This window comes from Fibrobacter sp., from assembly GCA_012523595.1.
Taxonomy (GTDB): Bacteria; Fibrobacterota; Chitinivibrionia; order Chitinivibrionales; family Chitinispirillaceae; genus JAAYIG01.
In genome coordinates this window covers 1-57671 of the sequence record JAAYIG010000197.1, presented here as the reverse complement: position 1 = coordinate 57671, position 57671 = coordinate 1, and the positions used below count along the sequence as shown (strand labels likewise).

Below are 57671 nucleotides of genomic sequence, written 5' to 3'. Positions count from 1 at the left end.
TGCTTCTTGGGATGATGGCCAGAAACTGCAGGGCAGATGTAAATGTTATCGCCCTGATAGGTGAGCGGGGAAGAGAGGTGCGGGAGTTTCTGGAGAGGGATCTTGGTGAGGAAGGGCTTGCCCGTTCGGTAGTGGTCACGGCTACATCGGATCAGCCTGCGCTGATCAGGATAAAGGGCGCCATGATTGCGGCCTCAATAGCGGAGTATTTCCGGGATCTTGGTAAAGATGTTCTTTTACTGGTAGATTCTGTGACCCGGCTTGCGATGGCACAGCGGGAGATTGGGCTTGCTATTGGAGAGCCACCTGCAACAAAGGGCTATACTCCATCTGTTTTCTCCATGCTTCCTCAGTTCCTGGAGCGTGCGGGGACATCTGAAAAGGGCTCCATTACCGGTCTTTTTACAGTGCTGGTGGAAGGAGACGACATGGATGAGCCCATAGCCGATGCTGCGCGAAGTATTCTTGATGGTCACATTGTTCTTTCGCGTAAACTGGCTCACAAAAATCATTTCCCTGCAATCGATGTTCTGGAGAGCATTTCCAGGTGCATGCCGGATGTGATAAGCGGAGCACAGTCCAAAATAAGTACTATGGTAAAGGACTACATGGCTGCTTACAGGGAAAATGAGGATCTGATTCAGATTGGAGCTTATGCTGCCGGAAGCAGTGAAAGAGTTGATAAGGCCATTAAATTGAACGGTCCTCTCAATGAATTTTTACGCCAGGATCGAAATGAGAAGTCTGAATTTGAGGAGAGCAACAGGAATCTTATTGAACTGGTCAGAGCTGTGGGGATAAGCTGATGAAAAAATTCAGGTTCCGTCTTGACACTCTTCTTGATATCCGTAAACGTAAGGAGGATGAGATAAAGCTGCGCCTCGCTGAGAAAAACCGTCAGTATATTGAGGCTCAGAGGAAAGTGAACAGTATCCATGACCAGTTGAAGGAACTTCAGAATTCCGAGAGGGAAAGGCGTGTATCAAATGAGAGTATAATGATGCTGCGTCATTCTGTCTCCTATCGTTTCAAGCTGAAAGAAGACTTGCTTCAGGCTGGAAAAAAGGTGGATGAAATAAGGGGGGAGATGGCCAGAGTCCGCAAGACGCTGGTTACAGCAACCAGGGACCGCCGGGCCATAGAGCTGGTGAAGGAACGCAGGCTTGCGGAATGGAAAAAGGAATATCGTACCGAGGAACAGAGTTTTGTAGATGATGTATCGCAGCAGGGGTTTATCAGAAAAGTGCAATCGCAGAAAGGCTGAGCCTGCTTTATCGGCAATTGCGGCTGCTGTTCTGCTGATAGCATTTTCCGCCTACTGCGGAAATTATGTGCGTTCTGATTTTATTGTCAGTAATGATGGAGTCAATGATTCCAATATAACCATCACGGACAGTGGAATCGGCCTGGCTGTTAAATACAGGGAGACAATAAAGCTCTTCGGTGATTCTGTCCCAGCCGGGGCAAAAGTATTAAACTACACAGATATAACTGCCGGGGCTTCTGATACCTTCTACTTTTTCTATATAGACTCACTTGACAGATATGTTTTCTGTACAGAAGTAAAGCTTAACACCACAAGCGCCACGGCTCTTGCTCCCAGGAAATTCTGTGAAATAAAAGCACCGCTGGACTGCTATCTGCACGCAGACAAGGGGGAGAGTGGTACACTGATATCTTTTGTAAATAGAGAAAATATCACCAAACGTTCACTGATGCTTCATAACGGGGTTTGCAGTCTTGCTGTTGATTCGGTGATTAACAGCGGATGGCTTTTTCCATCCCAATGTCACATGGAGGAAGATACTTTCCTGGTTGTGAACAGTGTCGATGCCAATAAGGTAATGCTCAGAAAAATCTATTCTTCCGGGAACACGCTTAAGGTAGCGGGTAGTGTCGAGGTGACCTCGGAAACCGGAAGTGATGGGATGTATCTTCTTAACAGCTCTGTTTCCTATGATGGGTATGGCAATGTTCTGGTAATATGGACAAGGGGAAAGCCGAGCAGTGACAAGTATCTTAATTACCGCTTTTTCAGCAGGAATCTCGATGGTGGCCCTTCGGGTGCTTTTGCGGAAAAAGCAGGTGACAGCCGTTTTTCATTTTACGATGATGCAGGGGTGGCACCCTATGGAGAGGGGAAGTTTGCGGTTGTGTTCTGGAACAGCAGCGGGATTCTGATGCATCAGCTTGAGATTGACAATGGAGTTGTCAATTTAATTCCCGATCAGATAAGCAACACAGCGGGAGCCCGGTATTGTGCCGCATCATCCAATTCGAATTTTTTATTAATAGCTGTAAAGGGGGATCTCAATAACGACGGTGTGGCCTCAATTGAGGGGTTCAGGTATCCTGTTTCCGAGGGGGTGCTGGGAGCAGCAGAGACATTTGTGTATTCCAATTCGGAGGTGCCGGTTGACACAGTGGATCGTTATAAAGCCGCAGTTAACTGTGTCATAAACAGTTGGGGAGATTTCGGAGTGACCTGGAGCAGCAGTCCCCATGCTCAAGGTTATCTGAAGGGAACAACTTTTGGGTACAGGGGGGTGCGCTTCCAGAGGGGATTCTGGACATCCCCGGTTGATTCCCTTCCAGTTTCCACAGGTGATTCGATTCGATTCTACCCTGGAATCGTGGATGTTTCCACATTGACAGATTGGAGGATGCTTGATTCTATAAGAATCGGTCGTACTGTGACGGAGTGCAGGAGTAATTCCTGGATTTCCATGCACGACAGTTCTGCGATGGCATTTCTTCCTGGCGACGCCAGGTTTTTTCAATACAGAATGGAGATAGTTCGTAACCCCGGGTTCAGTGTTGATTCACTTTCCACTCCTTCGATAAAGTCGGTAACAATTCCCTGGAACGGACAGCCCATAATTGAGGGTATCGATTCTTTGAGAACAGGGAAGAAAAGATATCCGACGATTTCTTTCGGTGATACAGTATACATGCACTCCAGGAGTGATTCGGCATTGTTGTATGTAAATCTATTTGACTACAACAATGAAGATACACTTACCCTGAGTACTGCATTCCCTGCTGTCAAACAGAGTCTGTCTGTTGTGTCGCAGTCCGGTTTTGATACAGTATTAACACTGCTTCCACTGGAAAGATCAGATACGGCCGTTATCTGTACGCTTAATGCAGTCGACAACCAGGGATGGAAAGCAGTATCAAAAACTCTGACTCTTTTCGGCCGTAATTCAGTTCCGAGTATAAATGCGTCGATGGTATTTACATCTCCTCTGGGCAAGCGGGATACGATAGAATTGGGGAAACCAAGCAGGTATGATCTTCAAGAGGATGATTCTCTGGAGTTTTTCTATTCTGTAAGTGATACAAATGATCAGGTGCTCGTCAGGGGATTTATTGAACTTGGAAGCAGAGAAAAATCCTTCAGGGTAGATTCTGTCGGGATGGGGGAGCAGGGCAGATATGTTATCCGCGGTGATACGCTTTCCATAGTAGATTCATTTACTGTTTCGGTTGTTGCCAGAGACCCGGACACCAGCATTTTATGCGTAACAAGAATCAGAATTAACCATTCTCCCCGTATTATTGGCTTGAAGGTGGGGGGGAGGAGTGTCAGTGATGGAGAAGTGCTGAGGGCAGTACCGGGAAATGGCATAACGATTCAGACTACGGTTTCTGATACGGACTGCACATTCTGGGATACTCTTACTTATCGTTTTGTCAACAGAGATTCCACTTACAGTTCACGGTTAACCGGAAACAGCTTTTCGCATCAGTACAGGCCTGAGAGAGGCGATTCACTTTTAACGGTTATTTGTTCCGATATATTCGGAAGATCCGATACGCTAAGGTTTTCAGTCAGATATCCCTGGTTTTCAATTGATACTACCCACTATCTCTCAGCCATAGACTCTCTCTCCAATGCAGCATCGCTGATAGTGGGATCCGGGGAGAAAGACACCATTGATCTGCCTCTTCTTAACAGCGGTACAGATACAATGCATGTCACTGGAATCGTTTTTAAGGGTAACAGTTCCAGGTGGCTTTCGGTAGTTATTCCACAGGACAGTCAGGATGTCGTATTTACTTCAGAAAACTCATCGGGTTTCAAGCCGCTTCTTCTTCCGCCATACCAGCCTCTGACCTGCAGTTTTATTTTCTCCGTAGAGAGACTGCTCGGTGACGGGATACTATCCGACACCGTGATACTTTTTACCAGTGATCCCCGCCATCCCTCCGATACAATTCCAGTATTTCTGGAGTACAACGATCTTCCCCGTGTGATCTCTGTAAACCCTGATTTTATTGCCAATGTTCCTTATAAACCACTGGGTAAGCGTCTTTTGTACAGATTTCCCCCGCATGCGACAATACAGATTTCCTTTTCGGAGCCGATGGATACAGCGTTGACAAGGAGTGGAGTTCACCTTTGCAGTGTTCTTGACAGAGAGTTTACAGGAAAAGATGATCCGATCGGATACAATTACACATGGAGCCAGAACAATACCAGGCTCAACCTTACTCCATCATACCAAAAAGCCAGCCCGCGGTTCGGTTTTTTCCCTCCTGAGGGGCTTTTTATCCCTACAGATTCCCTTGAGGTTGTCATGACTGTTGATCTGACCGATGTGGCTCGCACCTCTCAGGGGCCTAATCGCCTGGATATCAACAATGATTTCCGAAGAGACAGCACCGGTCAGCAGAAGAGGGGAATGAGAGTTGACAGCATCGGTTTCAGCCTTCTGGGAATAATTCCCCGGCCAGACAGTGTGCTTGGGCTGAAACCCTCGATTACACTGGTTTTTTCATCACCTGTGTACGCTTCTTCAATTGATACTTCCCATAAAAACAATCGTTTCCTGAGAGTGCACTCCAGGTATAGCGGTAGTGCACCTCTTTCCTTTGACAGCATTGGCATTAGTTCAAACCGGGTGACTTTCCGGATAGCGGAGAGACTTTTTTATAATGACAGCATGTGGTGTACATACAGAGGGGTAAGTGCAAGGGATCTGATGGGGTTTCCGGCTGACAATGACGGTGACGGTATTCCATCAACGCTTTTTGATTCAAGTTCCACACTTGAGGATGTGAAATGGAGTTACAAGGTAAAGGGTATAGAGATTGTTGATGTCACACCGGAAGATGGGACAGTTGTTAAGGACAGTTTTCCACGCGTGACACTTCGTTTTTCTGAGCGAATTCTTCCAGGAACCATCGACTCCGATACCTTACCGTCAAACAGAAGCTTTATCTTCTCGACCTTATACAGCAGTGAAAGGTCGGGTTTCAGTTCGATAGAGTTTTCGCGGGACAGTTTTTCTGTGACCATTCAGCCAAAAGTCAGCTATTTCAGTGGGGACGTGATTAATTGTACATTCAGCGGTTTTGCATCCGATTATCGTTACGGCAGATCGGTAAATCTGCCTGCTGATACTGTGTCTGTATTTTCGAAAAGGGACTGGCAGTATTATTCGACAAATATGGGTTTTTACACTTATCCTAACCCTTACAAACCCGGTAAAGACCCCCGTCACTGCAGAAACAGCGGTCCATGCGGAATCTGGTTCAAGAACCTTCACAATCTCAGGCCATCTTCAACAGATCTGAGAATAAAGATATACAATATCAATGCTCATCCGGTTTTTGATTCTCACAAAGCAGGGGAGCGGATCCATCTGGAGCCTGGAAATTCACTTTTCAAGCCGCAGTGGTTCTGGGATACCCGCAATCAGGCTGGGGAACTTGTCAATTCAGGATTATATCTTTACTCCATATCGAATATGAAAGGCAAAGTGCTGATAAAAGGGAAGCTTATAATTGTTAGATAAGCGAGAAGCTACGCGTTTGCCATGGGAGCAGATTTTCGGTCCCGTTCACTCCAGATAAACTTATGCTGTGCGATTACCGGGTCCTCATTATCGATACTTCGCTTTATTTCCACTAACTCATCAAGGTTATTCAGGAAGGCATCCACGATTTGTGGGTCGAATTGTTTTCCCCGTTGCTTTTTGATGATTTCGCAGGCCACCTCAATAGGGTATGGCTCTTTATAAGGCCGTTTGGACGTGAGTGCGTCGAAAGTATCTGTGAGCGCCACGATTCTGGCGTTGAATGGAATGTTTTCTCCTGCGAGTTTATTCGGGTATCCGTTTCCATCCCAGTGTTCATGATGCGAGAGGGCGATCAGACGGGCACTCTGGAGCACTGCAGCTTTGGAGTTATCCAGAATAACAGCCCCTATTGTGGTGTGAGTTTTAATGATTGAAAACTCCTCATCTGTAAGCATACCGTTTTTTAGAATGATACTGTCTGGGATGCCGATTTTGCCGACATCGTGCATGGGGGAAGCCAGGCCAATGTTTTCAATCTCCTGGCTTGGGAAGCCAAGTTTTTCCGCCAGCAGCATGCAGTATCTGCCGATACGGGTGATGTGGTTTCCGGTGTCGTTATCTTTGTATTCTGATGCCAGTACCAGTCTGTAAATAGTGTCCCTGTAGGCATCCTGAAGATCGTGATGTGCTTGTTTGAGGTTGGCGATAGTGTTGCGCAACTCTGAGGAGTAGGTTTCCAGTTGATGGTTAGTGTCAATGATCTGTTTACGTTTAAGCTTTGACTGCTGATAGATTCCGCTTAGCTGGCGTGCGTATGTTTTTATTTGCACCTGCTGGATTTCGATTATGTTTTTAAGCTCCTGGTTTTTTTGCTGTTCTATCAGGAACAATTCACGAAGATCGGGGAGAGTGCCGACTGAGGAGTTGTCTTTTTTAGAGTCCATAATGCTTTCTTTACTTCACGTCCAGAAAGACTTCTGGCCAGAAAGAAGATTTTACCACAAACAGGGTGATTTTGCAAGAAACTTTTTGTGAAGAGAGGGGGTGTTATTATAATCCCGGGCCGGAATCGGAATGGCATGACTGTTACCGGTCAACAGGATTATAATTTAATTAAATCATAAAAAAATCTAAAAGTCAATCTAAAAACGCAAGTAGAGGAATATTTTTTTGCACGTCGAATAAAGAGATCTGATCCGATTATTTTGGAATATTTGGAAGTCAGACCTGTACACTCGTCATGATTTTTGGGAAATCTTATCTGTCTAGTCTGGGGTCAGGGCAGGGATTATCAATGGAGAAAACTAAAAATGCCCGGGGCCGGAATCGAACCGGCACGACCGTTACCGGTCAACGGATTTTAAGTCCGTAGCGTCTACCTATTCCGCCACCTGGGCATTAAAGAGAGTAAAAATGGGTTAAGTAATTTTAAAAGGCAAGAAAAAACCCTCAACAGATCACATGCGATCCGCCAAGGGTGTGGTGACCGTAGCTTAAGAGGGGATCATAAGATCCGCTGTTCGACCATGTGCTTAACAGCTTTGTACAGGTTGGTTTCCATTGGGTAACCATTGTACTTGATCTTCAACTTGATCTCTTCCACTTTTGCGATGCGCACATCAGGAATATCATCGATCAGATTGCGCATCTTCTGAAGGTTGAGAGAAGTATCAGAGAACTCAACCTGCTCCTTTTCAAGAACAGCCGTCGTGTTTTCCGGGGCTGCCTTTTTTCCGCTCTTGGCAGAGGGTTCATAAGGTTTGGCCCCGTAAGCCGAAACAACAGACTGGATATTCATGGCTTACCTGCCTTTCTTTCAGGGGCTTGCTTCCATCCCTGGAAGTCTGATCCCTCCCTGGACCTCTCCCCTTTGTTTTTGTCTCCCGTCATCCGTGGGAGATAAACTTGTGCTTTCATTCTATATATCGGTAATACAGGGGTACACTTTAGTTTTGTATCTGAAATATCCAAGATTTCTGCCCTTTGGTATGCTCATTGCTGTTTTCTGTTTAGCTTTGGGAGATGAGGGAGACATAATGAAGACCCTGAAAATCTGGGAGGAACTGATTAGTTTAAGCAGGTTGGAGGTGGATTTACTTTGTTGTTATGGTGAAGCGATTCCGGAGATCAGTGACCCTGGAATAAGAGCGGCTCTTGAGAATTTCCGTCTGGATCACAGTGAACATCTTGAGAGCTTTTTAGATGAGATAAGCCGCATATCTCGGGATATGAGTTTTTGTCTGAACCAGGAGCTTGATGGGACATTGCCTGGGGTAGTGAGGACGTTGGGAGGGAAGGAGTGCCTGGAGGTTTTGCTTGAGAATGAGCGTTATATCGGGAGGAGGTATGAATTTTTACTGGGATATAGCATGGAAGCCGAATTACGAGCTCAAATAGAGGAAAACTATGAAGATGAGCTGGATCATATAGAGTATTTGGAAGAGTTTGTCCCGGGTGGATCAGGGTTTCTAATGCCTGGGAAGTTATCGGTGTCAGCAGTTCCGGTATCGCCGATTCCGATAACTCACCGTGCTTCTCAGTCAGGTTGAAACGGCAGAGGCCGGAGGGCTCTCGGTATCTCTGTTTTTCAGGTCGTGGATTTTGGTTTTTATGGAAGAGCTGATCCGATCCAGATTTTTTTTTGCGGTCTCAAGAAGGGAGTCCAGCGAGCGTTCCAGTTGTGATGCAGATTTGTCTTCCATGCCGGTTTTAAGCTCGCTAACCGTGTCATCGATTTCCCTGAAGGCTTCGGAAATGGTTCCTTTTATCTCTTTTTTTGATTCCATATCTTTTGAGGCCATTTTTCTCATGATAATGCCCGCAACCGCAAGCACTGTAAGCGGGATTGCTGTGTAAGTGATGTTCCTTTTGACATCTGTCATATCTGGTTCCTTTCTTTGGGGTGTGCTTTATGGTTAGTATCGCAATAAGAATGCCAGTGCTTCACCTGAAACGGGTCCTGATTTTGCTCTCAACCTTATACGTGTATCAGAATCACAAATTTTCAGGGGCACTATAATGCACTACGATGAATTTCTTCAGGAGGTTAAGAAAAGAGCGGAGCTTGCGGATGAATCGGCTGCGGCGGCGATAGTGGATGCCTCTTTGTCAACTCTGGGAGAGCGGCTGAAGTCTGCAGACAGGGAGAGCCTGGGTGCTCAGCTTCCAAAGGAACTGAAAGCGGTTTTACATGAGAGACAGCCCGGTGACCTGTTTAATCTTGAGGAGTATTACAACAGGGTCGGTGCAAGGGCAGGGACAGGGTATAAGGATGCTGTCGGGTACTCCAGGGTGGTGATGAGTGTTCTTGGTATAGCTGTTACAGAGGGTCTCCTGTCGCAGATTCTCTCATCTCTTCCCGGGGAGTATGCTGAGCTCTTTGGCCAGAAGCCCCTGACCCCTCTTTCCCCGTCATCACTTCCGGAATGAGAACGTATTTTATTAATGGTGAACAAAGAAGTTTGAGAGGAGCAGAGGATGGCAGGTAATGAGGAGATACTGCGCAATGTCAAGGCGCAGCTTCGATCCGACACAAGAATAGACGAGTCGCGTGTCAATGTGGAGGTGGAGGATAGCCGTGTGATCCTTAGCGGGGTTGTGCAAAATCTTGCTGCGTTGAATTCTGCTGAAGATGCAGCAAGGAGTGTTGAGGGAGTCAGGAGAGTAGAAAACAGGCTTAAAATAGAGTACCCCGGGTTCAGCAGGAGAATAACTGATGAAAAGGTCGCAGAGTCTCTCCGCAGTGCTTTAGCTCTTGACCGAAACATTTATCAGGATTTTGTGCGGGTGTATGTAGAGGAGGGGATGGTGACACTGAGGGGATCGGTTGATTCTTTCTGGGGAAAGGAGAGGTGCGCAGAGATTGCTTCGGAGATCGATGGAGTTCTTCAGGTAATAAATGAGCTTACAGTTGTTCCCACCCACAATGTTTCTGATGATCAGATTGCCACTGAGATCAGTGATGTTCTTGACAGGATGAATATGCTGGATCTGGAGGCGGTTACTGTGAAGGTTGAACAGGGGGTGGTCACTTTAAGCGGAAAGGTTCCGCACTGGAACTCTTACTACTCAGCAGAGTATGCTGCAAAAAACACCCGGGGAGTTAAAAATGTTATCAACGAACTTATCCTGGCATGATTAGAGGAGTATGAGATGACCCGTCCTTCCCAGCTTCAGAAGATTACCGACACCATTTGGGAACTTCCGTCCGGTTTTAAACCAGGCATGAGAGTCCCGGCCCGTATCTACGCGACAGAGAAGCTGATCGATGAGATGGATGAGGGTGTCTTCAACCAGGTCGCAAATGTTGCCATGCTTCCCGGCATAGTCAAATACTCCCTTTGTATGCCCGATGGGCATTGGGGGTATGGTTTTCCCATAGGGGGGGTGGCTGCGATGGATGTTGATGAAGGGGTGATCTCTCCCGGGGGAATAGGGTTCGATATTAATTGCGGGATGAGACTTGTGCTGACAAATCTTACTTACAGTGAGGTTCAACCGAGGCTTGGGATGCTTGTAGACCGGCTGTTTAAAGATGTGCCTTCGGGAGTAGGAAGCAGGGGGAAGATAAAGGTAGACAAGCGGGAGTTCATGAGAGTTGCGGTAGAGGGGGCAAGATGGTGTGTTAAGAACGGATATGGGTGGCAGGAGGATCTGCAAAGGACAGAAGAAAACGGTTGCATAGAGGGTGCGGAACCATCCAGGGTAAGTGAGAGGGCAATTGAGCGCGGAATTCATCAGCTTGGGAGTCTGGGATCTGGAAATCACTATCTGGAGATTCAGGTTGTCAGGCCTCAGCACATTTTTAACCAGCATATAGCTTCACTGCTTGGGATTCGAACAGAGCAGGTGGTAGTGATGTTTCATTGCGGGAGCCGTGGATTCGGGCATCAGATGGCAACCGATTACATACGGGTATTTCTCAATGCCATGGGCAAATACAAAATCACTGCTCCTGACAGGGAACTAGCCTGTGCACCATTCAATTCATCTGAAGGACAGGCCTATTTTGAGGCGATGAAATGTGCTATAAATATGTCTTTTGCCAATCGACAGATCATCCTTCATCAAGTCCGCAAAGCCTTCTCTGAGATTTTCGGAAGGAGTGCTGAGGATTTAGGAATGCATCAGGTATATGATGTTGCTCATAACACCGCCAAGCTGGAGACTCATGTGGTTGACGGAGTAGCAAAGAGGCTTCTGGTTCATAGAAAGGGTTCTACCAGGGCGTTTGGTCCCGGGATGGAGGGGGTACCGGAGGTGTACAGGGAAACCGGGCAGCCGGTCATAATAGGTGGAAGCATGGAGACTGGTTCTTATCTTTTGACCGGGGTTTCTGAGGGAGCCCGGAGTTTTTACTCCACAACACATGGGAGTGGTCGTGTGATGAGTCGTAAGGCAGCAAAGAAGCTTTTCAGGGGCAAAGAGCTTCAGGAGAAGATGGCAGAGAAGGGGATCTATACCAGAACCAGTTCCTATTCCGCACTGGCTGAAGAGGCCGGAGGTGCGTATAAAAATATCGATGAGGTGGTTGAGGCTGCCAGTCTGGCGCAGATAAGCCGCCCGATTGTGCGTTTCTCACCGATAGGAAATGTGAAAGGCTGAACGATGCCCTATGAATATCTGGAAGATATAACTACTTCTGATGCTGCATTCAGGGCCTGGGGAAAGACGTTGGAGGAGCTTTTCACGGCTGCTTTTGATGCTACCACAAACCTGATGGTGGAGGATATTGATTCTGTTGGAGAAAAAGAGATTCGCTCTGTGAAAGTCGAGGACAATTCTGAAGAGATGCTGCTTTTCCAGGTTCTTCAGGAGCTAATCTATTTAAAGGATGCCTTCCGGCTGTTGATGCGGCTCAAGAATGTTTCAATTGAGAGGCGCGGAGAATCGATTGTTTTTGAAGGAATGGCTGTTGGAGAGGAGATAGATGACACCAGGCATAATCTGGCAGTGGATGTAAAAGCTGTTACTCTGCACCATTTTCAGGTAAAGGAGACCGGTTCGGGGTGGGAGGCTGTTGTTGTGCTTGATGTTTAATCTGATTTCTACGGTGTGATGGCAGGGTATTGTGATGGCAGGGTATTGTGATGGCAGGGTATGAGGAACCGTTTGTAAAACATCTTTGACAAACGGCAGATGTCGGGCAGAATAAATTTGCGATAGAGGGGTTTGATATGGCTTTTGAGAGAGAGATGGAACACGAGGTGCGCATTCCGATACTTTCTGATGATGTCAATCTCAGCGGGAGTCTCTACATACCGGAGACTGCCCAGGGTCTGGTTTTGTTTGTACATGGTTCTGGGAGCAGCAGGTTCAGTCCAAGAAACAGGTTTGTTGCTCAGTATCTTAATAATGGTGCTTACGCGACACTTCTCTTTGATCTGCTGACCCGATCTGAGGAGGCTGCTGATCTGATAAGTGCAAACCTTCGCTTTGACATAGATCTTCTTGCCAGGCGTTTAAGTGCTGCAAGTGACTGGGTTGCTTCACAACCCGATCTGAAGACTCTTCCCCTTGGTTATTTCGGAGCGAGTACTGGTGCTGCTGCAGCCATTTCAGCCTCTGTGGGTCGTACAGACGTAAAAGCGATTGTCTCCAGAGGAGGCAGGCCAGATATGGCAGGTATTGATCTGGGCAGGATCAGTGCGCCGATTCTTCTGATTGTGGGTGGTGATGATTATCAGGTTTTAGAGCTGAACCGAAGGGCACTTGAGGCTATCAGGGTTCCGGCTAAAAAACTGGAGATAGTTCCCGGAGCCACGCATCTGTTCGAGGAGCCGGGAGCATTGGATGAAGTCGCACGGCTGGCGGTTGACTGGTATATACAATACCTGCATTAAGGTTTGAAATCAGGCGACCTGTTGCTCTGAGCGGAATTTTCCGGGTGTTGTACGGTGGAATTTCAGGAAATATTTCTCCATTTCCTGGGCATTCTGAAAGCCGCACGCTTCTGCCACAGTAGCTTCATTGCAATGAGAGGAGCGCAGTCTTTCCTTTGCTATTTCGGTGCGGTTATACATCAGGTAGTTTTGGAATGACAATCCTGTAAATGATTTTATCAGTTTGTTAAGTTTTTTGGCAGAGATCTTAAGGTCTTTTGCAATGTCTTCTTTGGCTGCATTTTTCTGGGTAATTCGCTTCTCCATCGCTTCTTTTATCCTCTCAAATGCTTTTTCATCAACTTCAGATCTTCTAGTGGTCCCGCCTGTACTGGTTTTTTTAAGAGAAAAGATGAGCAATTGAACCAGGAGTGTTAACATGAATCCGGAACCGAAAGAGATACCCCCAATCAGCAACCGGTTTTTATAAAATGGCTTTGGATGGAATTTGACAGATCCCCAGACAAAGGGGCTGTAGGATGCTGCAGGGCCGTGGTTGATCCATGGACTCCTGACAATGTTGTTTCCTACAAGTGTTTTAACCACCAGATTACAGGCAATTTCTTCGGGTAGAGGAGTTGCGATTTTTTCCAGAGGAATTGAGAAATAGATCTTAAAACCCTTGAAATCCACTTTGGTCACCTGGTGTCTAAAATCACAGGGTTCAGTGCTGGTAGTGAGTTTAAAGCTTCCGCTGGAATCAAATTGAGGATTATAGATGATTCTGTAGGGCTTTCCGTAGAGAGGAACTGCATAGGAGAGGATATCTTTGTCTGGGTAAGGTTTTCTACTCATGGATGGGTCGAGCATTATTTCCATACCCATACCTGCGAGCTCTTCACGTGTCACATTGGCATAAAACAGGGGGTCTTTAACCTCAAGCAAAACTGTTATATCATTCTCATTCCAATATAGAGATGAGGTTACGGTGCCTGGAGAGCGGGCATATTTTAAAGAGATTGTATCTGATTTGATTTTTTTTGTGCCTTTATGATCGTAGTGGATAGTTTTCAAAGGCCTTTTAATTGGGTGATGAACAAAGAATACGCCTTCTCTTTTGGTTTCCACTTCTTTCCAGTTACCCATAGTGGCTATGGCAAGAAGAGAGACACCGGAGATGAGCTGGTTAGGGATTTTTGAAATATCCCACACCGTTTGGAAAGGAGCTTTTGAGACTGCGCCCAGGTCAATAATCACTGCTGAGTCTTTGGCATTCGTATATCGGGCTTGAAATTCGACTCTTCTTATTCTGGAATCAGATTCCACCAGTAGTGTACAGATGGGGGTATTTATAAGCAATCCTTGCTCAGGCAGGGTAAAGCTGATAGATTCCTGTGAGGAGGCTATTGAGAACAGGGAGATGAGTAACAGACAGGCTAAATTGTTTCTGAAAATTAAGCCGGAATTCATTAAAAGATTCCTCTTGGAAAGAATATTCGGATAAGCTTAAAATAATAAGCGATTTTGTTATTAGAAAGCATTTAGAGTAATATTGTTGAGCTTATAATTGAGGCGGGTTTTTTTTGAATGAGAAATGGGCGCAGCTGGACTCGAACCAGCGATCTCCGCGATGTGAACGCGGCGCTCTAACCAACTGAGCCATGCGCCCGGGGAACTGCATAAAATAGAACGGTTATACAAAAGAGTCAATCTTTTTTGGTACTAAACCGCAAAACGATTATTTCGTCTTTGATCAAGATTGGTGCAGTTATACAGTGCTTTATTGTATAATTGTCTTTTCGGTCTGGATATGCAGTGGTCGATCATACCTTTCCGGTTTATGATTTAAAGTGCAAATCTATGGTAATGCAGAGGATAAGAAGTTATTTTATGGTAAGATCTTTATTTAATGGGGACAGGTAAATACTGACATGAGGAGCCTGATAGAATCCGGAATCGCGGTTTTAGCAGCCGCCCTTTTTACAACGGGTGATGCCCGGTCAAGTTTCGGATTTTACTCGGATATAAATGATTATTTGATGAACGCTCCTTATTCCGAAGCTCTTGCAGGTGCAGATTTAGGCACTAGTTCCGGAATCTTTCCTGCAAGCACTCCTGCAAATCTGGCTTTTGATTCTCTTAACACTCTATCGCTCTCCTATGCCAATTATTTCCATAACACCTTCAGTACTTCGCTGCTTTCATTCAGTTCACAAGCAGGAGAAAATATTGGATATGGAGTTACCCTGGGGTACACATTTTTGCCTGATGTGGAGATAACCGCCAACTCAGATACAAGCGAAAACGGTGATCCGGTTTATGACCCGGAGATAATCTCTCTGTCGAGGATCTATTTTCGTGCTGGATTGGGGTGGAAGTATCATCTTAACAAGTCTGTCATAATAGCGGCAGGCGGGGCAATTAACGGGGGGCGGGTAAACCTTTCAGAATACCGTGGATATAGCATTGGGATGGACCTTGGGACCAGGGTACTCTTCAGTGATCCCGGGATATCTCTGGCGATTTCTTTTGAAAATATAGTGAGAAGTGTTGTGTATTGGAGCGAATCTTATCGTCAGAGAGTTTCTCCCCATATCAGGGTGGGGATAGGCTGGGAGAGGGAATTCCCTTATATTTACGGAAAGGTGCTGATCGTGTATTGCACGCCGGATCTTCTGTCCAATGAGGGAATTAACTATATTGGGAGTGATGAATTAGCCGACGGTGTTGGTATCGAGGGACCTGAATTCCGCAGGGTGTCCAGGAATCCATCGATGCTTTTTACGGCAGGCAGATACGGACTGGAGTATACCATTATGAGCAGGCTTGCTTTGAGGGTGGGTTTGACTCAGGGGAAATTCAGTTTCGGAGCCGGAGTTAATCTGTTTGGCGGACGGGCAGGGCTTGATTTTGCCTATTCATCTGTGATGGCGTTTGCCGGAGCAAGTCAGATCAGTTTAACTTACCGTTGGTAAAAAACATCTTTGATTTTGTTTCTGAGAATCTGAATGAGCCTTCAAGAAGAATGCCTTGTCTTACTGGCCGATAATGATCAGAGCCTCTGTTCGGCCGTTTCAAAATACCTCTCTTCTGTTGGAATCAAGACAGCTTTGGCTTATGATGGTTTGCAGGCGATGGAGATGCTGGAGCAGATCAGGCCTCATGTAGTTGTTGCGGACCTGAAGATGCCGAAGATGGACGGGCTGGAATTTCTTAAGAATGCCGGGAAGATGATTTCCACTACACCGGTTATTATTACCGCACTCGATCCAGATCTCGATGTAGCGGTGAAAACAGTCCAGAGTGGTGCCTATGATTACATCCTCAAACCCTATCAGTTTGAACTGCTCCTTCAGAAGATAAACCAGGCTATTAAATCTACCCGTTTGATGCGTGAGAATTTCATGCTCAACGAGATGGTTTCTCTTTACGATATCACAACCAGGCTTACCACAACCCACAACCTTGACGAATTACTTGATATCACATTTCAGTTCTGCCTTGAGGTATCAGAGGCCGAGAGCGGATCTCTTCAGCTTATAGATAGAGAGAATCAGGAACTGGTCATGGTGAGGCAGAAAGCCATCAATTCATCAAGTGTCCGATCATCGCTTGCTGACCTGACAGAATGGACTATTTCCAAGTGGGTGTTTACTAATGGAAAATCGCTTCTGCTGGCGGATGGTAAGACTACTCCTGAAACTGGACTGAATTTCTCGAGACAGGACATATCGTCAGCCCTTTCAGTGCCTATTAAAGTTTCAGGAGAAACTATAGGTGTAGTGAATCTGAACCGTACCAGCAAGTCTCCTCCCTTTAATCTTTTCAATAAGAGCGTTATCGATGTACTGGCATCACAGGCCGGTGTAGCTATCAACAATGCCAATCTTTACCATTCCATCAATCAGAAGCTCGATGAGCTGATGCTCATATCCAGCTATTCCGAACGGCTTATGGGACTGGTTGATAAATACGATGTGATAAGGTGTCTTTATGAGACCGCGATTCGCAACTTCCCCCTCGATTTCATGGGCTTTCTGGTGGCTCAGCGCAGAACTCATGAGTTTATGTACTGGTCAAGGGGAGAGGTGGAAGATGACATAGTGAGGGAGATTCGCAGAGAGGTTATAGAGAGTTTTAACACTGCAGTTTCCGGACACATAAGCGAACGTAAAGTTTTTATCAGAAGGATACAGCTTTCAACGAAGACATCCGGGTATCTGAAACTTCCATTGGCGTTCAGGTACGTGATGCCGGTTGTATGGGAGGACCTTAAGTTCGGCGCCATTTTCTTTGGATCATCAAGAGAGATGCCGGGAGAGTCCGAAAAGAAGGCACTTCTGTCCAGTCTTGTAAGTCAAACAAGAATTGCCCTGACAAATTCAAAGCTTTACAGTGACATGAAGGAGAATTATATCCGCACAATCAAGGCTCTTGCGATCGCTGTAGACGCTAAAGACACCTATACTCACGGGCATTCGGAAAATGTGATGAACATTGCAGAAGAGATCGCCCGGGAGATGAGGATTGACGAGAAAAATGTAGGGATTATCCGTGATGCCGGACTGCTTCATGACATAGGAAAGATAGGAATCCCGGGATATATTCTCAATAAGCCGGGCCCTTTGACATACGAGGAATTCAATGGCATCATGAAGACTCACAGTACTCTGGGTGCCAATATAGTCAAAGATGTTCCATTCCTTCATGATCTTCATGACCTTATACTTCATCATCACGAACATTATAACGGCGGCGGCTATCCTGATAATCTCAAGGAAGATCAGATTCCGATAGGTGCAAGAATTTTGCATGTTGCCGATGCTTTCGAGGCGATGACTTCCAACAGACCTTACAGAGACAGTCTGGGAAAGAAAGAAGCTATAAAACGTCTGATTGAAGGAAGCGGGAAGCAGTTTGATCCAATTGTCATCAAGGCATTTCTCAGGGTCGCTTCACGGAAAAACTGGCTTGATGAGAATTCATCGCTTGACGAAATGGAACAATCCCAGAGACAGGAAGTATAAAATCACAGGAATCAGAGCTGCTTCAGTGGCGGCTTTAACCATAAGGAAAGATTTTTACTGCTTCATTTTTGTATCTGAAGTATCTTTACAGAAACATAGATATCAGATCCTAAGTATAGCACCAGCATAAAAAAATCCCCAACATCCGCGCCGGTTTCATCCGGCTCAGAGAGGAAAAAAATGGATAAGAGAATCATTCTGACGGCGATCTGCTGTTTTGGGCTGTTCTGTGGCAAGGGTGAAAACAAGGATGCGGCGGTAATTGTGGAGGGCAAAACGATTACCCGTAAACAGGTCGAAGAGGCTGCTGATCTTATTCACAAGAGCATGGTAAGCATGTTTCCCACAAAAGCCTTTGAAGGGGTCTCACCAGAATTGTTGAAAGGTGCTGCCAGACAGCTTATTGCCAATGAGCTTCTGCTGAAGGAGGCTGACAGGCGCAAGCTCTCTTTTGACAGTATGATGGTGGACAGTGCGTTTAAACAATTCAAGGGCAGGTTTGGTGATGATGCCACTTTTAAGCGTGAATTGGCAGCGATGGGGCAGACTGAGGAGGGGATAAAGGGTGAGATGCAGAAAGGTGCACTGGTTGATACTCTCTTGAAAACAGTACTGAAAGATATCGATTCCATAAAAGAAGAGGACTGCAAGACATTTTATGAGGAAAATCGAACCAGGTACTTGAATCCTCCGAAGTCACGGGTGAGCCAGATATTCTTTTCATCAGATACCTCCACAGCAACGAGGGAGAAAAAAAGGGCTGAGGCGCAGAAAGTGCTGGATCAGATAAGGGGTGGGGCGGATTTTTCCAAAACAGCAACCAGATTTTCGGGTGGTGATATCGGGTGGTTCAAGCGGGGAGATCTGAAACCTGAACTTGATACAATAATCGCAAAATTGAAAACTGGTGAAGTCAGTGATCTTGTTCCGACAGAAGCTGGATTTCATATTCTGAAGAAAACAGATGAAGAACCTGGAAAACCTCTTTCGTTTGATGAGGTCAAGGATCGTATCCGGATTTCCCTTGAATTGAGGCAGAAGAATGAATTTGTCACTTCATATGTTGACAAGCTGATTTCACAGGCAGATATCCGTTACAAAGACACATCGCTGGTATATGTGCCTCCTGTGGACAGTGGGAAAAAATGAGTCTTTTTGTTCCTGCAAATCTGCTTTACAGGCAATTGGAATCGGGGATTTATTAAAAAAAGTGGTATCAGAGAAGCTCGCTTAGGCTATGCTAAGTGAGCACAATCATTAATATTTACAACATTTCGATATTAAGTCGCCATTCTTAGTAAACGTCAAACTAATTGACTGATCAAATGAGGTTGAAATAACATTTTGATTTGAATTCGAACCGTCTCGAAGAGAGCCAAGAATTGTCACTTCAACTACAACACTATCACCTAACATTATATGACTTATATAGTTTTTCAGGTTCATCTATGTTTCTGTAAATTTCACATATGTGTTCCCTGATAAATTTGTTTTCTTCTAAAGTAAAACTGGGAATTTTTTCAAAAATGCGAAATCTTTTGCTATTCGATTTTGCATGAAATTATATGTAATAATTATTCCCAATGTGATTCCCAAAAGAAAAGTTAAAATAGCCTTTCGCATATTAAACGATCCATTTCATACAGAATCTGAAATCAAATATGGATTTTTATCTGCGCTCGCAGATAATGTGTAATGTTACCTTTTGAGAATCTTATAGCACTCATTTCTCAATCCTCCAAGGTTTCTCCAATGTAACACCAAAGGCATGGTCTGTCTATATCAGGATTCTTTCTCCACCCGGTATTTACCGTATTTTAGCTTCAGATCATGCAACTGGTAGGTGTCTGCATCGGGTTGCATTCCCGCTTTGAAAAGTGTATCCATCATTTCCAGTTGATCGACGGTGCTTTTAAGCTTTTTCAGATCAGGAGTAAAGACCTCGGAGAGGCTTTTTCGTACACCGGGGTCTTGTTCAGCTTTGTTTATCATCCTTATACCATAAGGACCAAGCAGTTCTTTAAACTGGGCTGAATGCGCGTTGAACCATTTTTCGGTCCGGAGATTCTCTACCTGTTTTTCTATGAAAAACCAGATGATGCGGAAAAGAATAGATCCGGCAACCCATATCCACCAGCGGGGTTTTATTAAGTAGTATGCCAGAGCTCCGGCAAGAATTGACAAGTATAACCGATAGAAGCCTGTAAATCTCATACTGTTTATTTGCTCTGCAGGAGGCTTTTTATAGAAGCGGCAATAAGTTTTGCAGCCTCATCACTTATTCCGGGTTTTTCTCTGCATTTCAGTATTCTGGCTGCATTCGGATTAATCCCGGGTTTGAGAGAAGAGTGAGATTTTGGTTCCTGTTTGGCCTGTACTGATTCTCTCAAATGGCTATTTCTGGCCAGGAAATCTGCGATATCCCTGCTCTTGGAACCTTTTCTGCACGGGTTCTCCGACATTCTCCTGTAGCCATTGGGAGTTGGATATTGCGGTTTTTCGTACACCTGAGCAACCCGGGTTATGCGTTGAATTCTCGGTCTATGATTTCCGAGAGGAAGCGGTCGATAGAGACAGGATAATACTGGAATCTGGGCCCGAATATCAGGCCGGTTCTGGTGTTTTCCTGCTGCATGAGTTGATCATTGATCTTATCCAGGTGTTCCTCCGGACTGGTTTCATAGTTATCTATTTGGAATAATTCACTTTTGACTTTAAGATTACTTCTTCCGCCGTGTACAAATGAGAAAACTCGTCCCTGAATCTCTTTATCGAATGTTTCAGGGTCAAAAATATCTTTGAATGTTTCCTGCAGTGCATAAGGAGATATAAGAAACTTGGGAGAGACATTGATCTTTCCGCTAATTTCAACAGTACGGGACGGATTTTCATCATCAGGGGAAATAAGAATGTATGAAAGCTGATGGTATCCGGAGATGATACCGGAGATTGGTTTACGAAGGATTCTGGTATTGTAAAAGACTTCCCGTGATGTATCGTCCTGGTTCCACATAATCCTGTTTAAAATAAATTATGCTGAATCGATCTTGTTCCGGTAATTACTCCTTTGTAATTCGTTTAAGCAGGTAAATTTATTGAGGAACTGCACTTCTCAGTCTTGCTGCTGAATTTTCAGTAAACGAGCGTTTTCCTCGGGAAGGTCGGGATTGATGAAGAATCCGGAACCCATTTCAAAACCAGCTCTGGTTAGAATCCTGGGGATTGTCTGGATATACCAGTGGAGGTGGGGTTCTTCGGATTTGAATCTGGTGTAGGAGTGAATAAGATAATTATAATCCGGATCCCCGAGATGGTTGTAAAGTAGTGAAATCAGATCCCGCATCATCACAGAGAGGTCTTCTTTCTCTTTTTCAGAGATGCTGCCGAAATCGGCAGTGTGTCTTCTGGGCAGTGTCCAGATTTCGTAAGGTACCTTTGCAGCGTAGGGGATAAATGAGACAAAGGAATCATTTAGTGCTATGATTCTTTCTGATGCATCTATTTCAGTATGCATCAGGTCACAATAAATACAGCTTCCCATGTCGTCGAAATACTCCTCGGCTCTGATCTCCTGCAGCCGGATAGACCTGGGTACTGTGGGGGAGGCTACAATCTGGGAATGGGGATGGGGAAGTGATGTTCCGGCGCGTTTCCCATGATTTCTGAAAATGGTTACCATCACAACATTTGGATCTTTCATCAATTCTTTGTACCTGGTATGGTACGTTTCAATAAGGGATTGCATCTGCTGGTATTCAAACTGATGGACTCCTTTGTTATGGCGGGGGTGATCGATGATTACCTCATGGTGGCCGTAGGCTCCCATGCAGAGGTAAAAGCCGGTTTTTTCCCTCTCTATATTGCCCTCAGGACTGAGGGCAGGGTAGAGGTTGGGGACTGAACGGGTACTCCACTGCTGATCACCTATACCCAGAGTTTCAAAGAGGATGCCCGGGAGCATTTTTTCGTTTCCGGGGCAGAAAGGACAATTGGGATCGTATCTGGGAAGCTGATGATTGGCAGAGTCAGTTTTGACGTGATGGGGTCTGGATTTACGTGCGGAAGAGAAAATGACCCATTCTTTACTGATGGGGTCCTGCCGCATACAGTTGATTCTTTTTTTATTGCTCATTGTTGATCTGCTCAGGTCTTGATTCGGTAAATAGTCTCAAAGGAGTTAAAGATGTCTATTTCCTGTTCGAGCAGGCGGGTGAGAAGAAATTTCTCTTTCACTGTTTGTCTGGCAAGTTTTCCCATTCTGTGTGCCAGATCCGGGTTCTTCAGCAGTTGTACAATTCTATCCGCAGTCTCTTCGATGCTTGAGACCAGAAAACCATTTACACCGTCCTGAATCTGGTATTTGATTCCACCCACATTTCCGCCTATAACCGGAGTGCCTTTCCACATCGCCTCGGTGACTGTCAGTCCGAAGCCCTCTCTTATTGATTTCTGCAGAACGACACTGGCTTTACTCTGAAGAGCGTTTACAAGTGCAGTATCCTCATGGCTCATTATGATGATCCGTTCATCGCGGTGGTGAAGCAGAGAATCGTAAATGCGTTCTCCCTCAGGATCATCAGTGGCTGGCGCCCCCAGAAGTACCAGGGTGGCATCGACTTTTTTCCTGGCAATCATAAAAGCCCTGATTACTCCTTCCGGATCTTTACAGGCATCAAACCTGGAGATCTGGACAACCAGAGGCAAATCGGTGGGGATATCGTAGTGTCTGAGCCTTTCCTCCATCTCCTGATCAGAGAGCTCTTTGTTTTTAATGGCAAAAGGGTCTATGGCAGGCATGACAAAGAACTGTGGTGTTGAAAGACTCTGCTTGTATTCGGGAATACTCAATATTACTCCATCGTACAACTCAATAAAGGGTACCAGGTAATCCCACATCATTTTATTGGGTGAAGAGAGATCAATGTGGCATCTCCAGAGCCATGGCCCTTTCTTTTTGTAGTGACGGATCATGGGCAGGGGTTGAGGATCATGTACAACGACAAAGTCATGCCGGATGTGGTTTCTTATGACGTTCTGGTAGTTGATATGTTCGTAAATCTGTTCTTTGCGATCTGTGAGGTGGATTTCGCTGCCCTGCAGTGCATTGTGCATCTTTTTGGTGATGGAGAAAAAATCGGATGATCCCTGAATAATTCTCCATCCGGTGTTAATCCCTGTAGCATTCATTAACAGGGTAAGTGATGAGAGAAGTTCGGCTACCCCCCCGCCGTAATATGTGGAGCTTATGTTTGTGATATGCATTCCCTTGAGAAGCTCGGCTTTTTTGAAGATCCGATCAATTGTTTCTGCTCCTACAAATTTTTCATAGTCCTCAAGTTTGGGAATAGAAAGCTTATTAAACAGTTCGTCTTCCATTTCCATTTCCTTTTATTTGAACTGATTGTTCATGCTGGTGATCGATGGTATTTAGAGGTGGCAATTTTTGTGCCGGTAAGATATGGTTTCTGAGGCCGGGGTTTGGTTATTTTATTAGTTTAGATTCTCTCCCCGGGGGTGAAAAGTGGCTTTACATATTAAGCCACAGATTTACTTCGAGGATGAAATCGTGGCTTAAGTTGTGAAGTCATAAAATCACCTTAAAGGTGAAACAATGAAAGGACAATTCTGGAGAATCCAATGGCAAAAAAACTGCGTGCAGGTGTCACTGGCGCTGGTTGGCCGGCGTGGCAGCATATCAGGGGCTACAAAAAATCGGCAGATGTTGAGCTTGTGGCTCTTTGTGATCAGAATAAGCAAAAGCTTGATAAGACAGCCGATCAATATGAAATCCCAGATCGATATCAATCATTTGACGAGATGCTGGAGAAAGGTGGGCTGGATATAGTAAGTATCTGCACCCCGAATTATCTTCACGCCGGGATGGCTATAAAGGCGCTGGAGAAGGGAAAGCATGTCCTTTGTGAGAAGCCAATGGCGACATCTGTATCTGATGCTGAAAGAATGATTGAAGTCTCGAGACGCAGTAGCGGCATGCTTATGGTTGCTCATCAGCAGCGTTTCAGTCCTCAGGCGCAGTACCTGAAAAAGCTTATCTCTGCTGGCGATTTTGGGGAGATCTATCACGTCAGGGCATACTGGGTAAGAAGAAGGGGAATACCGGGGCTGGGGGGATGGTTTACAAGGAAAGAGAAGTCTGGAGGAGGTGCGCTGCTGGATATCGGTGTACACTTACTGGATCTTTCTATGTGGTTTCTGAATTTTCCCGATCCTCTACAGGTGATTTCATCCTGGGGAAGTAAATTCGGAGTAAAGGGAAAGGGTGCCAGTGTATCGTATCCGGCGATTAACAATGAAAAGGATTTTCTGTTTGATGTAGATGATTACGTATTTGCTCAGATCAACTTTGCCGGTGGATCATCGTTGCAACTTCAGTGCAGTTGGGCTGGACATGTAAAGGGAGAGGAATTCAATATGGAGATATGGGGAGAGCGGGGTGGGGCAAGGTTGGTTCCGCTTGAGATCTATACTGAGCACAACGGAGTACCGGTTGACAGCACTCCGCTTCTTCAGGAATCAGACCCTTTTGAGGAGGAGATCGTTGATTTTGTGGCCTCTATAAAAAATGGAACGACTCCCTCATGTCCTCCGGAAGAGAGTATTAAAACTGTAGAACTGGTAGAGATGATCTACAAGTCAGGAATTCCGGAGAAAAGGGGCGTTCTGGAGCCAGAAATTGTCGGCTAAGCGCTTTACCGGGAGATCTTGAGGATTTTGTACTTCTGAACCCCTCTTGGAGCTTTGGCTTCAACTGTTTCACCGACACTATGGCCTAAAAGTGCTGTTGCTACAGGTGAGTTTATAGAAATCCTGCCTTCAGCGGGATCTGCTTCATCAGATCCGGTCAGTTCAAAGACCACTTCTTCTTCGTAGGTCATATCCCAAAGGGTGACTTTTGATCCCAGAAATACTTTATCAGTTTGAACAGATTCCGGTTTGATAATTTCGGCACGGGAGATCTTCTCTTCGAGTTCTCTTATCCGAATCTCATTCAGTGCAAGCGCCTGCTTTGCTGCTTCATATTCTGCGTTTTCCCTCAGATCACCAAAAGAGCGGGCGAGGTCGAGTTGTTTGGCTATCTCCCTTCTTTTGGATGTTTTCAGGAATTCAAGATCCGCCATCATTTTGTCGTATCCATCTTTGGAGAGATACACTTTTTCCATTTTAAAAAAAACCTCCGGTTCGGCCGGTTTGGACCGGTCGCTAAACTATAGATTAACAGTAAAATTGGAATCTAATTCAAACTGAGCAATTAAGTTTTTATGCTGAAAACAGAAATCCGGATACCGGGTTAGAATATTATAATACAAAACTCACACTAAAGACAAGGTTTGAAAAACCTGTCACTCTGAAATCGGAGCAATTTATTGATTAATAATTCCGAATTTTAACGTGAGGATATTGTAATTTGAACAAAACTGTCCCACATTACCGGAAATTCCGGCAGATTCTTCCAATGCCTGGAGATATATTTTCAATATATGGAAAAATTATCAAAATTACAAGAGATATTGAGCAGATATGATTCTGCTGTGATCGCCTTTTCTGGAGGGGTAGACAGCACATTTCTTGCAAGGATTGCAGCAGATGTAACAGGGAACAATGTTCTTCTGGTGACCGCATCTTCAAGTACCTATCCTGTACGGGAGCTTGAGGAGTCAAGGAAACTGGCTTTATCGTTGAATATGAAGCACAGGGTAATTGTTTCCGAGGAACTTGACATAGCGGGATTTTCCGAGAATAATCCGGACAGGTGCTATTACTGCAAGCTGGAACTCTTCAGGAAAATTACACAGATAGCCTCTGAGGAGGGGTACGCTGTGGTGTTTGACGGAAGCAATGCTGATGATGTGCATGATTATCGTCCGGGCAGAAGAGCGCTGAGAGAGCTGGGAATTATCTCGCCCCTGTGTGAAGCGGGTTTTACAAAACAGGAAATCAGGGATATCTCGGCAAAAATGGGCCTGTCTACTGCATCAAAACCCTCTTTTGCCTGCCTTGCGTCAAGGTTCCCCTATGGGGAAAAAATAACAGGTGATAAGCTTTCCAGAGTGGGAAAAGCAGAAGATTCTCTGATAAAACTCGGGTTTCACCAGTTCAGGGTCCGCAGCCATGGTGATCTTGCCAGAATAGAAATTGAGAGCAGTCAGATGGATATGGCCTGGGCAATGAGGGGTGAAATGGAAAGAGTGTGCAGGGAAGCGGGGTTTACCTTTGCAGCACTTGATCTGAGAGGCTACAGAACAGGCGCGATGAATGAGGCGTTAAACCAGGCCGGGAATATTCAGCCTGGTGCGGCTGATTAAATATGCTGCATTGTCAGCTGCTTCACGATGTAAATGCTTTGTAAATTCGTTCCACAGCAGATTTCAGTTTTTCCTCGTTAAATTTGAAGAAAAAATGGAGGACTTCTCCAGGAAGCACTGTGCCACCGGAGGTCTCGAGTTCCAGATCCATTTTTTTGATCGCCTGGGCTGCTCCGGTCCAGTCGAAAGGAAGGCCTTTGGTCGCGATACTCATAACCTTTTTGCCTTTAAGATTTTTCAACTGTGCAAGGTACGACATGATTACCGGTGAAGCAGAGAAGGCCCATACCGGTCCTCCGAAGATTGCAGCATCGAATTCATAAATTTCCGGCGGATTTCTCAGTGTAAATTTACCGCCACTGGGAGTAACAGTACCCGTAGTCCGCAGAAGCATAATTTCGCAATCGTGTCCATTTTCGTTGAACCTGGCGGCAATAGTGCGTGCGAATTGCATCGTATGGCCGGACTGTGTGTGTAAAACTATCGCAATTCTCATAAGAGAGTTCCTTTCTATTTCAGGGAAGAGCCGGAATGGAGTCTGCAGGAATTGTCTTGCTTTTCATCCCGGAAAGAGAGAATTGGTCGTCTTTTACCTTCATAAGCGCATCGATATCACCAACCACTACGAATGTGAGATTTTCAGGGACCAGGTATTGTTTAGCGACCCTTAAAATATCATCTCTCGTCAATTTGCTGATTTTTTCCGCATATACTTTGTAATGATCCGGCTGGCGTCCATAGTACTCGTTCCAGGCATAAGTGGAAACGATATCAAAAGGTGACCGGAACATGGAGGGGAGTTCTCCGATAAGTGATGATTTGGCATTTGTTATTTCTTCTTCGGTTACTCCATTTTCCGCTATTTTTCTCACCTCATCTATGGTCAGAGCTACAGCCTGTGCAAAACTGGAGTTTTTAGTGTAGAAGTCAATTAAGAAAGTTCCGGGATAGTTGTAGTTTGATTCTGCATGTGAGTAAATGGAGTAAGTCAAACCTGCATCAGAGCGGATTTTTGTTCCAAGCCTCGAAGTGAAACCACCACCACCCAGTATCATATTCATAACGGATACTGCATAGTAATCAGGATGAGGGCGTTTGAACAGAGGAAGTGCAAGACGAACATAGGCCTGAGAGATCTTTTTATTCACAAGCAGACACTTAATAGATGGTTTGACTTCAACGGTTGGAAAACCTGATTCGTTCTTCTTTGTTGATCGAGGAAAAGCAGATTCGAGATTCTTGATCAGAGTGTCTTTTTTCAAACTGCCGGCAGCTGAGAAGATTATGTTCGCTGGAAAGATTATCTTTTTATGCAGCTTTACAAGATCATCTCTGGTAATGCTTTTTATCGATTTCGCTGTTGCCATTCTGGATGATTCTTCTCCGGGGTACATCACTTTTTTGTACGCAGCATTCAGTGTTGGAGCAGGGTTGTCAAAGCGGTGTAAAATGGCTTCCAGAAAAATCTTTCTCTCTTTTTCCAGTTTTTTTTCATCGAATGCTGGATGAAAGAGAATCTGCTCAAGAATATCCAGCGCTTCTTTTGTGTATTCAGAAAGGAAGGAGGCACTGAAGGTGAACTGTGTTTCACCTGCTGAGAGATTGAATTTCATTGCCATGAGATCGATCAGTTCAACCAGGGTATCAGCAGGGTACTTTTTTGTACCTCCCGAACGCATCAGTGTTGCCAGAAGGGAAGAAAGCCCCTCTTTACCCGCTGGATCGTTAAGTGATCCGTACCTGACAAACCCTGAAATCTGAACAAGGGGTAAAAGTGAGTCTTCTGCGATATAAACTATCATACCATTTTCCATCTGCAGACGATATGGTTCACCGGATGGGATGCTCCAGCCAAGTGAATCATATTTTAGCCCTGAGGGATGAGATGGAATTCTGGAGTTCTTCTGAGCATGTACAGAAAAAGTCAGAAGGAGTATTATAAACAGGAAAGCGTTATTTTTGTCACTGAATCTCATTCTCAGAAATCCTCTCTTTGTCGTTATTTCTTTACTGGCTGATTCTTGACTGGTTTTTTGGCTTTTACTGGCAGCAACTGTCCTATGGTCATCTTTTCGGGATCGAGCCATTTTTTTGCAGCAGCGGGAATCTCATCGGGTTTAAGTACGGCGATTTTTTCCGGGTAGGTGAGGAGATCTTTCCAGCTTCTGAGCCGTTCAAAGTATGCCAGACGATCCGAGATACCCTCAAGGCTCTTTAACCCGCTGACAAATGACATTCTGATCCCATTTGTAATTCTCATCATCTCTTTACCGCTTGGCTTCTCATTCGCTATTTTCCTTAATTCCTCAAGAATAATCTGTTCCACCTTTTCAGGATCTGCATCATTTTTAAGTTCCGCCCACACGTGGAATTCTCCATCCTGAATCCTGAAATTATTCTGCGCGCCCGCATTGGTACAGAGGCCCTCTTTGTCAACCAGACGTCTGTAAAGCCGGCCGCTGCGGCCTGAGAAGATCCCCTCAACAATATCAAGCTTGTAAAGATCATCATTGGGATATCCCGGGGTGTGGAAAAGTATGTCGATACGCGGCTTTCCCTGTTCATGCATGGTAAATCTGGTTACACCGACAGGTTCGGGTTCTCTTGTTACAACCTCCTGTTTGGGGACTGATGCTCTGGGTATCGTCCCGAAATAGCTCTTTATATCCCTCATAGCTTTTTTGCTGTCGATATTTCCCACCAGCACCAGCAGAGCATTATCAGGTGTGTAAAAACGCCGCACATGGTTTTCCATTTTCTCACGTGTATATGCCTGAATATCAGACATCCATCCAATGGTGGGATTCCGGTAGGGATGAGCCACGTAGAAGAGGGAGTTGAGTCTTTCCCAGTAGCGGTTTACAGGGCGGTTATCGTATCTCATTCTGCGCTCTTCGGTAACTACGTCCCGTTCACTGTAGAATTCACGCAGCACCGGATTTCTCATTCTGTCTGCTTCGATCCAGTAAAACAGCTCTACTTTGTTTTTCGGCAGTGTAACTATATAGGCTGTCATGTCATCGGACGTCCATGCGTTAAGACTGGTACCGCCGTTATTCTGGTACAGTTCCCATATTTCATCCTTCTTTATATGATTTCTCTGCTTTTCAAGCAGACTGAAAATGCTTGCGCGATAATGCTGTATCAGGGAGTCGGATTGCTCTCTGCCAAGCAATCTCTCTTTTTCCATCTTTTCAGCAAGAGAATCGATGGAACGCATGAGAGGGATTTCTTTCTGATAATTTTTGGTTCCGAGTCTTTTTGTACCCTTGAACATCATGTGTTCATACATATGAGACAGACCGGTGGTTCCCGGACCTTCATACATGGACCCTACAAAGTAGTAGAGTCTGCATGAGACTACTGCGACATTTGTATCCGGAACGACAATTATTCTCAGGCCGTTTCCCAGGGTGTCATAGTGGACCGGTATCTGGAGGTCGTTTGCGGCAGCCGCTGAAAAGAGGGACAGCAGCATTACAGAAAAAAGAATTCTCATGACGTTTATATCTCCAGGTTATTGATTGAAAGATCAATCAAAGTACGTTATGGGTGTTGAAGAATTGCCAAATCAAGAAAATATACATATTGTACGGTAGAATTTCAGGAGGCAACTCTTTCCATCAGGATTTCACAGATCTCTTTATCCTCAAGGGTTACGGGATTGTTTTTATTGCCGCTTTCCCGGATTATTCTGCCCAGATCTGCGGTAGTGATTCCATATTCGGAAAGTAATGGTATCTCTAGCCTGCTGGTGAGAGCACTGAGTTCTCTGCACAGCAGATCAAGCCCACTTTTTGCATCTGACTTTGTGTCACCTGAGAGGAAAAATCCTGCACGGGCATACTTTTTCAGTGCAGTTGATTCCGGATCGGTGGATTGAAGCTTTTCGATGTTTTTCTTTGTAGCACTGTAAAGGAGGGCTCCGCAGATTACCCCATGGGGAACAGGGAAGAATCCACCAATGGCGGAGGCGAGTCCATGGATTACTCCCAGGCCCGCATTTGCCAGGGTGATACCTGAAACCATCGATGAATATGCCAGAGCGGATCTCACTTTAATATTCTCTCCATCTCCTGAAGAGGCTGAAAGAAGATTATCCCTGATTAGAGGGAGAGCGCTTTCCGCCAGAGCATCTGTAAATGGAGATGCCTCAGGAGACACATAGGATTCCAGAAGCTGAGTCAGAGCATCCAGACCACATGCTGCGGTAATCCGGGGTGGGCAGGAGATAGTGAGTTCCGGATCAACTATTGCCAGATCAGGAACGAAATTGGGGTGACGCAGGGATCGTTTGAAGCCATCAGGACCTGTACGGCTCAGCACCGCATTGGCGCTTGCCTCACTTCCTGTTCCGGATGTCGTAGGGATGGCAATAAACGGGATCTTGGTTCCGGGATGCGTCTTGGTACCCACGACTTCCAGGTAATCTATGACTTTTTCTCCAATGGTAAGCATTGCAGAAACAGCTTTTCCTGCATCAATTACGCTTCCACCACCGATAGCGATTACCACGTCAATTTCTCTGTTGAGATTTCCTGAAACCAGATCATCGATTATCTCAGGTGAGGGTTCTCCTGAGAACTGATATTCAGTAATCATAATGCCGGATTTTTCAAGCTGAGCCCGGAGTTTCTCTTTCTCTCCGGATTCACTCAGAGATCGTGCTCCGCTTATAACCAGAGCGTTTTTTCCGAATGCACGGGCAATGGGGCCCAGTTTTGACCTCTGTCCAGGCCCGAAAAGAATTTGTGGTGTATGGTAGAACTGGAAGTTTGGAAGTATCATTGTTTTCTGCCGGATTGTAAAGGGTTTATCAGGGATGTATTGCTTTATATTTGACAGCTTTCCTTGGTTCAGCCATCCAGTCTGCAACCGTATCACGCCATGCCAGATAGTGTGCGGTTTTTTTATGCGCTGCAGCGGAGTCCTCTGAATCGTATGCTTCGTAAAGAAGAAATGATGCAGGATCATCAGAACTCTGGAGTACATCAAAGCGCATATTTCCAGGTTCTTTAATGGATTCCTGGTGATTTTTCATAGTCTCTTCGATAAAATCTTTTATGTGCTCGGGTTTTACCTGTACAAATACCGTAGCAACTACCATATACACTCCTTTTGGGGATTTTTGTATTTAAAGTTTCCGGAGATGGTACAGAACTGAAAATTAAGATAAATAATAAAGTCCCTGATCCCCAAGGAAAATTAGGAGAACTGGTTTTCTATTCTTATATTTATCTTTTACCAGATAAGAGTACACTGGTGTCAATGGAACAGGCATTGTGAAACAGTTTAAATTAGCGATTTGTCAGTTGACCCCCGGGTATGATCGATCAGAGAACATTATCCGCGCTTCATCGATGATAAAAGAAGCTGCTTTGAGGGGGGCTTCTCTTGCTGTTTTGCCTGAGATGTTTTATTACCCCTTTGAAGTGCATTCTCTCAGGGAGGCTGCTGATGAATGGGAAGGGACACTGGACCAACTCAGAGATGCTTCGTCAAGAGCGGAAATTTTCCTCTGTACAGGATCGATTGCCTGCAGAGAGGGAGAGTATATCTATAACAGATCATTTCTGATAGATCCTTCCGGGGAGGAAATCTTATCTTACAGTAAATGCCACCTATTCGATGTGGATTTCAGAGGGCTGAAAGTCCGGGAATCTGAAGTGTTTACTCCTGGAGACAGAGTGGAAGTTGCCAATACGAGCCTGGGGTGCATTGGGATTCTGATTTGCTATGATATCCGTTTTCCGGAGATGGCCAGGCTTTCTGCCATGAAGGGGGCGGAAATGCTCCTGGTGCCTGCGGCTTTTAACAATATTACCGGGCCTGCTCACTGGCATATAACCATGCGCAGCAGGGCTGTAGAGAATCAGGTTTTTCTGGCAGCTATTTCGCAGGGGCAAAACATCAACTCTTCATACAATGCCTATGGCCATTCAATGGTAGTATCACCATGGGGGGATATTTTGGTGGAAGGTGGATCAGGAGAGGAATTATTAATTGCTGATATTAATCCAGAATTACTGGAAGTGACCAGAAATCGTCTTCCGCTCTGGCAGCATCGGCGGAAGGATCTGTATAGTTAATCACTCGACTGTTATCAATTATGGTTTACGCTTTTCAAGTAAAGGAGGAGGTATAATGAAAAAGCTTTATAGACTTAAAGAAGGCAGGAAAATTGCCGGGATTTGTGCCGGTCTTGCAGACAGCTACAACTGGGATGTTACAATTGTCCGCCTTGCTTTTGTGTTTGCCACGATTCTGACTGCTGTCTGGCCTGGGGTAGTCACATATCTGGTTGGCTGGTATCTCATTCCGGAAAGGGAGCACCCTGAATCACCTGAGAGCATAAAAGAGGGCGTATAATCTCTTAGAATTATCCGGGGGAGGCTTCAGGATTGGATTCTGCCTCCTCCTTTTCTCTTCAGATTTTCCACTTTTTTTTTGTTTGTAGGAAACAGCCTGATACAGTAACTCTTTACCCTGTTGGTCAGAAATCCTCAGTCAGACTTATCTGTAATTATTTCCCGAATCTGCAGAGACATTGAACAAAAGAATATGCAATGGTATAATTATTCCTGTTCTGAAAGTGTTTTTAAGCCTGACAAGCGGTGAGGAGATTTATTGATGTTGAGCAAAGGGAGAAACAGCGCTGCACTTAAAGAAGAGGTCGAAAGACTTCGTTATGAAAACCAATACCTTAGCGAACGGCTTGGCAGGATAACGGAAATAACCGCTGCAATTATTTATATACTCGATGTAAATGGTCATTTTGTTTTCATAAACAAAGCAGTAGATGAAATACTGCATTATAAACCGGAAGAACTGATTGGGAAGCATTTCTCGACCATCATGTCCCGGGAAGAGTATGATAGGGTAGCGCGTGCGGTAGTTTTGCCTAAATTTGCCGGAAAAAAAACTGGTGTTGAAAAGGCTCCCAAGCTCTTCGATGAGCGGAGGACTGGAGAGCGGAGAACAAAAAATCTCGAGGTCCGTCTTGTCACTAAAGGACGCCATGGAATAAAGATTCTGGTAGGAGATGTGACCGGGATTATTGCAGTAGAGGGTGCCTATGATCGAAAGATGATCGATGGTAAAAACCACTCCAATGCATTTTTAGGCAGCCAGGGAATCATCTTTGATATTACAAAGTACAAGAAAGCAGAAAAAGAGAGAATGGAGTTGCAGCGGCGGCTCTTTGAGACTCAGAAAATGGATGCAATTGGGCGGCTTTCGGGCAAAGTTGCTCACGACCTTAATAACAAATTGGGCAGTATTCTGGGGTGTGCTGAAATCATGCGGCAGGACTTCATCTCTTCAAAAGAAGAGATGGCTTACATAGACACCATTATCTCTGCGTCAAAACATGCTGCCGAGTTATCAAACAGGCTGATGGAATTCAGCCGTAAAGATGACCATACAATGATAAAGCTTTCACTTAACCAGGTTGTCGAAAATGTACTCGAATTGGTCAAACCCACTATTGAGGGCAGCATAATTGTAACGACTGATTTTAGCGCAACTGATTTTATCATAAATGGCAATCCCAATCACCTGCAGAATGCGATACTGAATGTTGTGACTAATGCCTGCGATGCTATGCCTTTCGGAACCGGGGACCTGAAATTTGCCACCAGAAATATTATTCTGAACAAAGAGGAAGCCAAACAGGCCAAAGTTCACCCCGGGAAATTCATTATTCTCTCTATCTCCGACACCGGTATAGGCATGGACAAAGAAACCCAGGATCATCTGTTTCAACCTTTTTTCACCACCAAGGCGGTGGGGAAAGGATTAGGGCTGGGTCTGGCGAGTGTGCGGGATTGTATCAAATCTCATGGCGGTTACATAGAATTCGAGAGTAGCAGCGGCAAAGGTTCTGATTTTCGTCTGATCATACCGGTTGTAAGCTGAGTATAGAATTTTTTGGGGTATTTCATGAGAAACTCTGTACCTGGATAAAATTCAGGTACAGTTTTTTTGTCAGGGAAGGGGCATCTTTTACTAATTTTTTGTTACAGCTATAGCGCGTAAATTAAATTGAAATGTTTTAAGTCCGGAATCTACAATTTATTAGAGAAGGGAGAATCCGGAACTGATGAAAAAGAAGGGGTGGCATTTTGTTTTAATAACCCCCAAATCTTTATCCAGGGTGCGTCAAACATATCTGGGTATAAATGCTCTACTTGTTTTTACAATATTATCTTTGGCTGGATTATTCGGGCTGTTTCGTCTTGTCTGGTTTTCCACATCATACGCAATTGCAAAGTTTGGAGTAAATGAAGCCAGGCGTGAAAACAACAGACTGCTTCAGAATGTAAAGACGCTGGACAGATATATCCTGAAGGAATCTGATCGTCTGGATGTGCTGGTTTCTTTTGAGGATAAGATACGGCTGCAGTATGGGTTAAATCGAATCAGTGATGATGTTCGTCAGGCTGGAGTCGGTGGAAGGCCAAGCAGAGAGGAGATGCTGATAGCAACCATGCTGGACCCGGTGCTGATGCGGGCTGAAGCGGTTAAGGAGAGCATCATCGTCTTGCTGAGAAAGGCTGAACTTCAGGATTCTACATTGAGTCAGACTTCGAACCTGGTTTCATTGCAGCGTACCCGCTGGTCACAACTTCCCTCAATCTGGCCTACTCACGGACGAATCACTTCTTCATTCGGTTATCGCTTTCATCCAATCTCAAAGCATAATCTCTTCCATGATGGCATTGACATAGCAAATAAGATATGGACGCCGGTATATGCTACTGCCAACGGTGTTGTAAAATTCGCGGGTGTCAAAGAATACTTCGGCAGGGTGATTATTATTGAACATCCGGGGAGTAACAGTGAAACAGTTTACGCTCACCTTCATCAGTTCGTTACCAGCCAGGGAAAGATGGTCAGGAGGGGAGAACTGATCGGGTATATGGGCAACAGCGGCAGAAGCACCGGACCCCATCTTCATTATGAAGTCAGAATGGCCGGGAGGAATGTAAATCCTTTCAGCTATATTCTGCCCTCAGATGTTATCGTTGATTGACGATATTCTTCCTTTAGTGTAAAATTCCTCTATGACTGTTAAGCAGATTCAGATTCCGCTCAGGACCGGGCAGCGCTCGGAATGGATTGATATTACAGAAGAAATCCGCAGGGTAGTCTCATCATCGGGGATTAGCAATGGTATCTGCACGGTAAACAGTTTACATACAACTGCTGCGGTCACGATCAATGAGAATGCAGATCCTGATGTGGGGATCGATTTCTTCAGCAAGCTCTCCCAGCTTATACCCAGAGATTCGGGTTTCCGTCATAGTGAGGGAAATTCTGACAGCCATATAAAAGCCGCGCTGGTAGGATTCAGTGTTCAGGTTGCAATAAAAGGTAACGATTTGCTGCTTGGGACCTGGCAATCAATATACTTCTGTGAGTTTGATGGACCCAGGAGCAGATCTGTCTGGATCACTTTGATGGGAGAGTAATGGCCCATTGCACTAGATTGCTCATTATTGCAATACTCATCTGCTGTTTTTTTGCCTCTGCTCAGGAGCAGATCCGCTATACCGCAGAGATGACTTATCTTCCGGCGGGAAGTGATATTGCCTCTATGGGCGATGCGGGTGTGGTTCTCCCATTGAGAGCGACAGCATCCCTTTGGAATCCTGCGGCCTCTTCACTTCAGCAGAGGTATGAGTTTTCCGCAGAGGTCGCAGATCTTTATCATGGGCTTTCAAGGCAGGCCTGTTTTTCCGGGCACATTCCTGTTCAGGGTAATATCGGAGCCTCGCTTATTTACATGCCATTTTTCAGCGGTGAGATTCCTTTTTACGATACTCTTGAAGGCACATATCAGGAACGCATTATGGATCCTGGAGCGCGTTCTGATGGTCAACCACAGGGATTTTTCCGCAACAACCAGCACTATGTCGTTTTGTCGCTGGGAAAACTGTTCTCGTTTTATCTTCCGCGAACACCGGGAACCGGGGTTCCTTTGCCTCTCGAAATAGCGGCAGGTATTAACTTCAAAGGATTTTTCCAGAGCATGAATCCTGAGAATGTAAAACGGCTTGGAATGGGTGCTAATCTGGATGCCGGATTGCTTGGCAGGATCGGACTGGACTATGATCTTAAAAAGAAAGAAGTGTGCCGAAATCTGATACTGGGGATTTCACTCAGAGATTTTCTTCCAGGCGAGATAGTATGGATCAATTCAATGCGAAATTACAGAGAGCCATTCAGGCTTTCCCAGTATTACGGCATTGCATATCAGGATAAGAGCGGAGATCTGGTGGGGAACTGGACTATAGCATTAGCCCTGGAAAAAAGGTACGGGACTTCCTATCATGGGGGAATAGAGGCGGAATTCTGGAATACGGTTTCTTTTCGTGCCGGATTTTCAGGAAGAACACCGACATTGGGTGCAGGGATCCACTACAAGCAATATTATATGGATTATGCCTTCAGATTCGATGAAATTGACTTGTCTTATATCAGATTGACTATGGGGATAGTTCTATAAGCTCAATCAGAGATGCTTGAATCTTTCCTGTTCACCGTAGAGCTGACCGACACGTACCGACAATTTGTCATCGACAACGGTGATTTCTCCTTTGGCGACCAGTTTTTTGCTCAGGAAAATATCGATTGGTTCACCGGCCATCCGGTTAAGCTTTACAACAGAGCCTTTTTTAAGGTTCAGTAGTTCACGAATTGTCATTCTGGTTTGACCGAGCTGGACCGCAATTGGAATGCTGACGTCCAGAAGCATGTTGATTTTTTTTCCCATTGAAGCCTTTTATTTAAGCTGTAAACCATAGAAGAAAGAGACTGACAATTAAATGCTACAATTCATTTCAGGGCTTTTCAAGAGAGTTTTTTATTGGAAAGCCGGCAGGAAATCTCCAATCCCTGTAGCGGCAAGTCTGCCTGCCAGTGCAGCTGACAATACGAGAAAGGCAAACAAAAAGAGTAGAATTAAAGGAATTGACAGGATAAGGAAGGTTTTAGTCCAGCTTTTTGAATGAATTGCACTTACTCCGGTGATAAAGAGATACACCCATACAACAGGGGAGAGAATCGAGCCGACAGCCGGAATCGCGTTAAGGATTACCGCGCTTTCACTGTAACATGCAGCTTTTAATGTCGAGTAAAACGGAGCGTCTGCTGAACGGGTAATCAGCATAATTATTTGTGCATAAACTGCCGGAAGCATGATCTGAAGAAGGATATACAGGGGTGCAGAAATCAGTGCGGAAGAAGACAAGTCAGCAGAACTGTACTGAAATTCTGAAGCAGCTTCGGGTATGACCAGAGACCATAGAAAAGAAATGGTGATTCCAAAGCTTCCGGTTACAAGTCCGAAGAGCAGTGCCGGGAAAACAGGGGATGTGGTGTTTTTCACAGTCTGGAAAAATTTTGCAGGCCTGAACAGAATTTCTTGTAATGTGTCAACAAGAGCCTTGAGAGGATTGTTGGCGGCTGAGGGTGATTCCCAGAAGAGAAATCGCGGATTGCAACTGCCCTGAGTAACAGGAGCAGAGAGAATTCCACCGCATGCCGGGCATGCATAAGATGGCGGAGGGCTGTCTGTTGTGTATCCACAACGGTAGCAGTTCACGTTAATTTCTCCTGGTGCCCTGATGGTTGAGGATGAAAAATAAATCAGGATGCAGCCGAATTCGAAATATAAGTGAAAATATCTGTACAAAAAGATACTATTTTAAAACAGACAAAATCTGGAGGAAATATGATTGTTGTAACAGGTGGTGCCGGATTCATAGGGAGTGCTATTGTCTGGCAACTCAACAAACGAGGGAAAAGTGATATAATAGTAGTTGACAGGCTCAGAAATGAAGAGAAATGGCGGAATCTGGTTCCGCTTCGCTTTGCCGATTATATTGACAAAGAAGATTTCATAGAAAAGCTTGAAGAGGGTTTTTTCGGCGGGGATATAGAGGTGATATTTCACCTTGGCGCCTGTTCATCAACAACAGAAAAAGATGCAGACTATCTTATCCGCAACAATTACCAGTATTCAATACGGATCGGGAAATGGTGGGAAAAGCATCCCGGCACCCGCTTTATTTATGCCTCAAGTGCGGCAACCTATGGAGATGGCGGCATGGGATATGTTGATGATATGGAAATTATCCCGAAGCTGCGCCCGCTCAACATGTATGGGTATTCAAAGCAGATGTTTGATCTTTTCGCACTGAGGCAGGGCTGGCTTGAAAAAATCATCGGGATTAAATATTTCAATGTTTTCGGCCCTAATGAGTATCACAAGGGTGACATGAGAAGTGTAGTAAACAAGGCTTTTGCAAGGGCCAGAGATGAGGGAGTGATCTCACTTTTTGAATCGTACAGGCCTGAGTACGGTAATGGAGAGCAGGTGAGAGATTTTATCTATGTGAAAGATGCTGTAAGGATGACGCTGTTTTTTATGGACAATCCTGATATTGGAGGTGTATACAATATAGGTACGGGCAAGGCGCGTTCCTGGAATGACCTGGCGAAGGCGATTTTCAGTGCGCTGGGTAAAGAACCGGTAATAGAATATATCCCCATGCCTGAGCAGCTAAAAGACAAGTACCAGTATTTCACCGAAGCAGATCTCTCGAAGCTCAAGGCGACCGGGTGTAATACGCAGTGCATGGAACTGGAGGAATCGGTTCGTGATTACGTCTGCAATTATCTTCAGCCTCATTTCTATCTCGATCCCGAAAGGCATGGTGAGTGATGTCTGAGATTTCGGTTCTGCATACTCCCGACGGTCTCAGGGCTTTTATACAGATACACTTTCAGGGTACAGCCAGGAAGATAACTCCCGATGATCTGCGTCAGTTCTTAAACCGTAAGGGCATAATTTACGGAATAATTGATGAGGCTCTTATAGAGATCTCCAATGGCGGAGTTAAGAACCGCATTGAAGTGGCCAGGGGGGTACCGCCCAGGCCCGGTGTGCCGGGTCATATCCAGATGCTTATTGACACATCGGGAATGGGAAAGCCCAAAACGCTCTCTGACGGCCGTGTGGACCATCGCGATCTGGGTCTTGTAGTAAATGTCAAGAAAGGTACCATTCTTGCCCGTAAAATTCATCCCAGGCCTGGAACCGAGGGTAAAAGTGTTTTCGGTAAACCGATTCCAGTTCCTCCGGTCAGTGATGTGGTGCTTCGTCCCGGTGTCGGGACTTGCATTTCTGAGGCTGATCCGGATCTTCTGGTGGCTGATATTGACGGAGCTCTGGGGGTGGATGATGAGGGGAATGTTGAAGTAAGGAACGAGAAAGTATTAAACGGAGATATTGATTACTCTACCGGGAATATCTCTTTCTGCGGTCATCTCTGTATTAAGGGGTCTATTCGTTCCGGCTTTATAGTTGAGACAGTGGGGGATCTCAAGGTTGGCGGCAATATCGAAGACGCAACAGTAAAGTGTGGCGGAAACCTTGAAGTAAGGGGCGGGGCTATGGGATCGGGAAATGGGAAAATTCAATGCAGAGGCAGATTCCGTGCATCCCATATAGAAAATTTTCCTGTCGAGGCTGACGGTGATGTTCTGATCGGTGAGGAAATAATGCACAGCAATGTGATTTCCGGGGGGAAAGTCAGAGCAAGGCAGATTATTGGAGGCAGCGTAGTCGCTGTGGAGATTGATGCAGATGTCGTGGGCAGTGGTGCAGAAACTAAAACCGTTCTGGATGTAGGAAGAGAACTGATGCTTATCCAGGAGCGTCATTTACTGCTCAAGGAACTTGTCTTCAACGTCAACGAGTTTGTTTCTCTGAAACAGCAGATTTATTCTTGTGTTAAGGATGTAATGGATGAAAACGGCTATATGCCTTCTGAAGAGGAGAAAAATCTCGAAAAACTGAAGCAGAAAATAATTGAAGTAAATGATGCCTGTCTGAAGCTGCAATCGCGTGTAAAGGAAATCGAGATGCTTCAGAAAAACTGCAAAGCTGATCCGGGAGTAATGATCGGAACCGCGTATCCCAACACACTGATCAAATACGGATCCGGAGAGAAGATGATTGCAGAGAAAACTGAAAGATTGGTTTTTCATCCAGGGAAGAAAGTGAAATGAATAAGATTTTCAAAGTGAAAGGATCATATTGGAGTAAGTTAACGCTGTTTTGTGTAATATCTTTCCTTTTAGCACTGGATAATTTTGCCGCCGAAACCGGTGATTACATCCATTACCGTCTTGGTGTCAAGTTCAAGAACGAGAAAAAATATGACAAGGCAATAGATGAATTCAGGAAGGTTCTCTCGGCATACCCGGATAATTACAATGCCTACATGCATATGGCAGAGATCCGTATGGCTCAGGATCGGTACCGCCTTGTTATTTACAATTTAAAAAAGGCTCTTGCATACAATCCGGGGTGGGGCAAAGCTCACAAGATGCTTGCAACAGCTTATGAAAAAGACGGACAGTTACAGAATGCTGTAATTGAGCTGCAGAACTATCAGCAGTCATGCGACCCGACAGAGCGGGATAGTCTGCAGAAGCAGATCGACAGGATAGCAAAAATTGTGGGCAAGCCTGTCGGGGGGGGGGTACAAAAGAAGGATCAGGAAATCAGGGATACCTCATCAACAGGAGCGGGTAGAGGAAATGTGTTGGAATCTGCCGATCAGGATCTTAGGAAAATTGTTGACCTTTATGAAAAAGGGAAATTAGATCAGGCTCTCTCGGAGATTCGCACGCTGCTGAAGTCTAAGCCAAATCATTCCGGGGCTTATTACTATGCGGGGTTGATCAGAAATAAAAAGGGTCAGTCGGAAATGGCGAGGATAAATTTTCTCAAAGCAGTAAATTTTCCGCAACTGGGACAAAACAGTCATTTTTATCTGGGGAAAATTTATGCCGAAAATGGAAACACCGCAGAGGCGATAAAGCATCTTTCCCGGTATATAGAAAAGTCAACTTACGAACCGGGAAAGAAAGAAGCCAGGGATCTTCTGGAAAAGCTGAAAAAAGATCCGGGGGCTTTAAAAAGCGTAAAGAGCACACAGACGAAGAAAACAGAAAAAAAGGTCAGCGGTCCAGCGGTTAAAGAAGCATCTTCTCAGCTCTCCGGCTCCTCTTCGGTTGAGCCGATACAGCAGGAAAAGTATGCTGTTTTTGAGATGCGGATTGATTCTTTGTTGTCGATGATGACCGTTGATACGCTTACAGATCTCGGGCAGAAGCTTCTTCTGGGGATTCATGAATTTAAGAGGGGAAACTATGATGCCTCCATAAGGGAGTTTAAAAAGGTGATGGTGGCTCATCCTGATGGTGTTACGCCGGTACATTGCATCTACAATACAGGAGTCTGCTATTTCAAGCTTGGTCTTTTCAAGGAGGCTGAGAATCAGTTCCAGCAGATTCTTGACAGGTATGCAAATCAGAAGGTTGCACCACAGTGTCTTTTTTTAAAGGCACTGACATATCTGGAGCGTGACGAACCAATGACGGCTGAGAAACTGTTCAGAGATTTCATTCAGAAGAACCGTGATCACGAATGGGCTGGAAAAGCCTTTGAGAAACTTGGCGAATGCTACGAGAGTATGGAGCAGCCAAAGAAAGCTATAGATGCCTATCAGCAGGCGGCATTAAAAGGGAAGAATTTAGACAGGGTTTGTGCCTATTTCAAAGCTGGTACGGTTTATCAGCAGATCGGCAATTCCATCAGAGCACAGGAGGCATTCAAATCGGCTATTGACCTTGGAGAGAAACATGACATTTACTACAGGGTTCCTGATTCTTATTATCGTATAGCCGACGAGAAGTACAAGGGGAAGGATTATGAGGGGGCTTTAAGATATTACACAAAGGTTACCCGTAAGTATCCTGCTTTTCAGGAGACTCCCTGGGGGTTGTTTCAGATAGGAAGTATTCACAAGAATCTGAAACGCTACCAGGACGCTGTGAATGCTTTCAAGGATCTTGTACGCAAATACCCCGATGATTACTGGGCAAAGCAGGCGAAGTGGAAGATGGAGGATGCTATCTGGGAGAATGAATACAGGGCAGTACTCAAGTAGTTGCTAGTGATGTCGGAAAACCTAAACTTAAGTTGAAATGCATGGATGAAAATGATACAATTCTGATTCAGGATCTTACGGATTCTTTCAGTCGTCAACTCCAGTGGTACAGGCAGTTGCGGGACCTGGTAAGGAAGATTCTGGGCCGGCTCGTGCTTTCCAGAGGAGATACATCGGGGGTGATCACCGGGTTTGAGCATAAAAAAGCTCTTCTGGATAAAATTGAGGATGAAAGGAACCGCTCGGCGGATCTTGTTGAGAGATGGCAGAGCCGCAAAGGTTTGATTGGAGTAGAGGAAAAAACTGCAATGCTGGAAGATGTTCTGGAACAGACCGGCAGAGCGATACAGGAATTTCTCGATGAAGAAAAGCAGCTTGAAAAATACCTTGAAAGTATCATCAAGAAAGAGGAGAGGGGAGCTGCCAGGTAAATGGCAGGAAAAAATCCACTATAAGACATATGAAAAATTTACGGGGCGGGTCTTATGAGTGCAGGTGAAACAGGGACCTCAACCATTTCAGTAGAGCTTTTCGAATCCCTCCAGAGAGCCTTCAATGATTTCCAGCTCAGAGCGGAGCAGTTAAGCAGTGCCTACGCCCGCATGCAGGAAGACTTCAGAAAAATCAACATTGAACTTGACAGAAAAAACTCAGAACTTGAGCAGAGTCTGGCCAAGCAGGAGGAGATGCGCACCTATCTCAACAGTATCCTGGAGAGTATGGATAACGGGGTCGTTGGTGTTGATGATCTGGGAAGAATAACAAACTTTAACCGCGCCGCATCGGAGATTACCGGTTTTGATCAATCCGAAGTATTTGACAAACCCTATATCGATCTGTTCAAGGGAGGTACTGAAGGTGAGCCGGCAATTTATCAGGTTCTGCATACCGGGCGGGGGCTTAAACGTGATGAGAAGGTGATCTGGCACAAAGACGGTCATCCTGTGCCTGTTTCCTATCAGACTGAGCTTCTTAAGGATAAAAACGGGCGCAGGCTTGGGGCTGTTGAGATCTTCAGTGATATTTCCCGTATAAAGGCGCTTGAGAAAGAGATGCAGCAGGCAAAGACGATGGCAGCTCTTGGAGAGATGTCTGCTACGGTTGCCCATGAGATACGCAATCCGCTGGGGGCTATGGGCATGTGGGCGGGTCTGCTTGAAAGGGATCTCTCTGCTGAGGATCCCAGAAGAAAGACACTGGGAAAGATTATAGAGGGTTTGTCAAGATTAAACAAGATTGTTTCCAATCTTCTTGTTTACACCCGTCCGATCAAAGCTGAGTTCAGGAAAGTCCAGCTCGATACCATTCTCGAGGAGATAGTTGATTTTGTGCAGATAGAGATTGAGAGGCTTGGCCGGAAAATCGACCTGAAGAAGAACTGGGAGAAGGAGCCGGTGTATGTGCTTGCTGATCCCGAGAAAATCGGTCAGGTAGTGATGAACATATGTCTAAACTCTGTGCAGGCTATCTCTGAGGGCGGGCAGATCACTGTTTCGATGGAAATGGGGGAGAGGAAAAATGCCGGTTATGTCTGTTTTTCCGTTTCCGATTCGGGGTGCGGCATAGAAAAAGAGAAGATTAGCAAGATTTTTGATCCTTTTTTTACTACTAAGGAGAACGGAACCGGACTCGGTCTTGCCATTGTAAAGCGATTCGTGGAATCCCATTCGGGATTCATAGATGTAAAAAGTGCACCCGGAAAAGGAACGGCTGTCAAGGTTTTTCTTCCGCTTCTCAAGGAATAACGGAGAATTATCGATGGAGAAGAAAAGAATTCTGGTCGTTGATGACAATGATTTGTTCAGGGAATCGATAGTGGAGACTCTGCGCAGGCTGGGCTGTGAAATCGAGTCTGCCCGTGATGGTTATGAGGCGATCGAGCAGTTTTCAGCATCCTGTTTTGATCTGGTTGTTTCCGACATGAAAATGCCTGGAATGTCTGGTATCGAGCTGCTTGATAAAGTAAAGCAGATAAATCCGGAAGTCCCTTTTCTCATAATCACCGCTTACGGGGCAATAGAAACAGCGGTGGAAGCGATGAAGAAAGGGGCATTTGATTTCATTCAGAAGACGGATAACCTGATAGATGAGCTTGAATTGACAGTAAGTCGTACTCTGCAGTATCAATCTCTTCTTCAGGAGAACAGAAGGCTTAAATCAGAGCTTTGTGGCCAATGGAACTTCATCGGAGACGGTTCCTGCATGGATGAGATAAGGACTCTTATCGCTTCGGTGGCAGAGAGCCGCTCTACGGTTCTGGTTACCGGGGAATCGGGGACCGGAAAGGAGCTGATCGCCCGTTCCATTCACTATCAAAGCCGCCGGAGTAACGGGCCTTTTGTGAAGGTCAACTGTGCCGCACTTCCGGAAGGGTTGATTGAATCTGAGCTTTTCGGACATGAAAAGGGTGCGTTTACAGGCGCGATAAAGCACAAGAAGGGAAAATTCGAAGCTGCTTCCGGGGGAACTCTTCTTCTCGATGAGATAGGGGAGATGCCGATGGTGGCACAGGCGAAGCTGCTGCGGGTGCTTCAGGAGAGAGAGATAAACAAAGTGGGTGGTGATGATCCAATAGAGGTTGATGTTCGGGTGGTTGCTACCACCAACAGGGACCTTGAGGAAGCGGTAAGTAAGGGGGAATTCAGGGAAGATCTTTATTACCGGCTCAATGTTATCCATATTCACCTTCCTCCTCTTAGAGAGAGAAAAGATGACATATCTAAACTGGCTGAACATTTCATAAAAAAATTCAACGATGAGAACGGTTTCAGCGTAGAGGGACTTACTGATGATTCTCTGCGGGTACTTTGCAGCCACAACTGGCCGGGAAATATAAGGGAGTTGGAGAATGCTGTTGAGCGGGCGGTTGTTCTTACCCGGACTGGTCAGATAAAACCGGAAATTTTCCAGTTTCGGTCACCTTTGCAGCATTCATCGGGAAACGCTCAGGTGGTTCAGGCCGGAATGACTGTCGCAGAGATGGAAAAAAAGCTGATTCTTGAGACTCTTGAGCACTGCAACCAGAACCGTACAAAAGCCGCAGAAATGCTGGGAATTTCAATCAGGACTCTCAGAAACAAGCTCAATGAATACAATATGGAATGATGGGCTTGAATTAGCCGCTGTTTTACTATAAGATTAATAATATCTGTTAAGAAACGCACTGATTCTGCCTTCACAAAACGGTAAACAGGAGCAGGAGTAGCCCTGAAAATATCAGGCTGCGGCTGACATGTCAGAGGGGTGAAGTTTAAGTTTTCAGAACAGAGGACCTGTATATGAGGGGTTTCAACACCAATTCGATTAATGTCAAGACCGCTGTCGCGTATGTTATTCTCACCATTCTCAATGTTTCCATTTTCATCCTGATGGTATTTGAGAACCAGCTCGACTTAATCGCTGAGAATGCCATCCTTAACAGCCAGCATAAAGGTACCGGTCTTAAATACCGTATCGACAGTGCAATAGGGGCCGAGAACGACATTACAAACGTCATTATAAACAAAATTCTCAAGGATGCAGGTGCACTGGGTATAAGCAATCTGACGCTGTTCAGTGAAGGCGGAAAAGTTTTTGTAAATATGGTTAACAACAAGCTTGTCGAGAAGGAGGTAGCAGATGTAGATGAACTGAGGATGATAAATATGGCTATCACCAAGCAGGGGTTTGAAGACAAGCTTTTTCATCATAATGTTGACCGCAAGGATAAATCGATTTCCCTGTATTTACCCTTTACTTATGCCACAGATAAATTAGGTGTGGCGGCAATAAAAGTGGTCATGAAGGATATCGATCGTCAAATGGGCTATCTCTATCGTCAATGTCTGCTGATCGGACTTCTTGTAGTAGTGGTTCATATCGGATTTGCTTTCCTTTTTTCCAAGATGATCCTTGTTCCTATAAGGGAATTGAATGAAGCGACACACATGATCGCCCAGGGCAAACTTGATATCAGGGTTCCGATCGTAAGGCTGGATGAGATCGGGCAGCTCGCTTCATCTTTTAACGAAATGAGTGTTGCGCTGCAGAGAATGCGCGATGAGGCAAAGGGTGCAAATCCGCTGAGTGGCTTACCAGGCAACATAACCATAGCAAGCTACATAGACGATTGTTTGAACAAGGGAAAGATTATCTGTGTTCTGTACTGTGACCTTGACAATTTTAAAGCATATAATGATAAGTACGGTTTCACAAAGGGCGACGAAGCCATTCTTTACACAAGAGATTGCCTGCTGACTGCTGCAAAACGAAAGGATATCAGAAACGTATTTGTGGGGCATGAGGGTGGCGATGATTTTGTGGTGGTCACCGAATTTGAACACTGGGAAATTTTCGCCAAATCTTTCATCACATCCTTTGATCGTGGAATTTTTCAGTTCTATAACAGTATTGATGCCAGAAACGGCTTCATAGAGTCCGTAAATCGTCGCGGTGAAAGGCAGCGTTTCCCTCTTATGAGCGTTTCTGTTGCAGTTGTCTCAAACAGAAACCGGCCTTTCAGGCGCACTGCTGAGATGATTGCCGTTGCTGCGGAAGTGAAAAAGTATGTAAAGAGCATGGACGGGTCATGTTATGCAATTGACCGGAGAACCGGCTCTGTGAGTCCCACACAGATGATAAACAGAGCCACTGTTCAGCAAGCACTTGATCCCAATTCCGGCCGTCCTGTATGAGAACTTTTCTGAAATTCACCGGAGTAATTCTTCTATTAGCATTTACCGGACTTTTCAATGTCGGGTTGGTCGACATTCGTTTTGAGGAGATCCGGTATCTTCTGGGTACCATTGCTTCCCAGGAAGATATGTCAAATACTTTCGGAATTGTCGCAAAATATGAACTGATCAAACACAGAATCGCTTATGGCGAAGAGAATGTGACCAGTTACGAACTGGAAGCCAAGATACAGGCGCTTACATCCGGTGAGCATCTCACGAATGATGATAATTGGAGCAGTAAATTCTACAGGACTCCGGTTCGGATGGTGCTGAATACCATAAGAATTCTCCTTGGTAAGAAAATTATCAACCCAAAAGAAGACGACAAGATTTTCAAAGTTATTGAAATCGGATACTTCTGGGAAAGGAACCGAAGATATCTAGAAGCACTGAAGGTTTATGATGAAGTATTGAAAACAGCAAACCTTATAGATCCCGAAGTTGAAGCTGCCGTAATGGTACATAAAGCATTTTGCTATTCAATGCTGAGCAATTACGGTAAGTCCAAAGAGGTTTATGAGGCGGTGATTGCGAAATTCCCTAATACTGAGGCCGGTATTCTTGCCTGGAAACTGATAGATTTTATCAATTCATTGGAAAAGGAACGCTCTAATCTTGAACATGCCAATATAAGCGAGATGGAGAGGGCAAAACAGTTTTATCTGCTGATGGATTTTCGTAATTCCATCAAGAATTTCTCTCTGTTTCTGGGAAAAAAGGTGCCTGCTGCTCTGAAGGCGGAGGCTCACTTATATAAAGGCAGATCCCATGAGGAGCTTGGGGAAATTGAAGAAGCGATCATGGAGTATAAGACCGTCATTAAACTGGACAAATCAAAAACCTGGGCTCGTCAGGCACATCGCAGAATGCTTATGCTCGGAGAGTTTTATGAGCAGCAGAAAAGTATTGCCGAGGAGGCGAAAAAACAACTTAAGGCTTATCAGGATCAGATGTTTCTTGATAACGTAGAAAAGTATAAAAATTTCCTTTCTCCGAGCTCATTGAAGGGTGAGCTTCTGAAAGGTCCGGAAAATCAGGGGACTGTAAAAGCAAGGGCCAATGACAGTATACTCAATCTGATCAACCAGATAGGCAATCTCGATTTGACCGGTGAAGAGGAGGCCAAACGGGTTCAAGCCGAGCAGATGAAGAAGACGCTTATCGAGCAGGGTAAGCTTTCTACTGCAGAGATAAAGGAGTTCGAGAGGAGGCAGGCTGTAGCTCAAAATCCCTACCGACGTCCCAGTGCATTGAAGAAGGAGATAGACGGCCACACAAGCGAACTGAAATACATATACAATAAAAAACTCCGTTCCGGAACCAAACTCTCCGGCAGGATGCTTGTGGCGATCAAAATAGCCGCAAACGGACATGTTACTGGTGTTAATCTGATTCAGTCAAACATGGGTGATAAGGAGTTTGAAAAGAGCATTGTGGAGCGGATTTCAACCTGGAGATTCAAAGCAGTTCCGGACAGTCTTGGAGAGCTAACAGTCAATTATCCGTTTGAATTTGATGAGGAACTGTAAGGACAGGGTAGGGAATAAACAGATGTAACCCTGGATACTATTCTGCCAGATTTATAAGCTCGCTGACCCGGTTTTGATAAGTGTGTGACTTCTGTATGATACTTCTGTTAAGATCTGCGTAACTGAATTCTTCACTGTAGTTGTCCAGTATTGATCTGAGCTTTATTCCGGGATTTTCTCTTTCACTGAACACGTGAAAATGACATCCCGGAATAGAATCGTAGATGAGAGGAACATTTTCTGTCAGAAGAACGCATCCAGCGGTCAGAATATCGTAGACACGCGGACTGATATGCGTATCATTATCTCCCTCTGGACTGTCAACTGATAGATTCAGTCCGACACGGGAATTTTTGAGAATGTCCGCTGACTGCTTTTCATCGGTCCAGCTATCGCAAAGGATCATACCACGAAGTGGACCGCTGTAGCTTTTCCATCCGCTTCCTGCAATCGCCAGTGTAAAACCCTGTTCTGCGAGCGACTCCAGAATCCCTATTCTGTATTTACTTGGAATTCCAATGAAAGCTGCATCGTAATCACGTTGCGGGGAGGGGGTGTCAGTGTCAAAGAAACTGCAGGCTGTCGGCAGAAAATGGTAACTTGAGCCATTGAGACTGCAAAATTCAGGAAGAGGTCCTTTCTGAATCGCAAAGAAGTGATCATATCCAGGGACAACCTCTTTCCAGTAGGGTACTCTTCTGTAGCTTTCGTAGAACCAGTGCAGTGTTTTGATATTTTGTTTCTTAAGGAGATTCAGAGTAAACAGGGTTACAGGGCTGAGTGCGCCGGAGAGGAAGTGTGTAGCTCCGAAATCCAGACATGAAACCAGAAGTGACTGGTTTATCAGGTCAACAGCAATTGTTTGGTCATCTGTTTTAAGGATCTGGGCGAAACCATTCTGGTATGCCAGAAAATCGAATACCTTGACATTCTCGGAACCAAGCTCGTTGTCGAGCGCTTCTTTTGTGTGAAGCGCTACCAGGCGGGCTGCTCCCACAGGAGGAATTGCCATGAACCATCGCTGATTAATCATGCAGCGAGATCACCTGCCGCGGGAAGTGAGCAGATACCTCCGCCTTTCAGGCCTTTGAAAAGGGCTACCGAATTGGCGAACTGAGCGGCTGTAAAAGGATCGTACCCTCTGGCCACGCAATGGATGAAACCTCCGTTGAAAGCACTGCCGATAAGGGTAAGGTCTTTGACAGTATCTGTGTGCTCCTGCTGCTTGAATTCTTCAACTTTGCCATCATAACCGATCATGCATCCGTTTGCTCCGATTTTAACAACCACGATTGAGACACCTCTGTCCCAGAGGAAACCGATGACATCGAGGGGACGCTCGTATCCGAAAAGTGCTTTGGACTCATCCGGAGCAGATGGAAAGATTACATCTATCAGCGGGAGAACACTCCACAGACTCTCTTTAGCATCATCCAGTGACCAGCGCTGGAGCCTGAGGTTGGGATCGTAAGCAACCATTATATCGTTGCTGTGTGCGAAATGGAACGCCTTGAAAACCGAGTGACGTGCTGCTCTGGAGACAGACTGAAGCTCGCTGGACGCGTATACAATTTTACAATTCTCGATAAGGTCTTCGTAGATCATAGAAGGTGCGATCGATTGAGCAGCGGTTCCAGGTCTGTGCACCAGATATTCTCTTTGTTCGGGATATCGTGAACTTGTAAAATAGATGCCGTTATAACCCTGGCTTGTGACAACATGGTCGATATTGATACCCTGTGCCAGAAGACGCTCTCTTATCATCCCATGGAAAGGATCGCGGGAAACTGCTGACAAAAGCGAAACTCCCGATCCCAGACGTGCAGCGGTAACAGCGGTGACAATGTCGGCTCCACCGATGTCTTTGTCGAAAGTATTGCAGAGACTCAGATCTCCATCACATCTGAATTCTACATAACACTCACCGATTACCAGAAGATCATAGTCTCGTATGTGAATTGGTTTCATGCAGTTATTTTCCGTGCTGTATGCAGGTTTGTTTCAGAAAACCGCAAAAGAAAAAAGAGGTATAAAATTCATCTGCATTTAATTCTCTTCCGGTTTTTCATTCTTAAAATACAATGATACGTTAGGGAGAAGTATGAATCAAGACCCGGGAGGGATTTTTACCCGGATCCTGAGAAATTCAGCCCTGTTTCAGGTTGTGATTTATAATCCACTGATATTTTTCCCGTTTGGGAATTCAACTGCAAACTTGAAGGGAATTTTTACCGATTCGCCCGCTTTGAGTTTATAGTACCACTCCAGAAATTCGTGCTCATTCTTTTTCAGTGAAGAAGAGTTCTCTTTCCATTTGGGTTCGATCAGTTCCACCTTGATCTCTTCACTGCCTGATATGGGCAACTGATCCCAGATGACTATTTCCTCTTCGCTTTTGCGATTATTTGTCACATTGATCTGGTATTCGAAAACAATTCTATCCTTTTTAGCTATTACACCTTCATTACGCCGCTTACGGTTAATCAGCTTGTATTCTATCTTTACAGCCTCATCGACACCCAGAAAGGTCCAGAACTCCTCCTCTGGAGCGACAAGTTTCATTTCACTTCTGGATACAAAGGAGTTATCCAGAAAGATACTGGAGGAGCCGGGAAGGAGCGGGAATGATGTTGTGTTTTTGACTTTTGCCTTTAGATAGGCGTATTGAGACAGTTTAGGTACCGCAGAATATCTGAAATGTGCCGGAAATTCTGTGGTCATGATAGTAACTGTGTGTTCCTCGCTATCACTGTTTATTGTATTTAAACCGGGTATGGTAAATACGACTGCGGTTGCTCCGGATTCCACTTCTGCTTCCCTGAAAACCATAGGAGCGGCTTCCGTAATCTCTTTTTTCTTATATTCCAATTCGGCATCCATGACCATCATCTGGTTCATCATTGCAGGAACTGCAGATTTGCTTAAACGTTTGCTCCTTACAGGTAAATCCATTTGAGGCTCATCGATTCTTATATACCAGGGGGTGAGTTCAGGCTGGTTTCCCCCGATATGCGGAGTGGCTGTCGAAAGCTTGACATTTGCATCTTTCCAGTCCTCACCTGTGCTCTGGCGCAAAGAGCCTTTGTAGGTCATAAGCAATACTTTTTTATCGCTGAGTACCCGCATTTCATAAGCAGGAGTCCATGAGGGACCATAGACGATATAGCTTAGGTCAAGTTCGATTTTTCCTGCCTTTTTCATCGTGAGTGATACAACTGCCTGGTTCCTTTCCGAACGTTCATCGCGGTTAAGATCTCTCAGGCGTCGTTCTATTAACGCAAGGGTATCACTCAGAGCCTGTTTGCGTTTTGATGCAGAGCGCATTTCACTGCTGAGAGATTCCAGACGGTTTCTGTAGAATTCAACCATATTAAGCCATTTGTTCTTGTCAAGTTCCGGAGCGGAGATCTGTTCCGCCGCCCCGCGCTCTGTTACTTTGGCTGCGATGTTTTCCACAAACTGCCTTTCACTGCTGCATCTCTTCAGTATGTCCTCAACCAGCAGGATGGAATCCTGATATAGTTCCTTTCGCCTGTTAAGATAACTGGAAATCGAATCATTACTGCCTGCGAATTCTTTGCGTCGGACCTTTATATCCTTTAGTTCACCGTTACCGGTACCGTTTACAATTACACTCTGGGATTCGATATTTTCCGGAAGATTATCGAAGATGAGATCTTTTTCACCTTCGCTAAGCTCTCCGGTGAAGGTTCGGGTCACCTGAGCCCTGTCCCGGAAAACTGTTACAGAGGAGATCTTTGTTTTCACAACCAGTTCTTCAGCATATAGTGAATAGATCGCCGTAAGGATGCATGTGCAGAAAAAAACAGAACCTTTCATTAACCCTCCATGAATAATAACACTGTCTGTTTCAGGCAACTCTTCGCCAGGTAATAAATATGGTTTCTTAAAGGCTTGCTGAGGGTTGTTTTTTTATAAAATTGGAAAGGGCAACGGCAGATTTTGCAGGCCATTGCTATTTTCTGAATTAATTTTATATCAGGATTCTCCTGGTTATCCAGGAGGTGAAGCAGCGGGAAAGATATCGTATTTTACAAAGTGAGAGCATTAACCTCTATAAAACCGGAGGACAGATCGGAATGCAAACAGGGGCGGATATCGGCTTAATCGGGTTGGCTGTGATGGGACAGAATCTTGTGCTCAACATGAGCGACCATGCTTACAGCATAGTCGTTTATAACCGCACTCTGTCGAGGATCGATGAGTTTCTGGTAGGTCCTGCGCAGGGAAGGGATAACATAAGCGGTGCTCACAGTATAGAGGAACTGGTGCAGAAGCTCAAGAGGCCCAGGAAAATATTATTGATGGTTAAGGCTGGACCGGCAGTGGATCACTTTATCGAGGCTCTTATTCCTTTCCTTGAACCCGGTGATCTCATTATTGATGGTGGCAATTCGCATTACTCTGATTCGATCCGACGTGCAAAGTTTCTCGATGAAAGAGGGATACTCTTTATCGGGACAGGCATATCTGGCGGTGAGGAAGGTGCAAGGAATGGACCATCGATTATGCCGGGCGGGTCACCTGAAGCCTGGCCTCTTGTGGAGAAGCTTTTTAAGGACATAGCTGCAAGAACTCCTGACGGGAGTCCATGCTGTGAATGGATAGGGGAGAATGGAGCCGGGCACTATGTAAAGATGATTCACAACGGAATAGAATATGGAGATATGCAGCTTATTGCAGAAACTTACCATCTGATGAGAAACGGGGTGGGGCTGGAAAACCAGCGGATAAGCGGGATATTTTCAGACTGGAATAAAACAGAGCTTGACAGTTATCTAATTGAGATCACTGCAGATATCCTTGCCCGAAAAGACTCTGATGGTGAACCGCTGGTAGAAAAAATCCTCGATTCTGCTGAGATGAAAGGAACCGGTATTTGGACAAGCGATAGCTCACTGAAGCTCGGGGTTCCACTGACCCTTATTACAGAGGCTGTATATGCCAGAAGTCTTTCCGGTCTGAAAGATGAACGTATGGAGGCTGGGAGGATTCTGGGGGATTCTGTAAAAAAGTGGGATGGGAACACAGAGGAGTTCATTGAGAATATAAGAAAGGCGCTACTTGCTTCGAAGATAGTCTCTTACGCTCAGGGATTCATGTTGATGCGTGCAGCCTCTGAGAAATATCAATGGAAGCTTGACTTCGGGAACATAGCTCTGATCTGGCGTGGCGGCTGTATCATACGCAGTGCTTTTCTGGGACAGATCAAGGAGGCATTTGATAGAAACAATGTTCTTCGCAGCCTCCTAATCGATAAATATTTCAAAGAGGTGATAGACGGCTGCCTTGAATCCTGGCGAAATGTAGTCGCTGCAGCTTTTAAGATGGGCATACCAATACCAGCTCTTTCATCAGCGCTCTCTTTTTATGATGGGTATCGCTGCAGCCGGCTTCCAGCAAATCTTATCCAGGCACAAAGAGATTACTTCGGGGCGCATACCTATGAGAGAATAGACAGACCCAGGGGGGAGTACTTCCATACCGAATGGGTATGACTTTGTTTTTTCTAAATCGGTATCGGCATCGGAATCGGTATCGAAGCATCATTCCTTACAGATGATGTATTTTTGATTTGGATAATAAGTGATAGTACTTTCCTTTTACAATTTCGGGACCGGAAAATATGTTTTTTGAAAATGTTGTTTCATTGGAAGAAGCTCTTAAGCAAAGTCGATTTCCTTCACTCGAAACATTTGACTGCCCTTACAATTCCGCATCCACCGGCAGCGGGGTTATAAGGATTATCTTTCCTGAATTTACCTGCGTTTGTCCAAAAACCGGCTACCCGGACTTTGCGGCTATTGGTCTTTACTATCTACCGGATAAGCTGTGCCTTGAATTGAAGTCATGGAAGCTTTATCTGAATGCTTTCCGCATGGTTGGAACTTTCCACGAGACTGTCACCTGGCATCTTTTTGAGACCATTAAAAAGCTCCTTGAACCAAAATGGCTGCTTGTTACCGGTGATTTCTATCCCCGGGGAAATGTGGATACAACGGTAGTATTTGAATATGGGAACCGTCCGGATGGAGCCGACCTGCTTGTAGGGCGTCTTGAACCCCGATTCAAGGAAGCTGGCTTATAAGGTTTCTCAGGTATCTGATGTCTACTTCAAAAAGTCGGGAGTTCATTACAGCCATTATCACAATTAAACTCTGAATTATCAGGTTAAGCGAAGCGAGGCGTTATTGCATTGTTTACCAATCCAATGGTATTTTTTTATTTAGTCTGATTTAGTATAGATGAGCAGATTTGAGTGCATTGCGATTCCCGATCAAAGTTTATTAATTGTCCTGCTTACAGCAGGCGTAAATAGAGGAGGCATCAATTGGATTTCATGAATTCAGTTCTTATAATCGGAAGTGGAGGACGGGAGCACGCAATCCTCAAGGCATTGCTCAGGTCAGACCGGCCGCTTTGTATGTATGCCTATCCGGGGAATCCGGGTATGGAGCGGGATGGCTGCATGCTGGTTGATCGTGAAATCAAAAACTGGAACGATCTTGCAGACTGGGCTTCAGAGAATGAAATTGATCTTACAATAGTTGGTCCGGAAGCGCCTCTTGTTGATGGTGTAGTTGATATTTTCAGGAAGGAAAACCTGACTATATTTGGTCCTGCCAAAGCAGCTGCTGAAATTGAGGGAAGTAAGGCTTTTGCAAAGGACCTGATGAAAAAGTATAAAATTCCCACAGCAGATTTCAGCATATTTGACAATAAGGAATCCGCTCTTTCTTTTGTTCACGAAAAGGACGCACCTGTAGTCGTAAAGGTAAGCGGGCTGGCTGGGGGAAAAGGCGCTATCGTTTGCGATACCAAAGAAGAAGCAGAGAAAGCGCTTGTGGAGATTTTTGATGACAAGCGGTTTGGTGTGGCTGGGACCAGGGTGGTCATTGAGGAAAAGATGATCGGTGAGGAAGCATCGGTATTTGTAATTACCGATGGTAAAAAGTACCGTATTCTTCCTGTGTCACAGGATCACAAAGCAGTGGGAGATGGAGATACAGGCCCGAATACCGGCGGGATGGGGGCTTATGCTCCAGCGCCTCTGGTTGATGACAAGCTGCTTCTGCAGATCGAAAAAGAGATCATAAAACCAGTACTTAAAGCCATGGAACTTGAGGGGCGGAAATACCAGGGGCTTCTCTATTATGGCATTATGGTTACATCTGATGGCCCCAAGGTGGTGGAATTTAATTGCAGGTTCGGTGATCCGGAGACTCAGGCAGTACTTCCTCTGGTGAGCTGTGACTGGTATGAGCTGTTTAAATCATGTGCAAACGGCAAGATGACATCTTCCTCCTGGACAATAAACCCCGGATACTGTGTTTCTGTGATACTTGCTTCCCAGGGTTATCCGGGAAATTTTGAAAAGGGTAAAGTGATCACTGGTATCGAGGAGACCGAGCGTGAAAAAAGCAATGTGGATATTTACCATAGCGGAACGGCTCTGAATAACCAGGAGCAGCTTGTAACAAATGGCGGCCGGGTGCTGGCTGTGAGTGCATGGGATGACACTCTGGAAAAGGCGATCAAAATAGCCTACCAGGCTGTAGATGGGATTGATTTCGAAGGAAAACACTATCGTTGCGATATCGCGGCTAAGGGGTTGGCAAGAATCCAGATGACAGAGAACAGCAGCGGGAAATTAGAAAAACAAGTTGGCAGTAGATAAGTATCCGGAAAGGAAAAAATGAAAGCAGCAGTTGTGATCGGGTCCAAATCTGACATGAATTTAGCGGAAAAAGCAGAAGCCGTCTTTAAGGATTTCGGTGTAGAATTTGAAACTCATGTTATTTCAGCACACAGGAATCCAAATAAGATCCGTAAATTCTGTCTCAGGGCTCACGAGAACTATGATATAATCATAGCTATAGCCGGACTGGCAGCTCATCTTCCGGGAGTGATCGCTAGTATGACAGTGCTTCCTGTGATAGGTGTACCGGCTGATGGCGGACCGCTCAGTGGTGAAGACGCGCTGTTGTCGATAGTTCAGATGCCTGCCGGAATTCCGGTAGCCTGTGTGGGAATAGGGAATTCAAAGAATGCCGCGCTGCTTGCTGTGCAGATTCTGGGCTGTAAAGACTCATCTCTGAAGGCGAAATTAATAGAATACCGCAAACAGTTCGGGGATGATGAGAGCTGAGAGAATACTGCTTCAATCAGTTTTAGACTCCATCGAAGAACTCTCCCGTGTTGCCCGTTTGATTCAGGATGGAGCGGTTTTTATCTATCCCACAGAAACAATTTACGGGATAGGGGGGAGATCAGATCTGCAGTCAGTAATGGATCGGGTTTATGAGGCTAAAAATCGTCCAGCGGTTAAATCGGTTATACTGATTGCTTCAAGGAAAGAGTGTTTTTCTCCTTTAGGACTTCACTATACCCCGGCAGCAGAGACTCTCATGAAAAAATTCTGGCCGGGGCTTTTAACCTTCGTGCTTCCATCGGATAAGAGTTTGGAGGGAATCGCGATACGTGTATCGGATCACCCTTTTATCTCCGCGATTTTTTCGCTTATAGAAACCCCGCTAATCTCAACCAGCGCCAATCTCAGCGGTCAATCTTACGATCCGGACCCGGAGCATATCTTTGAAATCTTCAGGGATAAAGTTGATTTCATGATCGATGCCGGTTTTCTCCCGCCATCTCCTCCGTCGACGGTGATTAAAGCTGGACGTAATAATGAAATATCGCCTGTAAGGGAAGGCGCTGTGAGGAAAAGTGTAATTGATCAGTTTTTAAAGGAAATGGGTTTCTGAGCGGAAATTTCCTCATTTCTAACCACATTTTTGTGCCTTTTTATCCTCCATTTCGGTTACATCCGGTAAGTTTTAACGGCAGTCCTTTTGTGTCGGAACAGGCATAGCCATCAGGATCGAAAAGGTTTGTTTTTATTTGTATATAGAAATACAAATGTGCTTTTTCGATGCCGATTCCGATTCTGATTCCGACTCCGATTGGGCAGAAATATCCGCTGTTGACCGGAATGGAATCTGGCTATATAATTAAGAGTCGATCTGAAATTGATAATCATTTGCCCTATTTTTTTTAAAAGGATGGATCATGGGTAGTAAGCATTGCAGGCTATACGATGAAAACTTAGTGCACAACATCATAGTTTCTACAGGGCTTTCGGTATATGAATACCTTAAAGAGCATAGAAACGCCAGTTCTGATGATATTTGTGAATTCCTGGAAGTAAACTCAGGCTGTATTATTGAGGAAACAATAGATCAGATAAACAGTGCTGATGAATCTCCGGATCAGGAGGATGTTGAAGGGAAGGATGATCAGTGGTTTGACTACGAAGAGCAATGAAGGCAATAAAGATGGTTGCAATAAGTTTCTGGAAATATTAGTTTAAACAGTCCGCCGAAGTGGCGAAACTGGTAG

General features: G+C 45.2%; 54 protein-coding genes and 2 tRNA genes (1 of these 56 running past the window's edge). 34 read left to right on the top strand and 22 right to left on the bottom strand.

The annotated features are described in order from the left end of the window. The 3 genes in view from fliI to GX089_13260 are tightly spaced (each overlapping or abutting the next) and all read left to right on the top strand, a layout consistent with a single transcriptional unit that may run on beyond the window. Positions 1-806, top strand: partial view of a flagellar protein export ATPase FliI gene (fliI, locus tag GX089_13270; protein NLP03460.1) — the 3' portion only. Its footprint begins 523 nt before the window's first position; only the last 806 of its 1329 coding nucleotides appear in the window; its start codon lies beyond the left edge, outside the window; it ends in the stop codon at positions 804-806. Continuing rightward, on the top strand, positions 806-1264 hold the full coding sequence (gene fliJ, locus GX089_13265) for a flagellar export protein FliJ (GenBank protein NLP03459.1): 459 nt from the start codon (positions 806-808) through the stop codon (positions 1262-1264). Before fliI ends, fliJ begins: the two co-directional genes overlap by 1 nt. Continuing rightward, the gene (locus tag GX089_13260) at positions 1212-5804 is read left to right on the top strand and encodes a hypothetical protein (protein NLP03458.1); all 4593 of its coding nucleotides are present in this window, start codon (positions 1212-1214) and stop codon (positions 5802-5804) included. The genes fliJ and GX089_13260 overlap by 53 nt, the downstream gene beginning before the upstream one ends. Before the next feature lie 8 nt (positions 5805-5812). Here GX089_13260 and GX089_13255 read toward each other — a convergent pair whose 3' ends face one another. The 3 genes from GX089_13255 to GX089_13245 all read right to left on the bottom strand — a co-directional run bounded on the left by GX089_13255 (position 5813) and on the right by GX089_13245 (position 7605). After that, on the bottom strand, positions 5813-6751 hold the full coding sequence (locus tag GX089_13255) for an HD domain-containing protein (protein NLP03457.1): 939 nt from the start codon (positions 6749-6751) through the stop codon (positions 5813-5815). A 367-nt stretch (positions 6752-7118) separates the two neighbouring features. Further along, positions 7119-7204 (bottom strand) — tRNA-Leu (locus GX089_13250). 107 nt (positions 7205-7311) lie between these two features. Beyond that, a complete protein-coding gene (locus GX089_13245; GenBank protein NLP03456.1) occupies positions 7312-7605 on the bottom strand; it encodes a flagellar biosynthesis anti-sigma factor FlgM in 294 nt (97 codons plus the stop codon). A 238-nt stretch (positions 7606-7843) separates the two neighbouring features. Here GX089_13245 and GX089_13240 point away from each other — a divergent pair, with 238 nt between their 5' ends. Then, the gene (locus tag GX089_13240; protein NLP03455.1) at positions 7844-8356 is read left to right on the top strand and encodes a ferritin-like domain-containing protein; all 513 of its coding nucleotides are present in this window, start codon (positions 7844-7846) and stop codon (positions 8354-8356) included. Here the strand turns inward: GX089_13240 and GX089_13235 are convergent. Beyond that, positions 8348-8689: a hypothetical protein gene (locus GX089_13235; protein NLP03454.1), complete on the bottom strand. Its 342-nt coding sequence runs from the start codon at positions 8687-8689 to the stop codon at positions 8348-8350. The genes GX089_13240 and GX089_13235 overlap by 9 nt on opposite strands. Positions 8690-8825: 136 nt before the next feature. Here GX089_13235 and GX089_13230 point away from each other — a divergent pair, with 136 nt between their 5' ends. From GX089_13230 to GX089_13210, 5 genes are all read left to right on the top strand, one after another. Further along, complete coding sequence (locus tag GX089_13230; GenBank protein ID NLP03453.1) at positions 8826-9236, top strand: DUF2267 domain-containing protein; 411 nt, start codon at positions 8826-8828, stop codon at positions 9234-9236. A 48-nt stretch (positions 9237-9284) separates the two neighbouring features. Further along, positions 9285-9944 (top strand): BON domain-containing protein, encoded by a 660-nt coding sequence (locus GX089_13225; GenBank protein NLP03452.1) that lies wholly within the window; start codon positions 9285-9287, stop codon positions 9942-9944. Between the two features lie 15 nt (positions 9945-9959). Beyond that, positions 9960-11411 (top strand): RtcB family protein, encoded by a 1452-nt coding sequence (locus GX089_13220; protein ID NLP03451.1) that lies wholly within the window; start codon positions 9960-9962, stop codon positions 11409-11411. 3 nt (positions 11412-11414) lie between these two features. Beyond that, positions 11415-11846 (top strand): archease, encoded by a 432-nt coding sequence (locus GX089_13215; GenBank protein ID NLP03450.1) that lies wholly within the window; start codon positions 11415-11417, stop codon positions 11844-11846. A gap of 137 nt (positions 11847-11983) precedes the next feature. Beyond that, positions 11984-12649 carry a hypothetical protein gene (locus GX089_13210; protein ID NLP03449.1) on the top strand — a complete coding sequence of 222 codons (666 nt, stop codon included), beginning with the start codon at positions 11984-11986 and terminating at the stop codon, positions 12647-12649. A gap of 9 nt (positions 12650-12658) precedes the next feature. On the opposite strand, the gene GX089_13205 is transcribed toward GX089_13210, so the two are convergent. Together GX089_13205 and GX089_13200 are read right to left on the bottom strand one after the other, a co-directional pair. Further along, the gene (locus GX089_13205; protein NLP03448.1) at positions 12659-14098 is read right to left on the bottom strand and encodes an AraC family transcriptional regulator; all 1440 of its coding nucleotides are present in this window, start codon (positions 14096-14098) and stop codon (positions 12659-12661) included. Between the two features lie 125 nt (positions 14099-14223). Further along, positions 14224-14297, bottom strand: a tRNA-Val gene (locus tag GX089_13200). A 262-nt stretch (positions 14298-14559) separates the two neighbouring features. Here GX089_13200 and GX089_13195 point away from each other — a divergent pair. The 3 genes from GX089_13195 to GX089_13185 all read left to right on the top strand — a co-directional run bounded on the left by GX089_13195 (position 14560) and on the right by GX089_13185 (position 18804). Further along, positions 14560-15603, top strand: a complete 1044-nt coding sequence (locus GX089_13195) for a hypothetical protein (protein NLP03447.1) — start codon at positions 14560-14562, stop codon at positions 15601-15603. 33 nt (positions 15604-15636) lie between these two features. Next, complete coding sequence (locus GX089_13190; GenBank protein ID NLP03446.1) at positions 15637-17655, top strand: HD domain-containing protein; 2019 nt, start codon at positions 15637-15639, stop codon at positions 17653-17655. Between the two features lie 180 nt (positions 17656-17835). After that, the gene (locus tag GX089_13185) at positions 17836-18804 is read left to right on the top strand and encodes a hypothetical protein (protein ID NLP03445.1); all 969 of its coding nucleotides are present in this window, start codon (positions 17836-17838) and stop codon (positions 18802-18804) included. A gap of 633 nt (positions 18805-19437) precedes the next feature. Here GX089_13185 and GX089_13180 read toward each other — a convergent pair. The 5 genes from GX089_13180 to GX089_13160 form a co-directional block, all read right to left on the bottom strand. After that, positions 19438-19869 (bottom strand): hypothetical protein, encoded by a 432-nt coding sequence (locus GX089_13180; protein NLP03444.1) that lies wholly within the window; start codon positions 19867-19869, stop codon positions 19438-19440. A 5-nt stretch (positions 19870-19874) separates the two neighbouring features. After that, positions 19875-20117 (bottom strand): hypothetical protein, encoded by a 243-nt coding sequence (locus GX089_13175; protein ID NLP03443.1) that lies wholly within the window; start codon positions 20115-20117, stop codon positions 19875-19877. A gap of 59 nt (positions 20118-20176) precedes the next feature. Further along, a complete protein-coding gene (locus tag GX089_13170) occupies positions 20177-20668 on the bottom strand; it encodes a hypothetical protein (protein ID NLP03442.1) in 492 nt (163 codons plus the stop codon). A 99-nt stretch (positions 20669-20767) separates the two neighbouring features. Further along, positions 20768-21787: a galactose-1-phosphate uridylyltransferase gene (gene galT / locus GX089_13165; protein NLP03441.1), complete on the bottom strand. Its 1020-nt coding sequence runs from the start codon at positions 21785-21787 to the stop codon at positions 20768-20770. A gap of 11 nt (positions 21788-21798) precedes the next feature. After that, complete coding sequence (locus GX089_13160) at positions 21799-23037, bottom strand: glycosyltransferase (protein ID NLP03440.1); 1239 nt, start codon at positions 23035-23037, stop codon at positions 21799-21801. A 255-nt stretch (positions 23038-23292) separates the two neighbouring features. Between GX089_13160 and GX089_13155 the strand changes: the two genes are divergently transcribed. Beyond that, positions 23293-24360 (top strand): Gfo/Idh/MocA family oxidoreductase, encoded by a 1068-nt coding sequence (locus tag GX089_13155; protein NLP03439.1) that lies wholly within the window; start codon positions 23293-23295, stop codon positions 24358-24360. A 5-nt stretch (positions 24361-24365) separates the two neighbouring features. Here GX089_13155 and greA read toward each other — a convergent pair whose 3' ends face one another. After that, a complete protein-coding gene (greA, locus tag GX089_13150) occupies positions 24366-24836 on the bottom strand; it encodes a transcription elongation factor GreA (protein NLP03438.1) in 471 nt (156 codons plus the stop codon). 318 nt (positions 24837-25154) lie between these two features. On the opposite strand from greA, the gene larE reads away from it, so the two are divergent. Further along, positions 25155-25979, top strand: a complete 825-nt coding sequence (gene larE, locus GX089_13145) for an ATP-dependent sacrificial sulfur transferase LarE (protein ID NLP03437.1) — start codon at positions 25155-25157, stop codon at positions 25977-25979. A gap of 22 nt (positions 25980-26001) precedes the next feature. Here the strand turns inward: larE and GX089_13140 are convergent, their stop codons facing one another. The 5 genes from GX089_13140 to GX089_13120 all read right to left on the bottom strand — a co-directional run bounded on the left by GX089_13140 (position 26002) and on the right by GX089_13120 (position 31086). Next, positions 26002-26475, bottom strand: coding sequence for a flavodoxin family protein (locus tag GX089_13140; GenBank protein ID NLP03436.1), 474 nt, complete (start codon positions 26473-26475; stop codon positions 26002-26004). Between the two features lie 19 nt (positions 26476-26494). Next, entirely contained in the window at positions 26495-27955 is a 1461-nt protein-coding gene (locus GX089_13135) for an insulinase family protein (protein ID NLP03435.1), read from the bottom strand. Positions 27956-27978: 23 nt separating this feature from the next. Then, complete coding sequence (locus tag GX089_13130) at positions 27979-29478, bottom strand: insulinase family protein (protein NLP03434.1); 1500 nt, start codon at positions 29476-29478, stop codon at positions 27979-27981. 104 nt (positions 29479-29582) lie between these two features. Next, positions 29583-30767, bottom strand: coding sequence for an iron-containing alcohol dehydrogenase (locus GX089_13125; GenBank protein NLP03433.1), 1185 nt, complete (start codon positions 30765-30767; stop codon positions 29583-29585). 28 nt (positions 30768-30795) lie between these two features. Continuing rightward, a complete protein-coding gene (locus GX089_13120; GenBank protein NLP03432.1) occupies positions 30796-31086 on the bottom strand; it encodes an antibiotic biosynthesis monooxygenase in 291 nt (96 codons plus the stop codon). 175 nt (positions 31087-31261) lie between these two features. Here GX089_13120 and GX089_13115 point away from each other — a divergent pair, with 175 nt between their 5' ends. From GX089_13115 to GX089_13090, 6 genes are all read left to right on the top strand, one after another. After that, entirely contained in the window at positions 31262-32068 is an 807-nt protein-coding gene (locus tag GX089_13115) for a carbon-nitrogen hydrolase family protein (GenBank protein ID NLP03431.1), read from the top strand. Between the two features lie 55 nt (positions 32069-32123). Then, positions 32124-32348, top strand: a complete 225-nt coding sequence (locus GX089_13110; GenBank protein ID NLP03430.1) for a PspC domain-containing protein — start codon at positions 32124-32126, stop codon at positions 32346-32348. A 261-nt stretch (positions 32349-32609) separates the two neighbouring features. Then, on the top strand, positions 32610-33896 hold the full coding sequence (locus GX089_13105) for a PAS domain S-box protein (GenBank protein ID NLP03429.1): 1287 nt from the start codon (positions 32610-32612) through the stop codon (positions 33894-33896). A gap of 184 nt (positions 33897-34080) precedes the next feature. Further along, positions 34081-35013 (top strand): M23 family metallopeptidase, encoded by a 933-nt coding sequence (locus tag GX089_13100; GenBank protein NLP03428.1) that lies wholly within the window; start codon positions 34081-34083, stop codon positions 35011-35013. A gap of 31 nt (positions 35014-35044) precedes the next feature. Then, positions 35045-35452, top strand: coding sequence for a YjbQ family protein (locus GX089_13095; protein ID NLP03427.1), 408 nt, complete (start codon positions 35045-35047; stop codon positions 35450-35452). After that, positions 35452-36489 carry a hypothetical protein gene (locus GX089_13090; GenBank protein NLP03426.1) on the top strand — a complete coding sequence of 346 codons (1038 nt, stop codon included), beginning with the start codon at positions 35452-35454 and terminating at the stop codon, positions 36487-36489. The genes GX089_13095 and GX089_13090 overlap by 1 nt, the downstream gene beginning before the upstream one ends. Positions 36490-36495: 6 nt before the next feature. Here the strand turns inward: GX089_13090 and fliN are convergent, their stop codons facing one another. After that, positions 36496-36756, bottom strand: a complete 261-nt coding sequence (fliN, locus tag GX089_13085; protein ID NLP03425.1) for a flagellar motor switch protein FliN — start codon at positions 36754-36756, stop codon at positions 36496-36498. 90 nt (positions 36757-36846) lie between these two features. Continuing rightward, positions 36847-37587, bottom strand: coding sequence for a hypothetical protein (locus GX089_13080; GenBank protein NLP03424.1), 741 nt, complete (start codon positions 37585-37587; stop codon positions 36847-36849). A gap of 129 nt (positions 37588-37716) precedes the next feature. Between GX089_13080 and rfaD the strand changes: the two genes are divergently transcribed. The 8 genes from rfaD (at position 37717) to GX089_13040 (ending at position 48251) form a co-directional block, all read left to right on the top strand. After that, positions 37717-38709, top strand: a complete 993-nt coding sequence (gene rfaD / locus GX089_13075; GenBank protein NLP03423.1) for an ADP-glyceromanno-heptose 6-epimerase — start codon at positions 37717-37719, stop codon at positions 38707-38709. Then, the gene (locus GX089_13070; protein NLP03422.1) at positions 38709-40058 is read left to right on the top strand and encodes a DUF342 domain-containing protein; all 1350 of its coding nucleotides are present in this window, start codon (positions 38709-38711) and stop codon (positions 40056-40058) included. Before rfaD ends, GX089_13070 begins: the two co-directional genes overlap by 1 nt. Then, positions 40055-42007 carry a tetratricopeptide repeat protein gene (locus GX089_13065; GenBank protein ID NLP03421.1) on the top strand — a complete coding sequence of 651 codons (1953 nt, stop codon included), beginning with the start codon at positions 40055-40057 and terminating at the stop codon, positions 42005-42007. Before GX089_13070 ends, GX089_13065 begins: the two co-directional genes overlap by 4 nt. A 41-nt stretch (positions 42008-42048) precedes the next feature. Continuing rightward, entirely contained in the window at positions 42049-42438 is a 390-nt protein-coding gene (locus GX089_13060) for a hypothetical protein (GenBank protein ID NLP03420.1), read from the top strand. Between the two features lie 54 nt (positions 42439-42492). Further along, positions 42493-43752 carry a PAS domain S-box protein gene (locus tag GX089_13055; protein ID NLP03419.1) on the top strand — a complete coding sequence of 420 codons (1260 nt, stop codon included), beginning with the start codon at positions 42493-42495 and terminating at the stop codon, positions 43750-43752. A gap of 13 nt (positions 43753-43765) precedes the next feature. Next, positions 43766-45112, top strand: coding sequence for a sigma-54-dependent Fis family transcriptional regulator (locus GX089_13050; protein NLP03418.1), 1347 nt, complete (start codon positions 43766-43768; stop codon positions 45110-45112). Between the two features lie 173 nt (positions 45113-45285). Continuing rightward, complete coding sequence (locus GX089_13045; protein NLP03417.1) at positions 45286-46680, top strand: HAMP domain-containing protein; 1395 nt, start codon at positions 45286-45288, stop codon at positions 46678-46680. Next, a complete protein-coding gene (locus GX089_13040; GenBank protein ID NLP03416.1) occupies positions 46677-48251 on the top strand; it encodes a TonB family protein in 1575 nt (524 codons plus the stop codon). The genes GX089_13045 and GX089_13040 overlap by 4 nt, the downstream gene beginning before the upstream one ends. A gap of 37 nt (positions 48252-48288) precedes the next feature. Here GX089_13040 and GX089_13035 read toward each other — a convergent pair whose 3' ends face one another. The 3 genes from GX089_13035 to GX089_13025 form a co-directional block, all read right to left on the bottom strand. Then, positions 48289-49284, bottom strand: coding sequence for a hypothetical protein (locus GX089_13035; protein NLP03415.1), 996 nt, complete (start codon positions 49282-49284; stop codon positions 48289-48291). After that, positions 49281-50219 (bottom strand): sugar kinase, encoded by a 939-nt coding sequence (locus tag GX089_13030; protein ID NLP03414.1) that lies wholly within the window; start codon positions 50217-50219, stop codon positions 49281-49283. The genes GX089_13035 and GX089_13030 overlap by 4 nt, the downstream gene beginning before the upstream one ends. Before the next feature lie 201 nt (positions 50220-50420). Beyond that, entirely contained in the window at positions 50421-52091 is a 1671-nt protein-coding gene (locus GX089_13025; protein NLP03413.1) for a mucoidy inhibitor MuiA family protein, read from the bottom strand. Positions 52092-52351: 260 nt separating this feature from the next. Between GX089_13025 and gnd the strand changes: the two genes are divergently transcribed. The 6 genes from gnd to GX089_12995 all read left to right on the top strand — a co-directional run bounded on the left by gnd (position 52352) and on the right by GX089_12995 (position 57596). Continuing rightward, positions 52352-53770: a decarboxylating NADP(+)-dependent phosphogluconate dehydrogenase gene (gene gnd, locus GX089_13020; GenBank protein NLP03412.1), complete on the top strand. Its 1419-nt coding sequence runs from the start codon at positions 52352-52354 to the stop codon at positions 53768-53770. A gap of 128 nt (positions 53771-53898) precedes the next feature. After that, the gene (queF, locus tag GX089_13015; GenBank protein NLP03411.1) at positions 53899-54360 is read left to right on the top strand and encodes an NADPH-dependent 7-cyano-7-deazaguanine reductase QueF; all 462 of its coding nucleotides are present in this window, start codon (positions 53899-53901) and stop codon (positions 54358-54360) included. Positions 54361-54612: 252 nt separating this feature from the next. Further along, positions 54613-55950: a phosphoribosylamine--glycine ligase gene (gene purD / locus GX089_13010; GenBank protein NLP03410.1), complete on the top strand. Its 1338-nt coding sequence runs from the start codon at positions 54613-54615 to the stop codon at positions 55948-55950. Positions 55951-55968: 18 nt separating this feature from the next. Then, positions 55969-56421 (top strand): 5-(carboxyamino)imidazole ribonucleotide mutase, encoded by a 453-nt coding sequence (gene purE / locus GX089_13005; GenBank protein NLP03409.1) that lies wholly within the window; start codon positions 55969-55971, stop codon positions 56419-56421. Then, positions 56408-57037: a threonylcarbamoyl-AMP synthase gene (locus GX089_13000; GenBank protein NLP03408.1), complete on the top strand. Its 630-nt coding sequence runs from the start codon at positions 56408-56410 to the stop codon at positions 57035-57037. Before purE ends, GX089_13000 begins: the two co-directional genes overlap by 14 nt. Before the next feature lie 304 nt (positions 57038-57341). Then, positions 57342-57596, top strand: a complete 255-nt coding sequence (locus GX089_12995) for a hypothetical protein (protein NLP03407.1) — start codon at positions 57342-57344, stop codon at positions 57594-57596. Positions 57597-57671 lie beyond the last annotated feature (75 nt).

Bases quoted from the DNA above. Each gene is read 5' to 3' on its own strand.
- GX089_13025 (NLP03413.1), bottom strand. From the start codon at position 52,091: ATGAAAGGTTCTGTTTTTTTCTGCACATGCATCCTTACGGCGATCTAT.
- GX089_13245 (NLP03456.1), bottom strand. From the start codon at position 7,605: ATGAATATCCAGTCTGTTGTTTCGGCTTACGGGGCCAAACCTTATGAA.
- GX089_13045 (NLP03417.1), top strand. From the start codon at position 45,286: ATGAGGGGTTTCAACACCAATTCGATTAATGTCAAGACCGCTGTCGCG.
- GX089_13095 (NLP03427.1), top strand. From the start codon at position 35,045: ATGACTGTTAAGCAGATTCAGATTCCGCTCAGGACCGGGCAGCGCTCG.
- GX089_13155 (NLP03439.1), top strand. From the start codon at position 23,293: ATGGCAAAAAAACTGCGTGCAGGTGTCACTGGCGCTGGTTGGCCGGCG.
- GX089_13170 (NLP03442.1), bottom strand. From the start codon at position 20,668: ATGTGGAACCAGGACGATACATCACGGGAAGTCTTTTACAATACCAGA.
- GX089_13130 (NLP03434.1), bottom strand. From the start codon at position 29,478: ATGAGAATTCTTTTTTCTGTAATGCTGCTGTCCCTCTTTTCAGCGGCT.
- GX089_13000 (NLP03408.1), top strand. From the start codon at position 56,408: ATGATGAGAGCTGAGAGAATACTGCTTCAATCAGTTTTAGACTCCATC.
- GX089_13065 (NLP03421.1), top strand. From the start codon at position 40,055: ATGAATAAGATTTTCAAAGTGAAAGGATCATATTGGAGTAAGTTAACG.
- GX089_13205 (NLP03448.1), bottom strand. From the start codon at position 14,098: ATGAATTCCGGCTTAATTTTCAGAAACAATTTAGCCTGTCTGTTACTC.
- GX089_13190 (NLP03446.1), top strand. From the start codon at position 15,637: ATGAGCCTTCAAGAAGAATGCCTTGTCTTACTGGCCGATAATGATCAG.
- GX089_13260 (NLP03458.1), top strand. From the start codon at position 1,212: ATGATGTATCGCAGCAGGGGTTTATCAGAAAAGTGCAATCGCAGAAAG.
- gnd (NLP03412.1), top strand. From the start codon at position 52,352: ATGCAAACAGGGGCGGATATCGGCTTAATCGGGTTGGCTGTGATGGGA.
- GX089_13050 (NLP03418.1), top strand. From the start codon at position 43,766: ATGGAGAAGAAAAGAATTCTGGTCGTTGATGACAATGATTTGTTCAGG.
- GX089_13120 (NLP03432.1), bottom strand. From the start codon at position 31,086: ATGGTAGTTGCTACGGTATTTGTACAGGTAAAACCCGAGCACATAAAA.
- GX089_13225 (NLP03452.1), top strand. From the start codon at position 9,285: ATGGCAGGTAATGAGGAGATACTGCGCAATGTCAAGGCGCAGCTTCGA.
- GX089_12995 (NLP03407.1), top strand. From the start codon at position 57,342: ATGGGTAGTAAGCATTGCAGGCTATACGATGAAAACTTAGTGCACAAC.
- GX089_13220 (NLP03451.1), top strand. From the start codon at position 9,960: ATGACCCGTCCTTCCCAGCTTCAGAAGATTACCGACACCATTTGGGAA.
- GX089_13160 (NLP03440.1), bottom strand. From the start codon at position 23,037: ATGGAAATGGAAGACGAACTGTTTAATAAGCTTTCTATTCCCAAACTT.
- purE (NLP03409.1), top strand. From the start codon at position 55,969: ATGAAAGCAGCAGTTGTGATCGGGTCCAAATCTGACATGAATTTAGCG.
- GX089_13055 (NLP03419.1), top strand. From the start codon at position 42,493: ATGAGTGCAGGTGAAACAGGGACCTCAACCATTTCAGTAGAGCTTTTC.
- GX089_13100 (NLP03428.1), top strand. From the start codon at position 34,081: ATGAAAAAGAAGGGGTGGCATTTTGTTTTAATAACCCCCAAATCTTTA.
- GX089_13030 (NLP03414.1), bottom strand. From the start codon at position 50,219: ATGAAACCAATTCACATACGAGACTATGATCTTCTGGTAATCGGTGAG.
- purD (NLP03410.1), top strand. From the start codon at position 54,613: ATGAATTCAGTTCTTATAATCGGAAGTGGAGGACGGGAGCACGCAATC.
- fliN (NLP03425.1), bottom strand. From the start codon at position 36,756: ATGGGAAAAAAAATCAACATGCTTCTGGACGTCAGCATTCCAATTGCG.
- GX089_13180 (NLP03444.1), bottom strand. From the start codon at position 19,869: ATGAGATTTACAGGCTTCTATCGGTTATACTTGTCAATTCTTGCCGGA.
- rfaD (NLP03423.1), top strand. From the start codon at position 37,717: ATGATTGTTGTAACAGGTGGTGCCGGATTCATAGGGAGTGCTATTGTC.
- GX089_13255 (NLP03457.1), bottom strand. From the start codon at position 6,751: ATGGACTCTAAAAAAGACAACTCCTCAGTCGGCACTCTCCCCGATCTT.
- GX089_13140 (NLP03436.1), bottom strand. From the start codon at position 26,475: ATGAGAATTGCGATAGTTTTACACACACAGTCCGGCCATACGATGCAA.
- GX089_13210 (NLP03449.1), top strand. From the start codon at position 11,984: ATGGCTTTTGAGAGAGAGATGGAACACGAGGTGCGCATTCCGATACTT.
- GX089_13230 (NLP03453.1), top strand. From the start codon at position 8,826: ATGCACTACGATGAATTTCTTCAGGAGGTTAAGAAAAGAGCGGAGCTT.
- fliJ (NLP03459.1), top strand. From the start codon at position 806: ATGAAAAAATTCAGGTTCCGTCTTGACACTCTTCTTGATATCCGTAAA.
- GX089_13070 (NLP03422.1), top strand. From the start codon at position 38,709: ATGTCTGAGATTTCGGTTCTGCATACTCCCGACGGTCTCAGGGCTTTT.
- GX089_13175 (NLP03443.1), bottom strand. From the start codon at position 20,117: ATGTCGGAGAACCCGTGCAGAAAAGGTTCCAAGAGCAGGGATATCGCA.
- GX089_13185 (NLP03445.1), top strand. From the start codon at position 17,836: ATGGATAAGAGAATCATTCTGACGGCGATCTGCTGTTTTGGGCTGTTC.
- larE (NLP03437.1), top strand. From the start codon at position 25,155: ATGGAAAAATTATCAAAATTACAAGAGATATTGAGCAGATATGATTCT.
- GX089_13235 (NLP03454.1), bottom strand. From the start codon at position 8,689: ATGACAGATGTCAAAAGGAACATCACTTACACAGCAATCCCGCTTACA.
- GX089_13110 (NLP03430.1), top strand. From the start codon at position 32,124: ATGAAAAAGCTTTATAGACTTAAAGAAGGCAGGAAAATTGCCGGGATT.
- GX089_13135 (NLP03435.1), bottom strand. From the start codon at position 27,955: ATGAGATTCAGTGACAAAAATAACGCTTTCCTGTTTATAATACTCCTT.
- GX089_13195 (NLP03447.1), top strand. From the start codon at position 14,560: ATGAGGAGCCTGATAGAATCCGGAATCGCGGTTTTAGCAGCCGCCCTT.
- galT (NLP03441.1), bottom strand. From the start codon at position 21,787: ATGAGCAATAAAAAAAGAATCAACTGTATGCGGCAGGACCCCATCAGT.
- GX089_13040 (NLP03416.1), top strand. From the start codon at position 46,677: ATGAGAACTTTTCTGAAATTCACCGGAGTAATTCTTCTATTAGCATTT.
- GX089_13060 (NLP03420.1), top strand. From the start codon at position 42,049: ATGGATGAAAATGATACAATTCTGATTCAGGATCTTACGGATTCTTTC.
- GX089_13105 (NLP03429.1), top strand. From the start codon at position 32,610: ATGTTGAGCAAAGGGAGAAACAGCGCTGCACTTAAAGAAGAGGTCGAA.
- GX089_13035 (NLP03415.1), bottom strand. From the start codon at position 49,284: ATGATTAATCAGCGATGGTTCATGGCAATTCCTCCTGTGGGAGCAGCC.
- GX089_13125 (NLP03433.1), bottom strand. From the start codon at position 30,767: ATGATACTTCCAAACTTCCAGTTCTACCATACACCACAAATTCTTTTC.
- GX089_13215 (NLP03450.1), top strand. From the start codon at position 11,415: ATGCCCTATGAATATCTGGAAGATATAACTACTTCTGATGCTGCATTC.
- queF (NLP03411.1), top strand. From the start codon at position 53,899: ATGTTTTTTGAAAATGTTGTTTCATTGGAAGAAGCTCTTAAGCAAAGT.
- GX089_13090 (NLP03426.1), top strand. From the start codon at position 35,452: ATGGCCCATTGCACTAGATTGCTCATTATTGCAATACTCATCTGCTGT.
- GX089_13240 (NLP03455.1), top strand. From the start codon at position 7,844: ATGAAGACCCTGAAAATCTGGGAGGAACTGATTAGTTTAAGCAGGTTG.
- greA (NLP03438.1), bottom strand. From the start codon at position 24,836: ATGGAAAAAGTGTATCTCTCCAAAGATGGATACGACAAAATGATGGCG.